Here is a 57,182-nt window from a genome sequence, read left to right as displayed (position 1 = left end):
CCGTCGCCGATGAGGATGAATCTCGCGTCGGGGCGCCTGGCGAGGAGCGTGGCCGCGAAATCGATGAACTCCAGGGGCCGCTTGTTCTCGTCGAAGCGCATGACGGCTCCGATGGTCAGGCCGGGAGGGCAGGCCGCGTCGAAGGCGGCCATCAGCGCTCGTGCCGCGGAGCTTCCCTTCGGGGAGAGCGGCGCGATACCGTTCGGCACCACCCGGATGCTGTCCGGGTCCATGCCGATGTACTGCGCGTAGCGGGCAGCCGCGAAGCGTGAGTTGGAGGTCCAGGTCACGCCGGGGATGGATGCGAGCAGGGGATAGAGCGACGCGTATTCGGGACTGTCGCGCCCCGGCCGGTCCGGTGGCGGCGCGGTTCGCACGGACAGCACGATGCGCGGAACGCCGGCGAGAAGGGCGGCCAGCGAGCAGGCGAGGATGGTTCCGTCCTGCCAGAGGTGGACGACGGACGGCGCCATCGCTTGGAGCGCGTGCGTCAGCCGTGCCGTTGCCTCGGCGACGCGGGGCGAGAGGAAGCGGTGAAGATCCGTCAGCTCGCCGGAGAGATGGTGCTCGGGCATGACGGCGTAGGACCACAGCCCGACGCCGTGCCGTTCCAGAACGGGCAGGAAGAAGGCCCCGCCCGGCCGGGCTTCCGTGGAACGGCAGATCACGCGGACCTGGCCCAAATTGTGCCCGCCAATCCGCCTCCGCTCCAGATGTGCCCCGTGCAGGCCGACGGCGGAGGTGACCATCTGGCGCTCCGCCCCGCCCGCGCCCAGGGACGCACCCACCATCACCACGTCACCCACCGAATCCTGGAAGGAAGGCGGTGCCTCCCGGCCTTCCGCGGCGCGCCGGATGAGGGAGGCAAGGACGGCGCTGCCGGCGTGGCCGTTCCCCTCGTGCTGCACGACGCGGTCCAGCACCGCCAGGTCGGATGCGATGCGTGCCGAGGCGGCCAGGAGCCGCGGCCTTGGTCCGAGCCGTTCCGCGCCCTGGTCGATGACATCGCGGGCGGCCCAGGGCCGCCCGCGCCGCTCCTCCACCTGCGCCCGTATCAGCCAGCCCATCTCGTATGCCGGATGCGAGCGGACGAGGCGGTCGAAGGCGGCATCCGCGAGGCGGGCCTCCCCGATCTCCTCCAGGGCGCGCGCCAGGAGGAGGGTGTCAGCGGGCAGCGTGGGCGGTTCAGGAAAGTGCCGTGCGAGTTCGACGGCGGCAAGCCCGGGGCCGTCGTTCCTCAGGGTCCAGCGCAGCGTCACCAGCATCGCGTCGTGATTTCGCTGGAAGCGTTGCAGCAGCGCACGCCAGGGGCCGATCGTGTCCTGCCGCTCCCGCAGTCGCTCCAGCAGGCGCAGCGCCAGGATCTGGAGCCGCTCCGTCGTCGGGTAGCGCGCTATCAGCCGGAGGACGTCGTCCAGCGCCGCCGATGCGTCGGGCCGGGACACCCAGGACTCCGCCATGCTGACGGTGCTCGATGGAGCAAGCTGGGATCCCATGCCACGAGCGACCGCGGCGCTCACCGGATCGGCTTCATCGGCCCCCGCATAGTCGAGATCCAACAGGGAGCTATCGCTGCCGTCCATGACGCGTCAGACGCCGTAATGGTCGCGGTACCAGTCCACGAAGGCTGCCACTCCCTTCCGGACGGGCGTGTTGGGCACAAAGCCCGTCAGCTCCGCCAGCGCCGAGGTGTCGGCCCATGTCCGGGGAACATCCCCTGCCTGCATCGGCAGATAGTTCCGCACCGTGTCGCATCCGGTCGCCTCCTCGACCGCTTCGATGAGGTCGATCAGCTCCACCGGCTGGTTGTTGCCGATGTTGACGATGCGAAAGGGCGCGGACTTGCTCTGGCAGGCGGGCGTGTCCGCCTCCACCCGTGGCGGCAGTCCAGCGAGGCGGACGACCGCTTCGACGAGGTCGTCCACATAGGTGAAGTCGCGCTGCATGCGGCCGTAGTTGAAGACGTCCAGCGGCTTGCCCGCGATTGCGGCGTCGGTGAACTTGAACAGGGCCATGTCGGGACGTCCCCAGGGGCCATAGACCGTGAAGAAGCGGAAGACCGTCGTCGGGATGCTCCAGAGGTGCGAGTAGGAATGGGCCATTCCCTCCGTCGCCTCCTTCGTCGCGGCGTAGAGCGTCAGGGGATGGGCCGTGCGGTGGTGCTCGGCGAAGGGCAGCTCGGTGTTCGCGCCGTAGACGGAGGAGGTGGACGCCATCAGCAGGTGGCCGACGCCGCGCTCCCTGGCCTGCTCCAGCACGTTGAAGGTGCCGACGAGGTTGGCGTTGATGTAGGCGCGGGGGTTCTCGAGGCTGTAGCGCACGCCGGCCTGGGCGGCGAGATGGATCATGACGTCCGGCTTCGCGGCGTCGAGCATCTCCTCCAGGGCGGCCTCGTTCTCGAGCATCGCCTCGCAGGAGGTGAAGCGCGGAAACTCGTGCAGCAAGGCGTGGCGGCGCTGCTTGAGGGACACGTCGTAGTAGTCTGTCATGCCGTCGAAGCCGGCCACGAAATGTCCGTCCTGCAGGAGGCGGCGGGCGAGATGGAACCCGATGAACCCCGCCGTTCCCGTCACGAAGAAGCGCTTGGGATTGAGGTGCATGGCTGTCACGTCCGATCGAGGATTGCGTGGTAGAGCAAGGTGGCCATCGCCCAGGCGATCAGGGCGCTGCCGGCCACCATGAGGATCGAGAGGGTGGCGTTGGGGTAGCTCGCCTCGCTTGCGAGCACCGGCCGGACATAGGTCACTACATAGCTCCGCTGGCGTGCCGCCTCCATCTGGGAGGATTGGGCCAGCCCCAGGGCCTGGGTGAAGTACTGCTCGGCGATCCGGAGTGCCGCTGTGAGCGCCTCGTTCTGCGAGAGGATCTCGGCCCAGGAGCTGCTGCTCCTGTCGCCGGCGCTTCGGCTGGACTGGCTGCCCGCATCGGCCAGTTGCGCGCGCAGGGCGCGGGCGCGCGCCGCCGCGGCGGCGTACATCGGGCTGCCCGGGCCGGATCCCGCGCGGAGGGCTTCGGCCTGGGCGTCCGCCACCGCGAGATCCTGACGCAGCTGCAGCTCGATCGCCGTGCCCGATGCGGAGGCCTTGCTCGGATCGAGCACGCCGGATGTCGTGCGGAAGCTCTGCATCTCGGCCAGGGCTGCGTTGAAGCGCCCGCGGGCGGTTTCGACCTGCTGCTCGGCCAGCCGCATCGAATCCGCGATGACGCGTTGCGACATGTCGTTGGCAAGCCGCTCGCTGCTCGCCAGCACGGCCTCCGCGAGGGCGAGGGATTCCGTGGCGGTGAAGGCGCGCGTGCTGATGGTGAGGACGCCGCGCGACAACTCGAACTGCGCCTTCACGTGTGACCGCCAGGCATCGAACAGGGTCTCGGTCGATGAGTCGGGGCGGAGGCGGACGATCGGGTCTGCCTTGGTGCTCGTCAGGATGGAGCGGACATCGAGACCGGCCCGCTGGACGTCCTCCATCGCCGGGACGGAGTGGATGTAGTCCACGATCCCGTATGACTGCGTCACTGGCGCGGCCGAGGTCGAGGGGCCGAGGGCGGCGACCAGCGACGACGGCCCGCCCCCGCCGCCCCGCTGGGAGTCGCCGATGCGGAGCGCCACCACCGCCTTCGTGACGTATTGAGGCGTGACAATCCAGTTGAAGTAGACGGAGGCCAGCAGCGTCGGCAGCACGACGACCAGCAGGAAGGACCAGAGCACGCCGTGGCTTCGCCGCCGCTCGACGGGGAAGTGCGGCAAGGTGAGGCCGGCTAGGACCGGTCTGTCCGGACGACCGGGTGGGGCGGCTGGTAGGCTTGGCTGCTTCGCTTCGGGCTCGCGGATATGGAGATCAGGCATCGGTCACCGCAATTCGGTTCTGGTAGGCGTCGGCGGCTTCATCGGCCGAGTGGAAGGCGTGGAGCTGCCCACAATCGAGGATCACGACGGTGTCGCAGAAGCGGCGCACGTTGGCGGCGCTCTGCGAGGCCATGATCAGGCCGGCGTGCCGCCGCCTTTCGGCCAGGGCGGCAAGGCATTTCCGCTTGAATCCGACATCGCCCACGGAGCTGACCTCGTCGATGAGGTAGACGTCGAATTCGATGGCGATGGACATCGCGAAGGTCACGCGGGCGCGCATCGTGTTCGAGTAGGTCAGCAGGGGCCGGTCGAAATGGGAGCCGATCTCGGCGAAGTCCCGCACGAAGCGGGTGATCTCGACCGGATCCGCGCCGTAGAGCCGGGCGATGAACTGCACGTTCTCCCGCGCGGAGAGGGTCGGGTGGAAGCCACCGCTGTATCCGAGCGGGAAGGATACCCGGCACGACCGTATGACCTGTCCCCGGTCGGGCAGTTCCATGCCGCCGATCATCCGGAGCAGGCTCGACTTCCCGCTGCCGTTCGCGCCGAGGATGCCGACGGCGGCGCTGCCGTCGAAGACAGCGGAGAGGGCGTCGCAGACGACGTGGCGGCTCGGCCCGTAGCCGTAGGCCTTCGAGACGTTGCGGAGCTCGATCATGTGTAGGCCAGCCGCGGACGGGCCGCGCGGAGCATGCTGAGGCCCAGCAGCAGGGAAGCCAGCACCCAGCCGATGAGATAGGTCCGGTCGAGGATGGGCGTGCTGTAGTCGGAACGGAAGCCGGTGCGGAACCACTGCACCGCGTGGAGCACGGGGTTCCACGACAGCCAGTACTGAAGGTTGCTCGGGATGCGGTCGACCGAGAAGAAGATCCCGGAGAAGATGTAGAGCGGACGGGTTAGCACGCCGTAGATGTGAACCCAGGAACTCCAGAGCGACATGGCCGTGGCGTTGACGAGCCCGACGCCCAGCCCGAGCGCGAAGGTCAGGAGCGCGGCAAGGACAGCCGTTTCCGGAGAGACCGGGGGTTCCATCACCTCCATTGCCAGCAGGAGGACGACGAGGATGGAGATGACCACCACCCAGGTCAGCCCCGCCAGCACGGCGCGCGCCACGATCATGTCGAGCGGCGAGACGAAGGGCATGCGCAGGACCTTCTGGCTTCCGCGCACCGCGCCGCCGACCTGCAGCGCGACCTTGTGGAAGAGGAAGAACGGCAGGACGCCCGTGATGAAGAAGAGCACGACGCTCGGGCCGACGGGCGCCCGGCGGTTGATGGCCCAGTACACGACGCACATGACGGCGACGTGCGACAGCGGTTCGATGAGGGCCCACAGGTAGCCGATGCTGCTTCGGCCGGACTGTGTCTTTGCCTCGCGCAGCAGGAGCGCACCCGACATCTGTGCCCGGCGGGCAAGTGCCTCCATGAAGCCCGGTTGCCGCTGGGGGACGGAAACCGGACCGCCGTGTCGATCGCTGCTCTTCATGGGATGAGATTATGGCTCGTCCACGGTGCGATCACGCGGTGATTGATCCAGATTGCGATCGAACTTGGTCCCTAGCGCGCGGCGCAGACATCGGGCCAGGAGGACGCCGCGCCTTGCGGGCCGGCGAAGCGCAGCAGGCACGCGGCAAGCTGGGTCGGGTCGCGGGTGGGATCGATGACGGGGATCGGGGCTGTCTCCGCCGCGAGCTCGGCGAGTGCGAGGTCGGGGGCGTGCTGGACGACGCGCAGGCGTCCCACCAAAATGGTGGTGTTCGCGGCGACTGCGCCGTCGGCCTCCGTCGAGACGTCCCCTGCCCTTTTCATCGCGGAGACGGGGCCGAGGCCGAGGCGGGGTTGCGCGGTGGGGTTGACGAGGATGTCGCCCTCGCTGGCAATCAGGCCGCCGCTCGCGGCCGCGGCGCCGTAGGCCGCGCCGCTGCGTCCGTCGGAATATATGGTGGGGGCGAGGACCGTGAGGTTGTTCACAGAATGCACGAAGGCTCCGGCGTCGGCCTTCGGGTGACGCTGGCCGGTCAGGAGGAACACGTTGGCGACGAGGCTCACGCGGATCATGGGCCGCATCCTGCCGGCCAGGTGATCGAGCGGTTGGGCGCACTCGGGTAGCCACTGCCTGGCGGTGCATGTGAGCACGCCGGCCAGCATGACCTTGTTGTGCGATTCGATGCGGTTGTAGGCGACGGAGACCCTGCCGGGATCGGTGGTCAACTCGCTTCTCACGACGTCGATGCATCCGTCGCCGCAGCGGGAGAAGTGGTTGTTGAGCAGGGCGACCCGATCGAAGCGGCCGCGCAGGCCTATTGCATCCGCGATCCTCGTATCGGGCTCCGAATAGTCGGACTTGGTGAAGCGGAGTCCGGCGACGAGGACGTTCTGGACGTGCTGCACGAGGAGCGTTGTCTGGTAGGCGGGGGCGTACAGGACGACACCCTCGCATCCACCGTCGATGGTGGTGTTCGAGGGGAGGCGGAGGCCTCGGCTGAGGTTTATCGTTCTCCCGGCGAGTTCCGGCGCGAAGGCGATCCAGCCGCCACCATCCTGGCGGGCCTTCTCGACCGCCCAGCGGATGGTGCCGGCCGCCGATGCGTCGCCCTCCGCGGTGTCGCGCACGAGGAGGAGGCGGTGGCCGAGCCCGCCCGTGGTACCGCGGGCCTCGCCCGGGATCCGCGACGGAAGCGGGTCCTCCCGGACGATTCCGGCGGCGTCCGTCACCGGCCGCCGGCATGTGGCCGGGACCGGCAGCGTGGCCGCGCGAGCTTCGGCGCGATCGAGGAAGTCCCGCGCTCCGGCCGGCTGCGCCTCCGCGTGCGGCGGCACGAGGAGGAGCAGCGCCAGCGCGGAGCGCAGGCGGATCATGGCAGCGCCAGCAGCGATTCCTGCGGCAGGCTGGGCGCGGTCACCTCCGAGGGGCAGCCGAGCCCGGTGTAGAGGAAGCCGCGCGCGCCGGCTTCTGCCGGCGTGTAGATGTTTCGGAGGTCCACGAGGATGGGCGCCCTCATGCTCAGCCGCAGCCGGTCGAGGTCGAGGGCTCGGAACATGTCCCACTCTGTGACCATCACGACGGCGTCGGCGCCCTGGGCCGCCTCGTAGGGCCCCTCGGCATAATCGACGTCCTGCAGCACGGCCTCCGCCTGCTCGCGTCCGGCGGGATCATAGGCGCGTATCCTGGCGCCGGCATCCTGCAGGGCGGTCACGATGGCGATAGAGGGAGCGTCGCGCATGTCGTCGGTGTTCGGCTTGAAGGTCAGGCCGAGCAGGGCGATAGTCTTGTTGCGCACGCTGCCGCCGCATGCCTGCACGACCTTGCGGCCCATCGCTCGCTTCCGCTGGTCGTTCACGCTGGCCACCGCTTCCGCGATCCGGCAGTTCGAGCCGTAGTCCTGGGCGGTCTTGATCAGCGCGCTCAGGTCCTTGGGGAAGCAGGATCCGCCGAAGCCGGGGCCGGCGTGCAGGAACTTGTTGCCGATGCGGCGGTCGAGGCCGATGCCCCGCGCCACGTCCTGCACGTTGCCGCCGACGCGCTCGCAGAGATCGGCGATCTCATTGATGAAGGTGATCTTGGTCGCGAGGAAGGCGTTCGCGGCGTATTTGGTGAGTTCCGAGGTGCGCCGGCCCGTGAACAGGATCGGGGCCTGGTTGAGGCAGAGGGGGCGGTAGACTTCCATCATCACCTCGCGCGCGAACTCGTCCTCGGTGCCGATGACGATGCGGTCAGGGCGCTTGAAGTCCTCGATCGCGGCGCCTTCGCGCAGGAATTCCGGGTTCGACACCACCGCGAAGGGCATGCCGGTGCGCTGGTCCTGGATGATGCGCTCCACCTGGTCACCGGTGCCCACGGGGACCGTCGACTTCAGGACGATCACGGCGTAGCCGGTGAGCTCCGAGGCGACGTCCTGCGCGGCCCGGTAGACGTAGCTCAGGTCCGCGTGGCCATCGCCGCGGCGGGATGGCGTGCCGACAGCGATGAACACCACCTCCGCGCCGGCGATGGCCCATGCCATGCTGGTGTCGAAGGCGAGGCGGCCTTCGGCCATGTTCCTGGCCACCAGCTCCTCCAGTCCCGGTTCGAAGATCGGGATGCGTGAGGCCTGTAACGCCGCGATCTTGGCGGGGTCCATATCGACGCATCGGACGTTGTGCCCGAAATCGGCCAGGCATGCTCCCGTGACGAGACCGACGTAGCCGGCGCCGACAATTGCTATTTTCATGGTTTGAACCCCTGTGGTTGATGGCTGACGCCATAGGCATCGAGGGTGTCGGACAACATTCTGGCGATGCCGAAACGCTGCTCGATGAAGGCTGGGGCGCCGACCCGCGCGCGGGCGCGCATCGGTTCGTCCCGCAGGACCCGCGCGACGGCATCGGCGAGGGGCCCGGCATCGTCCGTGGGGACGAGCACGCCGGTGATCCCGTCCAGCACCGCCTCGGCGGAGCCGCCCGCATTCGTCGTCACGACGGGTACGCCGAGGGCCTGCGCCTCGAGAAGAACGTTGGGCAGGCCTTCGACTTCGCTCGCGAGGAGCATCACGTCCATCGCGCCGATCCAGGGCTCCACGGGGCTGCGCCGCCCGGCGAGCGTCACGCGGCCGCTCAGGCCACGCTCCTTGATAAGGGCCTCCAGCTCGGCCCGCAGCGCGCCGTCGCCCACGATCACGAACCGGCTTCGCGGCACGCGGGCCGCGACGAGTTCCGCGACGGCGAGCCAGAGATGCGGGCGCTTGGCGGGCGCGAGGCGGAAGGTGCCGCCCATGAGGAGGTCGTCGGGCGCAAGGCCGAGTTCCGCGCGAACGGCCTGCCGTGCCGCGGCGGGCGCGCGTGCCCGCACCGCCGGAAGTTCGAGGCCATTGCGGATCACCTGGATCCGTCCCGGCGCCATGCCCAGCCAGCGCTCGTAGTCCTGGGCACCGGCGCCGGAGTTCGCCGTGAAATGCGCCCCGGGGCAGCGGGCCAGGGAGAGGTACATCGTGGACAGGTAGCGCCGGTAGCGGCGCCGGTCCGTCTCGGTGGCGACGACGTTGCGCGTGGAGGCGACGATGCGCGGCACGCCGGCCAGGACGGCCGCCACCGATCCGGAGGTGATGACGCCGTCCTGCCAGAGATGGACGAGTTCCGGGCGGAAGCGGCGGAAGCAGTCGTAGAGCTTGATGACGTCGCGCGAGATGCCGGCGGGCAGCGCGGCCATGAGCTCCAGGGCCGCCCGCGCCGCGGGCTCGGCGGCGGTGATGTCGCGGAACAGCGCTGGCGCCGACACCTTCGCGAGGTCCTCGATCGTCAGCTCCGGCACCTCGGCGACCGGGCGCATCGTGGAGCGGCCCCTTTCCGGGTTCAGATCCAGGCCGACGAGGACCGCGCGGCCCAGCCCGCGCTCGGCGAGGTGCCGCGCGACCCCGGCGGCGGAGAGCGCCACCTGCCTTTCCGCGCCGCCGGCGCTGAGGGACGAGGTCACGAGCATGAAGGTCGGGGTGGGGGCGATGAGGGGCCGTTCGGGCGGATGGAGCAGCGCGCGCTCGAACAGCGTGTCCGGGAACTCCGCGACGCCGGCGCCGGGGGCCGGGAGGCGGAGGGCCGCGGCGCAGCGCACCGCCATGCGGAGGGTTTCGGGCGCGGCATTGCCCTCCTCCACGGCGGCGGAGAGGTAGCCCCAGGCGCGCTGGTAGTGGCCGCCCTTGAGGAGCGCGGCGGCTGCGGTCCCGCGCGCCCGGCCGCGCGTCTGCGGGTGGGCCATCACCCCCGCGGCTAGGGCAGCGGCGCGGTCGTGCCAGCCGCAGGTGGATTCGAGCACGGCCAAGTCGACCAGCCCCTCGGCCCCCCTGCCCCGGAAGTAGACGCGCGCTTCCTCGAGGAGCTTTTCCAGCGCGGCGTTCCGTTCGAGGTTGGCGAGCGCCACCATCAGGCCCCGCCAGTGCTCGACCACCGTGCGGTCCAGCGTCAGGGCGTGCCGCCAGGCATCCGCGGCGCCCGCCCAGTCCTTGAACCCGGCCATGAGGCGCGCCTGCCCGACGCGCGGCCCTGCCTTGTCCGGCTCCAGCGCGACGATCCTGGCGGCGATGCCGAGCAGCGCCGCCTTGTCCTCGCCGGCCGATTGCGCCACGCGGAGCCGCGTGCGCCACAGTGCCGCGACGCCCGGGTGGACCGCGATGGCGCGTTCCAGCATGGCGACGGCGGCGGCGGTCTGGCTGAGGGCATCGCGGGCCTCGGCGATCCGCACCGCGGCGGCGATGGAACTGCTCCACATCCCCTCGGCCCGGTCGAGCGTGGCGCGCGCGGCCGCCGTGTTGCCGGCCCGATGGGCCTCGGTGGCGACGAGCGTCAGGGAGAAGGCGGTTTCCGGCCAGTCGGCGGCATGTTGCTCGAGGACGGCGCGGCGCGAGACCGGGCCCTCCGCGAGGCTGAGGCGCGCTTCCAGGAGCAGCTCGGCGGCGGCGAGATCGCCCGGCGAGACCGCGAGATAGGCGGAGAGCATGCGTTCCGCTTCCGCGTGGTCCCCGCGCTCCGCGGCGTAGCGGCCGAGGCGCCAGAGATGGCGTCCATCCCCACCGGGTCCGGCCTGGCGGCCGATCTCGAGCCAGAGCATGCGCGCGCGATGCTTGTTGCCGCTTGCTTCGAGGGCGGTGGCGAGCAGCGCCTTCGCTTCCGGTGCCTCGGGCGCGGCGTCCACGACGCCCTGCAGCAGGGCCACCGCCGCCTCGCTGTGGCCGGAGCGCAGGCAGGCGCGCCCGTCGCGCAGCCGCGCGGCCAAGTCGGGCGCGGCGGTGCTCACGCGGCCTCGCGTACGGCGGCGGGGACCTCGTCCTGGGCGGGCTTGGCGGCCGCTTTCCAGGCATTGCCGTCGAGGAAGGCCTGGCACCAGAGCTCCACGCCGAGCATGGCCCAGAGGGTGGCCGGATCGAGGTCCTGGCGGGCCTTGTGGCGGCGGAGCAGCGCGGGCACGCAGCCCTGGCTGAAGAGGTGGCGGTTGCGGGACGCGGAGCCCAGCAGGGTCTCCTCGGTGAAGTCGCGCAGCGCGGGCGCCATCGGGTTCCAGGCCGAGAGGTCCGCTTCGACGGGGCTCCGGCCCTGGACGAGCCAGCGCCGGGCGGCATCCGGCAGGCCGAGCAGGAGGCCGGACAGGCGGCTTTCCAGGAAGGGGCAGAGGATGGTGGCGCCGGTCAGGCTGGCCGCGACGTCGAGTGCCGGAAGCTCGCGCGCGGGCACCCTCATGGAGAGGTCGAGGCGTGCGGCCTCCGCCATGAGGAATGCCGGATCGGCCTCGCAGAGGGATGTCCCGTAGAGGTCCGGGGCGGCGAGGACGAGCGTGTGCAGGAGTGCCGGGCCGAGCAGCCCCATCCGGTCGCCCTCGGCCATCCCGCCGCTGGCGGCGTGCCAGAGGTCCCGGGCGGAGAGCGGGGCTTCGTGAAAGCCCCCGTCGGCCGGCTTCGTGCCCGAACCCTCCCGCAGCTTTGCCAAGTCGCGCTGGACGAGGCGGTAGCGGCGATGCGCCAGCAGCAACTCGGCCGCGCCCGTGGGGGCGAGCAGCAGCCCGCCCTCCGCCCCCGCGGCCAGCGCCGGGAGGATGGCGTCCGGTGCGATGGGCTCGCCCTGGTGCAGGACGAGGCGCTGGACGAGCTCCGGGTCTGGCGGCGGGATTTCCGCGGTGCTCTCCCGGACCCCTGGCATACAGGCGAGCAGCAAGGGGGTTCCTTCGCCGCTGCGCGGCGTCACGGCGCCCTCGTCCAGGCCCTGCTCCTTCAGGGCGGCGATGATGAGGGGGGTGAGGCTTCGCGCTGGGCGCACCGGCTCGGAACTGGTGGCAGGCATGCTCCACCAGCGCCGCTCCCGCACCGAGCCGTCCGCGCCGACTACCATCAGGTGGCCTGGGGGGAGGCGGCGCACGCGCATCAGCGGGCTGCATCCCAGCGGCGAGTACCCGAAGGCGATGATCGTCGAGAGGGCCGCAAGGTCCGGTTCGGGCCGGAGCCCGGGCCAGGCGAGCAGGGCCTGCAGCTCGGAGGCGAAGGCGACGGCGCCGTCCCTGCCGCCGATGGTGGCCACGAGGAGGGGGGACTGGCCGAAGCGGTCTCGCACGAGTGTCAGGATGCCGGTGGCCGTATCGAGGATCGCGATGGCGAAGGCCCCTTCGAGGCGGGGCAGCAGGGCCTCGTCCCAGGTCTCCCAGCCCGCGAGGATGGCGTCCGCATCCCCCGTGCCCTCCGGCTCGACACCCGCCGCGCGCAGGTCCGCAAGGAGTTCCGCCCTGTTCGTCAGCCGGCCGTCGAAGGCGAGGCTGTGGCGCGCGCCTGTCCGCGTGTTCCCGGACAGAAAAAGGGCGTGCCCGCGGGCGCGTTCCTCGAGCAACCAGCGGGCCTCGCCGGCATCGCGGTGCATCAGCCGCCGCCTGACCTCGTGCGCAGCCGTCATCGGTGCGGCGGCGGGCGGTGCCGCGCCGGCGTAACCAGCGAGGAGTCCCATCGCTCTTCCCCGCGTCAGGCGGCCAGCGCCTGGCGGTTGAGCATGTCGCTCAGCCGCTCAAGCCCCTTGGCGTTCGCCGGCTCCAGCTCGACCGCCCTGAGCGCCGCGGTCACGCCCAGGTCGTAGCGGCGCGCCTGGCGGCAGACGCTGGCGAGCTTGTGCCAGTTGCGGGGCTCGTCCGGCTCGAGCTGGGTGAGGCGCTCCAGCAGCTCGATCGCCTCGCGTGGGCGCTTGGCCGAGGCGTGCAGGCGCGACAGGGCGCGAAGGGCGTCGGTGCGGTTCGGGTCGATGTCGAGGATGCGGCGGGAGAGGCGTTCCTGCTCCGCGATGTCGCCCTCTGCCAGCGCGACCTTGTACAGCTTGCGGTAGCCCGACACCGCGCGCGCGAGCAGCCTCGTGGCCGGCAGGTTGCGGCCGTCGATGCTGAGGACGAGCTTCGCCTTGAGGACCGCGTTATCCAGGTCGCCCGCCGTGAAGTCCTGGCGCATGGCGGAGACGAGCTTGCGGTTGAGCGAGGCGATGGTGCTCGCGACCTTGTGCCGCTCCGCTTCCGGCAGGGCGCCGTAGAGCCGCAGCGCGTCGAGGATCACGCCTGCCTTGATGGCGGCGCGCCCGGCGCGGAGGATCAGCTCGGGCCGCCCGTCCTCACTGTTCGCCAGCGCTTCCCACGCGGTCATGGCCTCGGCCCAGTCGCCCTGCCGCTCGCGCAGCTTGGCGTGTTCCCGGAGGAGGCGGACCTCCGCGGCGTCGATCGCCAGGCCGTCCATGCAGGCGGCGATGGCGCCGGGGAGATCGCCGGCCAGGGTGCGCTCGCGCACGAGGCCGCGGATGGGTGCGACCAGCTTGCGCAGACCCGAGATCGCCTTGCGGTTCTCGGGATCGATGAGCCGGATGGCGTTCCAGGCGGCGGCGGCGGCCGTCGCCTCGCCGCGCTCGGTGGCCGCCCGCGCGCGCTGGGTCAGGGACCGGATGAGGCCGGCCTGCATGATGGGATCGGAGGCGTTGCTGTGACCCTGCCGGCGAACCGCGGCGATCACGGCGGCCGCGTGCTCGTGATGCGCGGTGGCCGTCAGCGCGGGAACCAGCGCCATGGCGGCCGAGGGATCGAACGGCACGAGCTGCTGCGCCACGGCGGCGAGGGCATCCATCCGCTTCAGGCGCTGGAGTGCCTCGGCCTTCAGGGTGAGCGCCAGCACGTCGGCGGCGTCGCGCCCGAGGGCGGCATCGGCGGCCTTGACCGCCTCCTCCAGGTTGCGGCCCTTCAGTTCGCAGCGGGCGATCTCCGCGAGCGGGCCCGAGAGTTCCGGCCGCAGCATGGAGATCCGGCGCCAGACAGAGGCCGCGTCGTGGAAGCGCTTGGCCTTCAGGAGGGCCTTCGCGGCGACGGTGAGCGCCTTATGGTCCTGCGGCACCAGCTCCACGAGCTCGAGGGCGTGGACGCAGGCTTCCTCCAGCCGGTTCAGGCGCTGGGCAATCTTCACGAGAAGCAGGCGGGGCTCGACGCAGCGATGGTCGAGGTGCAGGGCGCGCTGGAGGTCGGCGAGCGCGGCCGTGTTGTCGCCGCGGTGGTAGGCGACGGCGCCGAGGAGGCCGAAGAGTTCCGCCGCGCCCGGGTGGTCCATCACGGCCCCGCGTAGCAGCACCTCCGCCTCATCCATGTCGCCGCGGGCGATGCGGGTCTTCGCCTCGCGCGCCACCGAGCGCACCTCGTTGGTCGGCAGGACGGGCGCCGGCGCGGTGGCCTCGCGCGGGGGCGGCACGGGTGACGGGGCATCGGGCGGCGCGGCCGGGGCCGCCGGGGGCCGCTCAAGGCGGATCGAATCGGCGAAGGCGACTTCGGGCTTCGCGATAGAGGGCGAGGCTGTGGGCGGGACGGGGCGCGCGGCGGGTGCCGGTTCATTGCCGCCGGCGCGCGTCAGTGGCTGCATGGCGGCTTCGTAGAGCATCGCGCCGATCAGCGGCTTGAACTCGGTGGTGTAGTGGTTGATGTCGCGGCCATCATTCGCCAGGGCGCGGGAACGGCCATAGGCGACCACCTGCGGCGCGGGGTCGAAAAGCGGGAGGCCGTGCTCGGCGGCGATCTCCCGGACCCAGTTGCAGAGGCGCGACCGGCTCTCGATCATGCGCCCGCCGCCATCGGCGACGTCGATGTGGCAGACGAACATGGTCGGTGCCGGCAGCCGCGCCGCGATGGTGAGGAGATCGGCCTCCAGCTCCTCGCGCTTCGTGATGTGGACATGGCCTTCGAGCAGGAAGCTGCGCTCCACCGGATCGGCCTGGTGGAAGTCAGGAAGAAGGTTGAGCGCTTCGGCCCTGGCGGGGCGCTCCGCCGCGTATTTGTGCCGGAAGAAGGCCTCGAGCAGCTCGCGCCGGTCGTTGAAGACGCGGTCCAGGCAGTTGATCTGGAGGAGATGGCCCTCGAAGTGGATCTCCTTCGCCGAGGAGATCTCGACGATGTAAAGGTCGGCGGGGTCGCGGGGAACCGGCGTCTCGTAAGTGCCCGAGGCGAGGAAGCGGACCAGTTCCTGCGGTATCTGGCGGCCTTCCAGCACGTCGAGCTGCTGGAGGATCTCCTTCGAGGTGTGCACGAAGCCGTAGACGTTGGTCATGTTGCGGCGGATCGGCAGATGCGCCTCCGACGCCGCGATGGGATCCGCGATGCGGCAGGTTCCGATGGTCGTCACGCTTGTCCGGGTGGTGACGCCCTGGCGGTCCGAACTCTCCTTCAGCGCTGGCCTGGACAGGTGGTCAATCAGCATCTCGCGCTCCCGCATTCAAGCCGGCGGTATTTCCCGGCCGACCTCATGGGCGGAAGCTAACGAGGCGGTTGCGTGCGCCGCCATCGAAAGCGCAACCATTTTGTAGCGCATTCTGGAAATCAGCTGGCCGAGCGCTGGTACGGAAGAAAACGGAACGATAATCCGAAGGAGTTGGCGGGAAAGCACCTCCATTCAATTCAATTCAATTCAAAATGGAATTCACATTGAATGGCAGTTTCTCGTAACCGGACCGTTCCGGCGACTATCCTATGTTTAGCAAACCTGTCGCCGGCCAGGATTGATAAGAGACACGGTACCGAAATAACGCAGAGGTGAATGATAGATTTCGGTTAGTTCCATTGAGAATAGCTGGAACACAGCTTTTAGGACAATATTCCCTGTCATATGTTATCGACCTTTGTGCCAGGAAGAGAGACGAGTGAGCAGCGGGACACGAAAATTAGACCACGGTCAAAAGGGTTTCATGCAGGGCAACCTAAATCCGCGTATGGAATGATATGAGCTTTTGGCTCCTTTTCAAGCACTTCCCGTGAATTGGCGATCGTTGTTTCACCTTCTTGTTGAGGAGAAGACATGGACGGATCAGCGGTGGAAGCGCGACCGGACGAGGCGCTCTTCGGCAAGTTGCGAGAGTCGGTCACACAACTTGTGTCACTCTTGCAGGACATTTCACCGACAGGCGTAAACGAGGGTCCTCGAGAGGCGGGAGCGCTCCCGAGCTTCTGCGCGACAGCGGGTGCGAACGACCTGAAGCGTCTCATCCAGCTCCGTGCCCGGCGGCGGCGGGATCCCACTGGCTCGTTTCTCGAATGGCCGGCCTGGGACATGCTGCTCGACCTTGCGGTCGTGAAGGCTGAAGGAGGGCACGTGTCCGTTTCGGCCATCTGCGTCTGCTCGGGCGCGCCGCAGAGCACAGCCCTTCGCAAGCTGGCGCAGCTGGAACGTGCGGGGCTCGTGCGGCGCTACCTGCACGAGAAGGACAGGCGGCGGGTCTGCCTTGCCCTGACCGATCGGGCAATGGAGTTAGTGCAGACGATGCTCGACGAGGATCTGCGTTTCTATGGCGCCCTTGCAGCGGTTGCCGCGAAGCCCGCGGTTTCGCCTGTGATGCCGGCTCAGCTCGGGCCCAGGAGCGACACGCGGGAGGCCGCGCCGGTACGCAGCGCGACATGACCACGGCCTGCCCCATCCGTTGCGGTGCACCGGATGGGGCAGTGCCGGCGTCGTTACAGCACGATGTCGGCGTGGGTGAGCAGGTGCGGCCCCGCCACGTCGATCTGGAAGTCCGCGGCGCCATCCCCATCCAGGTCGGCTGAAAGGATGGAGTTCCCGCCCTGCTCCGTCAGGAGCAGCTCGCCGGCGTGCCGGGAGAAGAGGTTCCCGCTTACCCAGGTGAAGGCCTCGTTGCCCCCCTTCAGCGGATCCGCGTCGATCGCCGAGAGATCGATGCGGTCGCCGGCGGCAAAGTCCACGATAACGTCATTCGCTCCGGGCGTGCTGTCGGACGCGGCGAGATAGACGAAGACGTCCTTGCCCTCCCCACCCGTCAGGGAATCGGCTCCTGCTCCGCCGGTGAGGTGGTCGGCCCCCGCACCGCCGAGGAGCGTGTCGGCGCCCTCTCCGCCGAGGAGCACGTCGTCGGCGTCCCCGCCGGACAGGCGATCCGCGCCGGCGTCGCCGTTCAGCGTGTCCTTGCCGCCGCCCCCGTCGAGGCTGTCGTTGCCTACGCCGCCGGACAGGATGTCGTTGCCCGCGTCACCGGACAGGCGGTCATCGCCCGCGCCACCGAACAGGGTGTCACTGTTCGTTCCGCCCGTGATGGTGTCGTTGCCGTCCCCGCCGTCGATCCGGTCCGCGCCACCGCCGCCATCGATCCGGTCCGCGCCCGCGTTGCCGGTGAGCAGGTCGTTGCCACTGGTGGCGGTGCCAGTGGGCGTGCCAGTGGCTGTACCGCCGTTCTCTGGAGCCGGCACCGAGACGGGGTCCGCGGGCGCGGGATTCACGAGAACAGGCTGCGACGGCTGAGGTGCCGGCAGGGGATCGTTGCCGACGAGCGCATGACCGGTGCCGGCATGCGCGAGCACGTAGTTCTGGACCTTATCCGCACCGACCGTGCTGTACGCGTAGGGCACGTCGTAATGGGCCGTGTCCGCATCGTTGTTGGTCCCGTTGGCCTCGCCAGGCCCGGGCTTGGACCAGGTGACATTCTCGAAGAGGTTGCCGCGCAGATCCCAGAAGCCGAGTTCCGCACTGTCCCGGCTGACGATCGGATTGTCGGAGTTGGCGAAAACGTTGTTTTCGATCAGCCCAACCGCGCCCATCCGGAGGTTGATACCAGAGGTTTCAAGGTGGTTGTAGTAGTTCTCGTAGATATGGACATAACCATCCCGGACACTCGGCGCACGCGAACCGACATTCTCGAATCGGTTGTGATCATACGTAACGAATCGGCCGCCCTCGTCGGTGTCCGAGTACCCGACCAGGGAGACCTTGTGGTGGTCGTGGAAGTAGTTGTTTGAAACGGTGATATATTCGGCGCCGCGCTTGATATCGAGCAGCCCGTCGTAAAAGTCTTTCGAGACGTTCATCGAGCTGTACAGCTCGTTGGAATCGATCCAGATGTTCTTCGAAGGCCCTTCGATGCTGATCGCGTCTTTTCCGCCGGTCGCGACATCGTGGATTTTGAGGTTCTGGACGATCAGGTTGGACGAGCCGCCCTTGATGTGCAGGCCGATGCCGTTCAGCTCGCCGGAATCTCCAATGATCGAGAGATTGCTGCGGCCATCGACGGTGATCTCTTCACCGCGGCTGTTCTGCGGAGTGATGGTGCCGGCGACGATGATGGTGACCGGCGCAGAGCCGGGCTTCACCGCATCGATCGCGGCCTGCAACTCGGAGCCGGTGCCCACCCTGACGGTGGTCCCGCCGCCACCGCCCGAGGTGCCGCCATTCATCGATGCGAAGCCGTGCGCAGTCTGAAATGCCATCCGTACAAACCCTTTCTGCTGACCGAGGAGCCTCTCGCGGTGAGGAACCTTTCTCTCCCCGACTTCCTTCGCAGTATCGAAGCGGCCGAGTCCAGATAGATTGAACACGGAAACGTGATTCAACGATTTGCCAAAATATCCATGGCTGCGCGGGTTACAAACGCGCCGCTATCCACCGAGAATTTCTGACTTGACTTGTTGGATTTGCGGACGAAGGGCCGTATTACCAAGGCGTTTGAAGACTGTTCTATCGCTTCCAGGCTGAGGATTTGGTCGTCCTGCCGTTATACTTTGGCATGAGTGGAACCGGACTTTGTCGGTTACGAAACCGCAAATTCCAGTGATATCACGAAAACGTGATAGCCGAGTTTGGTGTGGATGGGAAGCCGGTGCCAAGCCGGGGAGTGCTCACGCCGGGCTGAAGACACGGTCCGGCGTGGTGTGGAACTGGGTGCCAAACTGGACCGGCTTGGCTTCGCCCCCAGCCCCACCCGAGGGCAACCTGTGCACTGCAAAACAGGACGCTACCTATGCAGACAGGGTATCCAGGGATGGTGTTATCCTCCGAAGGGCGCGACACCGCCGCCCTTGTGGTGCCCTGAACCTTGTCCGGGCAAGCCCTCGCGGTCATCGGCCTTGGTTATGTCGGATTGCCGGTCGCTGTTGCCTTCGCCCGCGCGGGGATGCGCGTCATCGGCTTCGATACGGACCCGCGGCGCATCGAGGAGCTGCTGGAGGGGTATGACCGCACCCAGGAGGTGTCGCCCGAGGAGCTTCGGGCGGCCCGCCTCGAATGCACTGGCGATCCGGCGGCCCTGACCGGCGCCGACATCTTTATCGTCACGGTTCCGACACCGGTCACCGCCACGCGCCAGCCGGATCTGCGCGCCCTGCTCCGTGCCTCGGAGACGGTGGGGCGTGCGCTTCGTCCGGGCGCGCTGGTTGTCTACGAATCCACCGTCTACCCCGGCGCGACGGAGGAGGAGTGCCTGCCCGTGCTGGAGCGTTTCTCCGGGCTGCGCGGCCGCACCGACTTCGCCATCGCCTACAGTCCGGAGCGGATCAATCCGGGCGACCCCGAGCACCGGCTGGCGAGCATGATGAAGGTGGTTTCCGCCCAGACGCCTTCCGCGCTTGACGAGGTTGCGGCGCTCTACGGAAGGATCACGCGGGCGGGCATCCACCGGGCGCCCTCGATCCGCGTGGCGGAGGCGGCCAAGGTGATCGAGAACGCGCAGCGCGACCTCAACATCGCCTTCGTCAACGAGGTCGCCTGCATCTTCGACCGCATCGGGATCGACACGCGGGATGTGCTGGCCGCCGCCTCGACGAAGTGGAACTTCCTGAACTTCGAGCCGGGCCTCGTCGGTGGGCACTGCATCGGGGTGGATCCCTACTACCTCGCGCATTGCGCGGAGCGGGCGGGGCATCATCCGGAGATCATCGTCACGGGGCGCCGCGTGAACGATCGCATGGCGGGGCTGGTGGCCAAGCGATGCGTCCGGATGCTTATGCGGCGCGAGACCGAGTCCCGCCGGGTTACCGTTCTTGGCCTGACCTTCAAGGAGAACGTGCCCGACCTGCGCAACTCGCGCGCGCTCGATCTCGCGCGCGAGGTGCAGGATCACGGGCTTGACCTGCAGCTCGTGGATCCGCTGGCGGATCCGGACGATGTCCTCTCCGCGACGGGCATCCAGCTGACCGACATGCGCGACATCCGCCCGGGGGGTGCCGTCGTGCTTGCCGTCGCACACCGGGCCTTCGTCAACTCGGGCTGGGATCTCGTTCGCCGCTGCCTGGTGAATGAGGGCGGCGCGGTGCTGGACGTGAAGGGCTGCCTCGATCGCTCGCTCGTGCCGGCCGGTGTCGATTTCTGGCGCCTCTGACGCCGCGGGTGCGAGCCAATCTGCGCTCCACTCCGGATCAATCCGCCCCACGGGGGATGGATCTCCTCGCCTATACAGAACGGGCGCGGCGGCACGCGGGGAAGCTTCCGGTGTCGCCGCGGGGTTGGAGTGAGGCTTCGCGATGCTCGCCCAGGAAGAGCACCTGCCCGCACGCCGGGGACGGGTTCGCAGGATCGGCGATGCCGTGCGCGGTGCCGCGTGGTTCATCCACCCCGGCGGCAGGCGCTCGGCTCTCCCGTTGATGCGGCGGTGCGCGGCCTTATTCCCTGGAGGGGATGGTGGCCGGCGGTCATCGCTCCCGTGCCCGAGGGCCAGCCGGTCGGCGGCTGACCGCTTATCGGCTTGAGACCGGGCCTCGAAGACTGGCTGGAGCCGTTCCTCGCCAGGTTAAGCCATCCCGCGCGCCGTGAGATGTGCCGGCTCTACGTGACGGGGCTCATCGAGAGGGAGGGAGGCAAGAACGTGCATCGAATGGCCGCGCGGCTCGGCCAGCCGAGTCACGATGCCATGCACCACTTCATCTCCTCCGGAAGCTGGGACACGGGGGCGTTGGAAGCAGCCCTTGCGGCCGAGGCAGGGCTGCGCGCCGGCAGCCCGAATTCGTTCCTGGTGATCGGCGAGGTGGTGCTGCCCAAGAAGGGTACCCGCTCCGTCGGGGTTGCGCCTCAGCCGGTCGGGGCGGCCGGAAGGATACTCAACTGCCAGGTCCTCGTCTCCCTGACGCTCGTGCGGGGGGTGGTGCCCGTGCCGGTCGGACTTCGGCTCTTCCTGCCGGAGAGCTGGACGGGCGACGGCGAGCGCATGGAGAGAGCCCGCGTGCCGGAGAACCTCCGCATGCCCCGCAGCAAGGCGGGGATCGCGCTGGCGGAACTCGACCGCGTGGCTTCGGTCGGCGCGCGCTTCGGCTGCGTCCTCGTGGATGCGGAATACGGCATGAGCGCGGAGTTCCGCAGGGGGATGAAGGCGCGCAGGCTCCGCTGGGCGGTCGCGGTGCCGGGGGGAATCACGGCCGTCCCGGCTTCGGCCGCGTCACGGTCGCGCCCGGCGATGCTCGGCGCCAGGGCGCAAGGGGCGGAGGAGGCTCCGCGCCCGATCCAGAGCATGCTGGCGGAGGCCTCTTGGTGGCAGCTGACGTGGCAGCGCCGCGCCGACGAATGGCTCCCCGTCAAGGTGGCCGCCTCCTTCGCCGCCTTGCGGGCGCGCCTGGCGGAGGAGAAGGCAGGGCTCGATGAGGGTGCGGTTCGCGACCTGCCGGGCGGGCAAGTCTGGATCATCGGCGAGAGGCGCGATGGGGGAGAGGCGCGGCACTACGCGTCGAATCTTCCGGCCGGCAGCAGCCTGAGGACGCTGGCCGGCACCGTGAAGGGACGCTGGGTTGCCGAACGGGCGCTTCAGCTTCTGCGGGAGGAGCTTGGGCTCGACGATTTCGAGGGGCGCTCCTGGGTCGGGCTGCACAGGCACGCGCTGATGTCGATGCTCGCTTACGCTTTCCTCCAGCAGGAGGGGCTCGCCGGCGCGAAGCTGCAGGGCGCGGAGGGGTGAGCGATTGAAGGCCGGCTGCGGCGGCTCTCCGCAACGGCAGCCACTCGGACAGGGGGCGGCTCAGGCGGCGCGGTCCGATGCCGCGCTGTCAAGCATGAGTTGCTGGTGCGCGTCCATAAGGGCCCTCGCCTGCTCGGGAGAGAGCTTGCGCGCCGGGCCCCTGCCCTTGGGGCAGGTCAGGTGCGGGTGATCCACGGCGCCGAAGAGGCGGCAGAGGAGCGGCCGGTCGGCGTGGATGGCGCAGCTCGCCGCCGCGGCATAGGGGCAGGTGAGGCAGCCGGTGGCGGCGTGGCGTTTCTCGGCCACCCGTGACCATTCCCAGGCCGTCATCGCGATGGCGCCGCAGCAGGCGGTGCAGCCCTGTTCGCACTCGAAGCCTGGAACCTGGTCGTAGAGGGCACGGTGGCGCGCGGCGAGTTCGCCCTCCGACGGCGGCAAGGAGGGGGGCCGGGCGGTGATCCGGCTCTCCAGCAGGCGGGCGACGGGGTGGGGTGCTTCGAAGGGGCCCCGCACGACCGCGCGCTTCTCGTGGCCGGACCTGCTCATGGCGCGCAGGCTGCTCCCGCAGGGGTGGGGCTGGCGAGCGCAATCCGGTTCAGTCTGGTGCGGACTGGTTCCGTGCAGGCCCGGAGCCACTGGCGACCTTTGCCGCCTCCGGTCCTGTAGGGCAGGTCCGCGGGACTGTGCCGCTCAATCCCTGCGCGCAAAAAAGAAGGGCGGGCCTCCTCTCGGGGGCCCGCCCTTCCTCTTCACGGAAAGTCTGGATCAGGGCTTGTTGACGGCGTCCCGGATCGCGTCCTTCGCGCCGCCGGCGGCGTTCTGGACCTTGCCCTCGGTGCGCTTGGCAGCGCCCTCGGCTTCCATCTTCTTGTCGCCAACCGCGGCGCCGACGTTCTCCTTGATGGCGCCGCCGGCCTGCTTCAGCGCGCCCTCGACCCGATCCTTATCGATCGCCATGTGAGCTCTCCTCCGTCTGGTTTCGACGTGGGATCAACGGGATGCCGCGAGGGCTGGTTTCTGTAACCGGATGTGTGCGGTATCACTGGACGGAACGGGAGCGCCCATGTGCGGTCGGTATTTTCTTCAGCGCGATCCGGCGCAGCTGGCGCGCTACTACGACACGCCAGAGGAGAGCCCGACGCCGAACGCCGCGGCGCGGTGGAACATGGCCCCGACGCAGGACGGGTTGGTCCTGCGGCGGAATCCGGAGACGGGGGAGCGGCGGCTGGACCTGCTGCGCTGGGGGCTGGTGCCGCGCTGGGCGAAGGATGCGCGTGACGGGGCGCGGCTGATCAACGCGCGGGCGGACGGGGTGGCGGAGAAGCCCTCCTTCCGGGACGCCTTCCGCCGCCGCCGCTGCATCGTGCCGGCGGACGGGTTCTACGAGTGGCTCTCGCCGAAGGAGGCGGAGGCGAAGACGAAGGCGCGCGATCCTAAGCAGCCCTTTGCCGTGGCGCTGGCGAGCGGGGAGCCGATGAGCTTCGCGGGACTTTGGGAGGGGTGGCAGGACCCGGAGGGGAACTGGTTGCGGACCTATTCCATCATCACCACCGAGGCGAACCCTAAGCAGGCGCCGCTGCATCACCGGATGCCCGTGATCCTGCCCCGGGAGGACTGGGCTGCCTGGCTGGGGGAGGAGGAGGCGCCGGCGGCGCGGCTGCTGGGGCTGCTCAGGCCCTGCCCGCCGGAATGGCTGGCCTGCTGGCCGGTGAGCAAGCGGGTGAACAAGGTGTCGGAGGACGACGAGGCGCTGATCCGGCGGGATGCGGGGGTGGCGGCGCCGCCGGGACTGGACGACCCCTCGCCCTACGAGCGGGGCTCAGCGCTTGGCTGATTGAGGCGCGGGTGACGGCGGGGAGAGAGGGGCTTCCCTCCCCCGCCGCTCTCGTTCCCTTCCCTGAGCCGCGCCCCTCGGACAACCGGCGCGCCTTGGTTTGGGGACAGGGACCAGGGCACGCGGCGGGAGGTCCCGCGGCAGCCAGGTGAGGCGTCCGGGGGCCTCGGGCCCCTTGGGGGGAGAAGGAGCGCCCTCACCAACAAGGTGTCAGGCGATGCGCTGCACCTGCGCGAGGGCCTTGGTAGCGATGGCCTGGCCGATGCGCTCGCCCTCGTTGCAGGCGTGGCGGAAATGGGCGCCGCACCAGATGCGGCTGTTGGAGCACTCGGTGCGGGCGGCGGCCAGGCTGGGGAAGTCGCGCGTCGGGCGGCCCTGCCGCTCGAGGGCCTGGTAGGTGAAGGGGAACTCGCCGAGCAGGCCCGCGATGACGTGGGTGCCGGTGGCGATGTCGGCGCTGTGCCCCGAAGGGTATTCGGGGTGGTAGGGCGTCACGAGCAGGGGCTGCCAGATCGGGTCCGGGCGGACGCCGGGGCTGCCGAGATTGATTCCTGTAACAGGCCGCCAGTACGCGAAATGAGCCTTGTAGCCGTAGACGAAGACGTCCGCGTCCGCGAAGGCGGTGGCGAGAATGGAGGCCATCCGCGCCTCGTCCCAGACGCCGCCCGGGAGGGGGCGTGCGGTCATGCGGCGGAGGAGGACGAGCATCATGTTGCGGGGGATGAGCTGGGGCACCCAGAAGCGGGAGATGTCGCCCTGCTCCTCCGTGCGGTCTGTGGAGGTGGTGCCGCCGAGGCGGCGGGTCTCGGCCACGTCTGCCAGGTACTCGGGGGAGTCGAGGGTGGGCGGGGGCGGTCCGAGCAGTGAGTCGCGGCTGGGGAACAGCAGCGGCGCCGAGAGGTCGTAGTAGCTGTTGCGGCCGGCGGGCGGAGCCGGGCGCCAGCGGCCCATCTCGTTGAAGACGGGAAAGGTCTCCTTCGCGGGGGGCCTGGGGCCGGCGCTGGCAAGGGTCGCGGTGCCGATGGCGGCGCCGAGGGCGAGGCCGGCGGTGCGGGCGGCCTCGGCGGGCTCGGCGGCGAGGGTGGCGTCGAGGAGGGCGCGGGCGTCGCCATGCGCGGCGGGATTGCTGCGGCCGGTGACGACCGTGAAGGCGGCGGCGGCGAGGGTGACGCTCGGCGAGGCGCCGTTGCTGGCGGGCTCCGTGCCGTTGCGGGGCAGCCAGCGGTGGTAGCGGGGCTGGGCGGCGTTGAGGCCGTCATGCATCGCGCGTGTGACGAGGGCGATGGAGTCCGCGCGGGGCCAGGCGGCGTTCGGGTCGCCGCAGAGGCGGTCGGCGACGACGAGCCAGCGGCCGATGGGGGTGGCGAGGGCGGGCTCCGCCACGTCGGGCGCCGGGCGGGGATCGTGGCCGGCGCGCATGGTGCCCTCGCAGGCGGAGAGGCCCAGGAGCGAGGCGGTGCCCAGCGACGCGGTACCGAGGGACGCGGCGCTCAGGAAGCTTCGCCGCGTCGCGGGGGGGAGCGGGGCGGAGGGTTTGGCGGTGGGTGTCATGGCCTGGGACCTCTGCGCGACATGGAATCGCCGCAGGATACGGGCCCGGCACGCCTCGGGACCACCCCCCCGCTTGTCCGGATGGCGCGCGGCGCGGCCAGGACGGTGCGGCGGCGCGCTTTCCGGGGGCTGGCCCTAGCTGCCACGGTAAGTGGAGTAGGACCACGGAGAGCAGAGGAGGGGGACGTGGTAGTGCCCCTCCCCCGCCTTGAGGCCCACGTTGATCGCGACGGTGCCGAGATAGCCGGGGTCGCCGCCGCGGGCGGCGAAATAGGCTCCCACGTCGAAGCGCAGCTCGTAGCGGCCGGGGCGGAATTCCTCGGGCGGCAGGAGGGGAGCGTCGGTGCGGCCGTCGGCGTCGGTGGTGCCGGCGCGCAGCAGGGTAGGCTCTGGCTCCATGCGCCAGAACTCGTAGGCCATGCCCTCGGCGGGGATGCCGTTGGCGGTGTCGAGGACGTGGGTGGAGACGGCGGAGGGCTTCATTCGGCGGCGAGCCCGCTCACGTCAGCGACGAGGGCTTCCTGGGGGATCTCGCTCGTCAGCTCGTGCTCGGCATAGGTGAGGAGGCTGTCGAGGTGGGCTTCGGCGTCCTCGAGCCAGAGGCGGCGGCAGAGGCCGTCCACGATGCGCATGGTTCCGTATTTCATCCCGCTGATGGTGGCGCCGGAGAGGCCCATGGAGGCGGTGGAGCCGTAGTTGATCATGTGGATATGCGTGAGGAAGGGGGCGGCGCCGGGCTCCTTCTCTCGCATGGAGAAGTCGTCCCGCAGATAGGGGCAGGCGCCGAGGGCAGGGAATTCCTGGCCCTCGGGCGGGGTGTAGACGTCGCGCCAGAGGAGGATGTGCCTTGCGAAGGGGGCGAGCTCGGGGCGGAGCGACAGGTCGAAGGCGGTGCCGGTGCCGACGATGACATGGTCCGCGCGGTGCTCGGCGCGGGGGGTCGTGACGACGACCTCGCCGCCTTCCTCGCGCACGGCGAGGACGGGGCTTGCCATGTGGAGGTCATAGCGCGGGTCGGCGGCGACGCGGTTCCAGGATTCCTGGGGCGGCGGCTGGTTGAGGGCGAAGATGTGCCGCATGAAGCGCCAGCGCGTGGCGTCCGGCATGGCGTAGAGCTGGCCGAGGAAACCGGACTGCTCCATCCAGCGGAAGGGATTCACGCGCGGCATCTTCGCGCGCCGGACGAGCATGGTGGCCTTCGTGGCGCCCGTTTCGAGGGCGGTGGCCAGGTTGTCGAAGGCGGAGGCGCCGGCGCCGATGACGATGATGCGCTTGCCGCGAAGCGCTTCGAAATCGACGTGGCCGGAGGTGTGCGAGACGCGGGAGGCCGGGAGCTGGTTGAAGGGCGCGGGGATGGACCAGCCGCCCATGCCGTCCATGCCGGTGGCGAGGACCAGCTTGCGGGCGCGGATGGTGGTCTCGCCCTGCGGGGTCGCGAAGACGAGTTCTAACGGCTCCGCCGCGCCGGTGTGGCCGATGCGGAGGAGCTTGTGCTCGTGGGTGACGGGAAGCTGGAGGGTGGCTTCCAGCCAGTCGAGGTAGCGCTGCCAGTCCACGCGCCCGATCTTGTTCAGCGCTTCCCAGGCCGCTTCGCCGTCACGGGCGGTGAAGAAGGCCTTGGGCGTGAGGGCAGGGACGCCGAGGTCGGGGCCGGTGACGTGCTTGGGGGTGCGGAGGGTCCGCATGCGGGCGAAGGTGGTCCAGACCCCTGCCCCGCCGGCGGGCGCGGCGTCGAAGATGCCGACGCGCTGAACCCTTTCACGCAGGAGGCCGAAGGCGGTGACGAGGCCGGTCTGGCCGGCGCCGATGATGGCGATGTCGAGCACCCCTTCCCTCTCCGGCACCCAGGCGTGGCGGGGGTAGGAGAGGAGTTCGAGCTGGCGGCGGGCCTCGGCCGCGAGGGCGTCCAGGCCGGGATGCGGGCGGGGAGTCGAGACGCTGTCGTCGGGCATTCGGGGTGACGTCCGGGGATCGGAGGGGAAGGAGTCGTCCGGATCGTGCTTAGCACGCGGCGTGCCGTGTTTCACGCGGGCGCGAAACGGGGGCGGGTTGATCTCGCCCGCCCCGGCACGGCAAATGGGCGGAGCCCGAACCAGCAGGACCATGCCATGAGCGCCAGCACCGCCCCCAACCTGATCGCGGCCGTGAGCGAGGCCCGGCAATGGGACCGGCTGATGGAACTGGCGAAGCTCGGTGCCATCACGGGCATGGACGGGTCGCCGGGGGTGAACCGGCCCTGCCTCTCCCCGCTGGACCGCGAGGCGCGGCGGCTGATGATCGGCTGGGCCGAGGGGCTCGGGCTGGCGGTGACGGTGGATGAGATCGGCAACCTGTTCCTGCGCCACGAGGGGACGGACCCCGAGGCGGCGCCGGTGCTGACGGGCAGCCACATGGACAGCCAGCCGAATGGCGGCCGCTTCGACGGCATCTGGGGCGTGGTGGCCGGGCTGGAGGCCGTGCAGGCGATCCGTGAGGCGGGCGTCGCGACGAAGCGGCCGATCGAGGTGGTGGCCTGGACGAACGAGGAGGGGGGGCGTTTCGCGCCGGGCTGCATGGGCAGCATGGCCTGGTCGAAGTTCAAGCCCGCCAATGCCTGGGACGAGGTGCGCGACCTGGAGGGGGTGAGCTTCCGGGAGGCGCTGGACGAGCACCGCAAAGCGGAGGCCGATCTTTCCATGCGGCCGCTGGGGGGCAAGCCCTTCGCGTATCTGGAGGCCCATATCGAGCAGGGGCCGCTGCTGGAGACGGAGGGCGTTGATATCGGCGTGGTGACGGGCATCCAGGGCAGCCGCTGGTTCATCGTGGAGATCACGGGCGAGACAGCGCATGCGGGGACCTCGCCGGTCTCGACGCGCAAGGACGCGGTGCAGGACATGATCCGGGCGGTGACGGCGCTGAACGCGCTGATGACGGACCCGACGGATGTGCTGCGCTTCACGGTGGGGCAGATCGAGGTCTTCCCGAACACCTCCAACACCGTGGCGGACCGGGTGCGGTTCACGATCGACTTCCGGCATCCGGACAAGGAGCTGCTGATCACCAACGGCGACGCGATCGAGCCGACGATCCGCAGCGCGGTGAAGGCCTGCGACGTGGTGGTGACGGAGCGCTTCCACGCGCTGCCGGTGGAGTTCGACGCGGTGGTGGTGGATGCGGTGGAGGACGCCGCGACGGCGCAGGGGCTATCGAGCCAGCGGATGCCGAGCGGGGCCTTCCACGACGCGCAGTTCCTGGTGCCGGTCTGCCCGGCGGGAATGGTGTTCGTCCCGAGCCGGAACGGGGTGAGCCACAATCCCGCGGAGTATTCGAGCCCGGCGCAGCTTGCGGCCGGGGCGCGGGTGCTGGCGGCGGCGCTGGTGGACCTGGCGAACCGCTGAACCGGGGCTGTTGCACTTCGTCGCGCAGCGCATCGAAGGATCTGGGAGCCCGCGCGTTTGTTTCCTTGCCCCGGCCCGCTAGCGGCCGGCCGGCAAAAGAGGTGATGCACCATGGGCAAAACGACGATGCTGCGCGGTGGCGCGTTTCTGCTCGCGATCGGCATGCTGGCTGCCAGGGCTCGGGAGGGCCGGTTGATCTTTCCTCCCGGCGGGAGCGGCAGGGCGGGTCGATCACGTCGGCCAGCCCGGGGCCGCTGATAACGGACCCCTCCGGCGCCACGACGCGGCGCGAGCGGATCGGCGGGCCACTGGCGCCGGGCGGCGTTGGCGCGATCGGGACGGGCACGCCGTCCTCCGCGGCGGCGCGGGCGGTGGACCGGACGCCGGCGGTCTTCGACGACAACAGGGGCGCGCCGCTCTAAGCGGCCCCGAACGGCGAAAGGCCGGCAGCCCTCGCGGGGGCTGCCGGCCTTTCGTGCATTCTGACCGCTGGGCTGGCCGCTACTTCGGGGCCAGCACCATGATCATCTGGCGGTTTTCCAGGCGGGGCATGGATTCCACCTTCGTGGCCTCCGCCATCTCGGTGCGGATGCGCTCGAGCACCTTCACGCCGAGATCCTGGTGCGCCATCTCGCGGCCGCGGAAGCGGAGGGTGACCTTCACCTTGTCCCCTTCCTCGATGAAGCCCTTCATCTGGCGCATCTTCACTTCGTAGTCGTGGTCGTCGATGTTCGGACGAACCTTGATTTCCTTGATCTCGACGACCTTCTGGCGCTTGCGCGCCTCGTTGGCCTTCTTCTGCTGCTCGTACTTGAACTTGCCGAAATCGGTGATCTTGCAGACTGGCGGATCGGCGTTCGGGCTGATCTCGAGCAGGTCCATTCCGACGTCGTAGGCGCGGGCCAGGGCCTCGCGCGCGCTCATCACGCCCTGCATCTCACCGTCCTGGTCGATCAGGCGGACCTGGGGCGCGCGGATCTCCTCGTTCACCCGCGGTCCGTCGCGGGTCGGGAGGGTGTTGGGCATTGGGCCTCGGGCCAGGGTCGTCTCCTCTGATGGTGGAAGGTGGATTTATGGTGCGCGGCGGGTGCGTCTGCAACCTTCGCGTGGCGGGGTCAAGGCGGATTCGTCGGGTTCGGCAAATCCGCCCCGGCGATTACGCGGCGGCAGCCTCGGCCGTGGCGGGCTGGCGAAGGTCCGGGGCGGCGGCCTCGGCCAGGAGGCGGGCGATGGCGTCGGGCAGCGAGAGGGTTTCCTGCTCCCGCCCCGGGAGGCGGCGGAGGACGACCACCCGCTCCTCGGCCTCGCGCCGGCCGACGACGGCGAGGACGGGGACGCGGGCCTCGATGTGTTCGGCGACCTTGCGGTTGATCTTCTCGTTGCGGGTGTCGGTCGCGACGTTCAGGCCGGCGGCGCGCATGGCGGCGGCGACTTCCTCGGCATAGGGGGCGGCGTCGTCCACGATGGAGGCGACGACGACCTGCACGGGCGCAAGCCAGAGCGGGAAGCGGCCGGCGTGCTCCTCGATGAGGATTCCAAGGAAGCGCTCGAAGGAGCCGAGGATGGCGCGGTGGAGCATGACGGGGCGGTGCTTGGCGCCGTCCTCGCCGACGTACTCGGCGTCCAGGCGTTCGGGGAGGACGAAATCGACCTGGAGGGTGCCGCACTGCCAGTCGCGGCCGATGGCGTCGCGAAGGACGAATTCGAGCTTCGGGCCGTAGAAGGCGCCCTCCCCCGGGTTCAGCTCGTATTCCACGCCGGCCGTCGCGCAGGCCTCGCGCAGCGCGCCCTCCGCTCGGTCCCAGGTGGCGTCGTCGCCGGCGCGGGTAGCGGGGCGGTCGCTGAACTTCACGCGGAAGGAGTTGAAGCCGAAATCGCGGTAAATGGAGGAGAGGAGCGCGACGAAGCGCACCGTCTCATCCGCGATCTGGTTTTCCGTGCAGAAGATGTGCGCGTCGTCCTGGGTGAAGGCGCGGACGCGCATGATGCCGTGCAGCGCGCCCGAGGGCTCATAGCGGTGGCAGGCGCCGAACTCGGCCATGCGGAGCGGGAGCTGGCGGTAGCTGCGGATGCCCTGGTTGAAGATCTGCACATGGCAGGGGCAATTCATGGGCTTGAGCGCGAGCACGCGGTCCTTCTCGGACTCGTCCTCCACCGTCGCGATGAACATGCTCTCGCGGAACTTCTCCCAGTGACCCGATTCGATCCAGAGCTTGCGGTCGAGGAGCTGGGGGGTCTTCACCTCGTCGTAGCCGGCGGCGTCGAGGCGGCGGCGCATGTAGTCCTCGACCGTGCGGTAGAGGCGCCAGCCCTTGGGGTGCCAGAAGATGCTGCCCGTCGCCTCTTCCTGGAGGTGGAAGAGGTCCATCTCCTTGCCGATGCGCCGGTGGTCGCGCTTCTCGGCCTCCTCCAGCATGGTGAGGTGGGCTTCGAGCTCCTTCGCGTCGCGCCAGGCGGTGCCGTAGATGCGCGACAGGACGGGGTTGCGGTGGTCGCCGCGCCAGTAGGCGCCGGCCACCTTCTGGAGCTTAAAGGCGGTGCCGATGTCGCCCGTGCCGCGCATGTGCGGGCCGCGGCAGAGGTCGAGCCAATCGCCCTGGCGGTAGATGCTGATGACCTCGCTCTCGGGTAGGTCCTGGATCAGCTCGGCCTTGAAGCGCTCACCCCTATTCTCGAAGAAGGCGATCGCTTCCTCGCGCGGCCATTCCTCGCGCGTGAAGGGGGCGTTGCGGGCGATGATCTCCCGCATCTTCGCCTCGATCGCCGGGAAGTTCTCGGGGGTGAAGGGCTGGTTGCGGGCGAAGTCGTAGTAGAAGCCGTTTTCGATGGCCGGGCCGATCGTGACCTGGGTGCCGGGAAAGAGCTCCTGCACGGCCTCGGCCAGAACGTGGGCGGCGTCGTGGCGGATGAGGCCGAGCGCCTCAGGGTCCTTGCGCGTGATAAAGCGCAGGCGGGCGTCTTGCTCGATGGGGCGGGAGAGGTCGTGGAGGGCGCCGTCCACCTCCATGGCGAGCGCCGCCTTGGCGAGCCCCGGGCCGATGGACGCGGCCACGGTGGTGCCCGTGACAGGACCGTCGAAGGATCGAACGGAACCGTCGGGCAGCGTGATCGCGGGCATGGGGGCTTGGCGGCCTTCCTGGAGGATAAGGGGCGGGAGAGGTGGCAGGCAGCCCGGCCGAGGTCAAGCGCCGGCGGGGCGGGGCTGGGGTGCGCGCAGCGGCGGCGCGCCGCCTCGCGGGTGCCTTGCCCTGCTGCCTCACCGCCCGTCGGGGTCAGGGCGCCGGGGGGTCCAGGAAGGTGTAGAGCGAGGCGATCTTTCCGCCGCGCACGAGGATAACGTCCATACCGGTGACGCGGGGCGGCTCGCCGGGCGGGCCGAAGCCCCAGGCGAGGCGGCCCGCGTCCTGCGCGGCCTGCGCCGGGCCGGTTGCCTGGAAGACCCAGCCGGGGGAGCGCGCCAGCAGTTCCGCCACGAAGCGGTCGAGTGCGTCGTGGCCGGTCCTGCTCCCGTCGGAGTCTGCAAAGACGGCATCCTCGGTGAAGAGGGCCGCGATGGCGGCACGACGGCGGGCGGGATCGGCCTCCCCGAAGACCTCGCGCAGGTTGCGGGTGAGGAGGGATACGATGGGGTCGGGCATTGTTCGTGCTCCTTGGCCGGGGCGCGCGGCGCGTCCCGGCCCCGCTTGCTGGAAGGGCTTGCCGGCGGGTCAGACCTGGGCGAGCCCACCATCGGCGAAGAGTTCGGCACCGGCAACGAAGCTGCTGTCGTCGGAGGCGAGGAAGAGAACGGCCCGGGCGATCTCGTCCGGCTCCCCCACGCGCCCGAGCGGTATCTGGCTGGCGAGCTGGTCGAGCAGGTTCTTCTGCTGCGCGGCGTCCTGGCCAGCCAGCTCGACGAGGCCGGTCGTGCGGACCGGGCCGGGACTGATAACGTTCACGCGGATGCGGCGCGCCTTCAGGTCGAGTGTCCAGCTCCGGGCGAGGTTGCGCACCGCGGCCTTGGAGGCGCTGTAGAGGCTGAAGGCGGGCGTGCCCATCGTGCCCGCCGTCGAGCCGGTCAGGATGACGGAGGCGCCGTCCACCAGCAGCGGCAGCGCCTTCTGTACGGTGAAGACCACGGCCTTCACGTTGCGGCCGAAGGTGTCCTCGTACTGCTCCTCCGTGATGGCGCCGAGCGGCAGCATCGTGCCGCCGCCGGCATTGGCGAAGAGAACGTCGATCCGCCCGGCCTCGGCCTTCACCCTCTCATAGAGGCGGTTAAGGTCGGCAGGGCGGGTGGAGTCCGCCTGGACGCCGGTCGCATTGGGGCCGATCGCGGCGACGGCGGCGTCGAGCTCGGCCTGGCGGCGGCCGGTGACGAAGACGCGCGCGCCCTCGGCGGCGAAGCGCTGAGCGGTGGCGAGGCCCATGCCGCTGGTTCCACCCGTGATGACGGCGACCTTGCCTTCGAGCTTGCGGGCCATGTCTGCAACTCCGTGCTGGTTGATGGCCGGAAGATGTCGCCAGGGCCGGCGTCACAAAATAGAAAGGGCTGAAATCTATCCTTGCAGGATTGTCGATGTCGGGACTGCCGGATTTCGAGGCGCTGGCTATGGTGGCGAAGGTGGCGGAGGAGAGGTCCCTCGCCGGGGCGGCCCGGGTGCTCGGCGTCTCCGTGCCGACGGTCTCGCGCGCCATCGCGCGCCTGGAGGAGCGCCTTGGGGGCCGGATGTTCAACAGAACGTCGCGTCGGCTCGCGCTCACGGATCTCGGGCGCGGGGTGGCCGAGCGGGCCGCGAGGGTGCTCTGGGAGGCCGAGGAGGCTGAGAGCGCGGCCCGGGAGCTCGCGATCCGGCCGCGCGGCACGGTGCGGATTGCGGTGCCGATGTCCTTCGGGCTGCGCTGGGTCGCGCCGCTGATGCCGGAGTTCTTCGGCCTCTACCCGGACATCTCGGTGGACCTGCATCTGAGCGACGCTGTCGTTGACTTGATCGGGGAGGGCTTCGACGCCGCGCTGCGGATCGCAGTGCTGGAGGAGTCCTCGCTTGTCGCGCGGCGGCTCTGCCCGATGGCGCGGCACATCGTTGCCTCGCCGGCCTATCTCGCCCGCTACGGCCGGCCGCAGCATCCGGGCGAGCTGGCCGCCCACCACCTGCTCGGCTACGCCTATCACGCGCGCGGCGAGGAATGGCGCTTCACCGGGCCGGCGGGCGAGGTGGTGGCCGTCAGGCCTTCAGGCCGCTTGCGCGTGACCAACGTGGACGCGCTTCTCCCGACCCTGCTGGCGGGGATCGGCATCGCGGAACTGCCGGAGTTCATCGCGGCCGGGCCCCTGGGCGAAGGCCGGCTCGAGATCATCCTGCCGGAGTGGCAGATCGCGCCGGGCGGCCTCTACTTCGTCACGCCCACCGCGCGGAGCCGGCCGGCGAAAGTCGAGGCGCTCGGCGGGTTCCTTGCCGCACGGCTGTCTCGCGCGCGTTGGCGCGAGGCTGACGGCGCCGGGGACGGGCCACGCGGCTGAGAGTCAGTTCCGGAACACCACCGTGCGCGAGCCGTTCAGCAGCACCCGGTCCTCTAGCTGCCACAGCAGGGCGCGGGAGAGGACGCGGCGCTCGATGTCGCGGCCCTGGCGGACGAGATCGTCGGGCGTGTCGTTGTGGGAGATGCGCTCCACGTCCTGCTCGATGATCGGGCCCTCGTCGAGGTCGGCCGTCACGAAGTGGGCGGTGGCGCCAATGAGCTTCACGCCGCGGGAATGGGCCTGGTGATAGGGGCGCGCGCCCTTAAAGCCCGGCAGGAAGGAGTGGTGGATGTTGATGCAGCGGCCGACGAGCTTCGCGGCCAACCCGTCCGAGAGAACCTGCATGTAGCGGGCGAGCACGACGAGGTCGGCGCCGGTATCGCGGATGACGCGCCAGACCTCGGCCTCCTGCTCCATCTTGGTGGCCTTGGTGACGGGCAGGTGGTGGAAGGGGACGCCGCCGAAGTCGAGGTGCTGGTAGGTCTCGCGCGGGTGGTTGGAGATGATCGCGGCCATCTCCATCGGCAACTCGCCGAGGCGCCAGCGGTAGAGGATATCGGCCAGGCAGTGGTCGAACTTCGAGACGAGGATGGCGACGCGCTTGCGTTCCTCGGGGTTGCGGAGCGTCCACTGCATGCCGAAGCGCTCGGCGACCTCGGCAAGGCCGTTGCGCAGCGCGGGGACGTCGAGGGTGCCCTCGGGGTGGTCAAGGGTGATGCGGGCGAAGAAGCGGCGGCTCTCGACGTCGTCGTACTGCTGGGCGCTGCGGATGTTGCCGCCGTGCTCGAAGATGCAGGTGGCGACCGCGGCGACGATGCCCGGGCGGTTCGGGCAGGAGAGGGTGAGGACGTGCTCGGGGCGCGTGCCGGAGGAGGTGGGGGCGGGCGTGGCAGCGGCTGGGGGCATGGGGCGGGCTCGCGGGGATGGGGCGCGCCGGAGGCACGGCGCCGCCCCGCCCCTTGCCACCAAGGGGCGCCGGGGGCCAGCCCCCCTGCCCTGCCCGCCTAGCTGGCGGTGACGTAGTCGCGGAGGGCGGCGGCCTCGGTCACGGCTTCCTCAATCCGGGCCTTCACGAGGTCGCCGATGGAGACGATGCCGCAGAGCTTGCCATTCTCCATCACCGGCAGGTGCCGGACGCGGCGGTCGGTGATCATCTCTAGGGCACGGGTGATGGGGGTGTCCGGCGAGACGGTGAAGAGCTTCCTCGTCATGATGTCGGCGGCGGTCTGCCCTTCGAGCACGCCCTCCTCCTCGGCCAGGGCGCGGACGATGTCACGCTCGGAGACGATGCCGAGGATTTCGCCCTGGGCGTCCCGCACGAGGACGGCGCCGAGGCGGTGGCGGACGAGGGTGCGGGCGATGGTGCCGAGGTCTGCGTCCGGGGTGACGCCGATCACCTCGGCACCCTTGTTGCGCAGGATCTTCGCGATTGTCACGGCGGCCTCCCTTGGTGGCTTGCCGGGAGGATCGTGGCAGGCCCCGGGGGGGCCGCCGCAAGCGCGAAAGAGGGCGCTCGCGAGGCCGTGAAGAATTGGTAATCTTGGGTTCCCGTCAGTGGTTCAGCCGTGTCTCACGCAATGGTCCGCCGCCACTTTAAGTGGCGATTCGCCCAGCTCAGGCGGCGACGGCGGACTGCTTCTGGTCGGTGGACTTCTGCTCAGCGTTCTTCTGCTCGGCGCCCGAGAGCTGGGTGCGGACGAGTTCGGCGAAGCGGCCACCGAGGTTGACCAGCTCCTCGAAGGTGCCGCGCTCGACGATCTTGCCGTGCTCGAAGACGAGGATCTCGTCGGCGTCGCGGATGGTCGAGAGGCGGTGGGCGATGATGAAGGTGGTGCGGCCGGCCATGAGGGCCTTGAGCGCGCGCTGGACGCGCGCCTCGGTCGCGGCGTCGAGGGCGCTGGTGGCCTCGTCCAGGATGAGGATCGGGGGATCCTTCAGCAGGGCGCGGGCGATGGAGAGGCGCTGCTTCTGGCCGCCGGAGAGGCTGATGCCGCGCTCGCCGACGCGGGTGTCGTAGCCCTGGGGCTGGCGGATGATGAAGTCGTGCGCCTCGGCCATGCGGCAGGCGTGCTCGATCTGCTCGTCCGTCGCTTCGGGGCGGCCGATGAGGAGGTTCTCCTTGATGGTGCGGTTGAAGAGCATCGCGTCCTGGAAGACGACGCCGACGTTGCGGCGGAGGCTTTCGAGGGAGATGTCACGGAGGTCGTGGCCGTCGATCGTGACATGGCCGTTGACGGGGTCCCAAAGTCGCTGGAGCAGGGACATGGCGGTGGACTTGCCGGCGCCGGTCTGGCCCACCAGGGCGACGGTCTTGCCGGGGGGCGCCTGGAAAGACACGTCGTTGAGGATGAGGCCGCCGCCGGGATAGCCGAAGGCGACGTGGTCGAAGACGACCTGGCCCTGGGCCCGCGGCAGGTCGAGCGCGTTCGGCTTCTCGGGCACGGTGCTGCGGGCGTCGAGCACGCCGAAGACCTCGCGCAGGCCGGGCACCTGCCGCAGCAGGGTGGAGACGAAGCCAACCGCACCTTCGAGGCGGCCGATGAGCATGGTGGCGAAGCCCATGAAGGCGACGATCTCGCCGACGGAGGCCTGGCCGCGCATGTGCAGCCAGGTGCCGAGGACGAAGATGGTGATGACGCTGAGGGTGCTGGCCGAGCGCGTGAGGACCGACACGACCGCCCACCAGTTGAGCACGGGGAACTGGTGGTCGAGCACCTGGCGGACGATGTCGCCGAAGAGCCGGGCCTCGGCGTTCAGGCGGGTGAAGGACTGGACGACGACGACGTTGGAGAGGGCGTCCTGGGCGTTGCCGGCGAGCTGGCTCTGGTAGTCCTCGACCCGTTCCTGGGCCTCCTGGGTACGGCTGACGACGAAGGCGGCGACGGCGCAGAAGACGACCACGAGCACCAGAAGCACGATGGCGAGCCGCCAGTTCATGAAGAAGGTCAGCGGCAGGAGGATGAGGGTGGTGATGAAGGTCGTCAGGTGCTCCCGGAAGAAGGAGAGCCAGATGGCGAAGAGGTGGTCGGTGCCGACGAGCATGATCTTCATCAGCCGGCCCGAGGCGGTATCCCCGTGGAACGATAGGGGCATGGCGAGGACGTGCTGGAAGTAGCGGTGCATGACGGCGAGGCGGTTGCGGTGGGCCATGCGGTCGGCCAGCAGGCTGACGGCGACGTTGGCCGCGATTCCCGTGACGCCGACGGCGCCCCACACCACGAGCAGGGAGATGGCCTGGCGCCAGACCACGTCCTGCGGCAGGCGGTCCGCGCTGGTGAGCACGTCCACCACGCGCCCGAAGAGGACGGGCTCGAGGAATTGCAGGCCCGCCAGCGCCAGCGCGGCGAGCGCCAGGCCGATGGCCACCCACTTGTCCGGGGCCAGCAGGCCCAGCACGCGGGCATAGGTCTGGAGAAATCCCATGCGGTTCACGTTCCTTACGCTCGGTCGTCGCGCGCCTGGACAAGGGCGGGCGGGGAGTTAGCCACGGCGCCCGTTCGCCGGCCACGCCCCCTCCCGCAACGCGGGAGGAACGTGCCGGCTTCATGTCCTTGCGCGGCATGAGCGGGGCGCGGAATGGTCAGCGGCGCAAGCCCCCAGGCGAACACCCTTGGGGGAGGCTTGCAAGAGGGGCGGCGGTTGGGCACCTGTTCCGTTAGCGCCCCGGCGCGGAAAGGGGGCATCAGACCCTGGCGCGCGGGTGTCCGAGGAGGTTGTCCATGAGGGTTTCACGTCGCGCCCTGCTCTCCGCGCCGCTGCTTGCCGCGCCGGGTCTCGCGGGGTTTTCGACCGGTGTCCTGGCCCAGGGAGCGGGCGGTGAGTGGCCGGTGCGGCCGGTGCGGGTGGTGGTGCCCTTCACGCCCGCGGGCACGACGGATGTCGCCGCGCGTATCCTGGCCGAGCGGCTGCAAGCGCATTTCAATCAGCCCTTCACGGTGGAGAACCGGGCAGGGGCGGGCGGCAACGTGGGCGCGGACTTTGTCACGAAGGCGGAGCCGGACGGCTACACGGTGCTGATGCAGGCGATCTCTTCCGGCGCCATCAACTACACGCTTTATGGCAGCCGGATGACCTACAGGCCCGAGGACCTGGCGGAGGTGGGGCTGGTGACCCGGGTGCCCAACGTCATCTTCGTGACCAATTCCTTGCCGGTGCGGAGCCTTCGGGAGCTGGTGGCCTACGCGAAGGCGAATCCGGGGAGGCTGAACATCGGTTCCTCCGGCGCCGGCACCTCGCTGCACGTGACGGGGGAGTTGCTGAAGATGGAGGCGGGAATTCAGCTGACGCATGTGCCGTTCCGCGGCGCCGGGCCCATGCTGGCCGAGGTGATCGCGGGGCGGGTGCAGGTGGCGGTGGACAACCTGCCCTCCGCCATCGGGCATCTGAGGGAAGGGCGGCTGCGGGCACTGGCGGTGACGACGGCCGCGCGGACCCCTGCCCTGCCGGATTGCCCGACTACCGCCGAGGAGGGGTTGCCGGGTGTCGAGGCGACGGCCTGGTTCGGCATCCAGGCCCCTGCCCGCACCCCGCGGCCGATCGTGGAGCGACTGGGGGCGGCGATTGATGCCATCGTGAAGGAGCCGGCGACGAAGGCGCGCATGGCGGATCTGGGTGGGATGATGCCGGACCTGACGCCGGATGGCGGGACGACCCCCGCAGCCTTCACCGCCTTCGTGCGGGCGGAGACGGCTAAGTGGGGCGAAGTGGTGCGCAAGTCCGGCGCAACAGTGGAGTGAGCCGAATGGCGCGAGTAGCAGATCTTTCCCTTTCCCGGCGGGCGGCGCTGCTGGCCCTGCCGGTACTGGCGGCCCCCGCGGTGGTGCGGGCGCAGCCGGCCTTTCCGAACCGGCCGATCCGGATCATCGTGCCCTTTCCGGCCGGTGGGGCCACGGACCTGACGGCGCGCGTGGTGGCGGAGCGGATGCCGGCGCTGCTGGGGCAGCCGGGCGAGCCCTCTCGCTTCCCGGTGGTGGTGGACAATCGGCCGGGGGCGGGCGGGAACCTCGGCAGCGACGTGGTGGCGAAGGCGGAGCCGGACGGGCACACTATCCTGTGCTGCACGATCGGCACGGCCAGCATCAACCAGTTCCTCTACACGAAGCTGCCCTACGACCCCTCCCGCGACCTGGCGAGCCTCGCGATGGTGAACGAGGTGGCGAACGGGATCGTGGTGGCCGCCGATTCGCCCTTCCGCACGCTGGCCGACCTGCTGGCGGCGGCGAAGGCACGTCCGGGGGAGCTGAACTACGGGACGCCGGGAAACGGGACCTCCGGGCATCTCTGCGGGGAGTACCTGAAGACGAAGGCGGGGGTGAACCTGACGCATATTCCCTATCGCGGCACCTCGGGCGTGATCCCGGACGTGCTGGGCGGGCGGGTCGAGGTCGCGATCGACAACCTTCCGGGCTACCTGCCGCACCTCAAGGAGGGGCGGATGCGGGCGCTGGCGGTGACCTCCGCCACGCGCTGGTTCTCGCTGCCCGACGTGCCGACCGTCTCGGAAGCGGGCGTGCCGGACTTCGAGGCGGTGGCCTGGTTCGGCTTCCAGGCGCCGGCGCGCATCCCGGGCCCGGTGCAGGAGCGGCTGGCGGACGCGATCCTCGGGGCGGTGGCCGAGCCCGCGACGGCGGATCGGCTACGCGACATCGGCAGCGCGCCGAAGCCGCTGGGGCCGGCGGCCTTCGACCGCTACATCGCGGCGGAGAACGCCAAGTGGCGGGAAGTGGTGCGGGCGGCAGGGGCCAAGCTGGATTAAAGGGGCCGTCCTGAATCGGGGGCGCTGGTGACTTTGGAGGGAGGTCTCCCCCCGTGCTCCCCCCCTCCTCTTTTTTCTGCTCGTTCGGAGGGCTTGGCGGGCGGTGCGCCTCGGGTCGGTGATCCGAGGCGGTGCCTCGGATGTCCGGAGAGCGCAGCGCCCTCTCCGGCGGGGCGGCTCAGAACTCGGCCTCGACCTCGAGTTCGCTGATGGCGGGGTCAGGCTCATCGAGGGCAGCGGCCATCCATTCGGCCATCGGGGCCCATTCCATGATGCGGGCGGCGTAGTCGGCGCATGGGCCGGCGAGGGGCACGTCGTAGGTGAGGAAGCGGGTGACGACCGGGGCGTACATGGCGTCGGCGACAGAGGGGCGGTTGCCGAAGAGCCAGGGTCCGCGCCAGGTCTCGAAGCATTCCCGCCAGATGTAGAGGATGCGATCGATATCCGCCTGCGGGCCGGCCCAGACGCGAAAGCCCGGGCGGTGGGCACGGAGATTCATGGGCAGGGAGGCGCGCAGGGCCTGGAAGCCGGAATGCATCTCGCCGGAGATCGAGCGGCAGCGGGCGCGGGCGGCGCGGTCGGCGGGGAACATGCCGGCTTCGGGGAACCTCTCGTTCAGGTAGCTGGCGATGGCGGTGGTGTCCCAGATCCGCAGACCCTCGTGCAGCAGGCAGGGGATACGGATGGAGGAAGCGCGGAGGAGGAGCTCGGCGCGGGCCGCGGGGTCGTTCACGTCGACGGACTCGATGGTGAAGTCGAGGCCGGCGAGGCGGCAGAGGAGGAAGCCGCGCAGCGACCAGGAGGAGTAGTTGCGGCTGCTGATGATGAGCCTGGCCTGTTCCATCTCTCGCTCCTCAGCGGCGGCCGGCGATTTGCCGGGCGGCCTCATCGGGAAGGTTAGGCCGGAACCCCGCCTGTTGTCGTGCTCGTGAGGTGGGTGGCGGTGGATAGGACGTCAGAGTTTGAGCGCGGGATCGGAGCGGCCATAAATGAACGGAATGCAATCAAACAGCGCCTGTTAGTTTTTACAAGCCGTTGACCCGGACGGGCGAAGATCCTCACATTAACGACTGTGATCAAACCTCCTACCTTGGTGGGCCGTTCCCCCGTCATGCGACCTATCGACCAGACATGTCCTCGATGATCTACCAGCTCTGGCAGGCGCAGCAGGACTTCCAATTCCCATTTCGGATGTTCGCGGAGAGCGCCGGGCGGGTCCTCAAGGAAATGGAACCGGTGGCGGCGGCGATGCCGCTGGCGGCCCCCTTCATCCGGCGGACGAGCGCGGCGCTCGACTTCGTGGCGAATGCGAGGACGACGCATACGCGGCCGGGCTACGACTTCACCACCGTGCGCGTGGGCAACCGCGAGGTGGAGGTGACCGAGGAGCCGGTGCTGGAAACGCCATTCGGCACCTTATTGCGTTTCGCGAAGGATACCTCCGTCCAGCAGCCGAGGGTGCTGGTGGTGGCGCCGATGTCCGGGCACTTCTCCACCCTGCTGCGCGGGACGGTCGAGGTGCTGCTGCCGGACCATGACGTGTACATCACGGACTGGACGAATGCGCGGGACGTGCCGGTCTCGGCCGGGGAATTCGGCTTCGACGACTTCACGGCGCATGTGATCCGGTTCCTGGAAGTGCTGGGGCCGGGGAGCCATGTGGTGGCGGTGTGCCAGCCGGTGCCCGCGACGCTGGCCGCCGTCTCCGTGATGTCCGAGGACCGGAACCGGGCGACGCCGGCCACGATGACGTTGATGGCCGGCCCCGTGGACACGCGGATCAGCCCGACTCAGGTGAACGAACTCGCGCAGTCGAAGCCGATCGAGTGGTTCGAGCGGAACCTCATCGACAAGGTGCCGATGCGCTATGCCGGTGCCGGGCGGGAGGTCTATCCCGGCGCGGTGCAATTGCAGGCCTTCATGTCGATGAACCTGCAGCGGCATGTCCGGGCGCACCGGAACCAGTTCGCGAACATTGTAGCGGGGAACACCGAAGCGCAGGCGGCGCACCGGCGCTTCTACGACGAGTATTTCGCCGTGATGGACCTTCCGGCGGAGTACTTCATCCAGACGGTGAAGCGGATCTTCCAGGACCACGACCTGCCTCGGGGCGAGTTGACCTATCGCGGGCGCCCGGTGCGGCCGGAGGCGATCCGGCGGACGGCGCTGCTGGCCGTGGAGGGCGAGCGGGACGACATCTGCGCCATCGGGCAGACCATGGCGGCGCTGGACCTCTGCCCGAACATCCCGCTGGCAAAGCGCCAGTACCACTTGCAGACGGGGGTGGGGCATTACGGGGTGTTCGCGGGCAAGCGCTGGGCGAACGAGGTTTATCCAAAGGTTCGCGCGATGATCGAGGCGAATAGCTGAGGCCAGCTGCCTGTAGGCTGACATGATGAAGGGCGCGCGGAGAGGTCCGCGCGCCCTTCGTGTCTTCGCGGCCGACGGGGCAGTGGCCCCTACCCTGCCCCGTCCAAACTCAGCCCTGGAAGGTGTCGCACTGACGGATGTCGCCGCTCTGCAGGCCGCGGCGGAACCAGCGGGCGCGCTGCTGGGAGCTGCCGTGGGTGAAGCTTTCCGGGGCGATACGGCCGCCGGTCACGCGGTCGTCGCCGACGGCGGCGGCGGCGTTGATGCCCTGCTCGATGTCGCCTTCCTCAAGGATCCTGTTGGCGCGGTTTGCCTGGTTGGCCCAGACGCCGGCGAAGCAGTCGGCCTGGAGTTCGACGCGAACCTGAAGCTGGTTGCGCTCCACACCGTCGGCGCGGGCCTGGGCCTGCTGCACGCGGGGAAGGATGCCCAGGAGGTTCTGGACGTGGTGGCCGACCTCGTGGGCCACGATATAGGCGGCCGCGAAGTCGCCGGTGGCGCCGAGCTGGCGCTGTAGCTTCGCCATGAACTCGAGGTCGATGTAAACGCGGCGGTCCTCAGGGCAGTAGAAGGGGCCGGTCTGGGCCTGGGCGGCTCCGCAGCCTGAATGGGTGGCGCCGGAGAAGAGGACGAGGACCGGCTCCTCGTAGCGGCGGCCCATCTGCTCGAACTGGCGGCCCCAAACGCGCTCGGTCTCGCCGAGAACCTGGCCGATGAAGCGGCGGCCGGCATCCTCGCTGCCGCGTTCCGCCGGCTGGCGCTCGTTCCCGGCCTGGCGGCCCGGTGCGAACTGGCGGTCCTGGCCAGGATCGTAGCGGCGTTCCTGCGGAGCCGGCGCGGGGCCCGGGTCGCCGCCGAGGATGGTGGAGGGGTCCACGCCGAGGAGGAGGGCAACGACGAGGAGCACCACGCCGCCGATCCCGCCGACGGCGATGCCGCCGCCTCGGCGGCCGCCTCCACCGAAGCCACCGAACCCGCCGCCGAACCCACCGCCCTGGCCGCGGCGATCCTCGACATTGTCGCTCTCAGGACCGTCGAGGCGCATGCGTTGGGCTTCCCTTCCTTGTTGCTTCGGGCGAACGCCCCTCTGAAGGCGGGGTTGCGGGGGACGGTCTCAGCCGCCCTCGGCGAGGATGGCGGCGAGGCCCTCGCGCCAAGTGGGGTAGCGCCAGGCGATGCCGAGGGCGGCCTTGGTGCGGGCGTTGGCGATGCGGCGGTTCTCGGACCAGAAGGAGAGCGCCATGGGAGACATGGTGGCGCGGGCGGTCTCGAAGGGGATGGCGGGAGGCGGGTCGATACCGAGGAGGCGGGCGGCGCCCTCGGTGACGGTGGCGCTCTCGGCGGGCTCGTCGTCGGCGAGGTGGAGGACGCGGGTGCCGAGGGGCGGCGGGTTGGCCGCGGCGGCGAGGACGGCCCTGGCGATGTCGTCGCGGTGGATGCGGCCGAAGGCGTGGCCGGGGAGGACGGTGCGGCGGGCGGTGCCGGCGCGGAGGTCGTCGAGGACGGAGCGGCCGGGGCCGTAGATGCCGGCGCAGCGGAAGAGATCGACCGCCGCACGGGGGGCGAAGGCCTCCCATTGCAACTCGGCCTGGCGGCGGCGGCGGGAGCGCGGCTGGGCGGGGGCGGGCTCGGTGGTTTCGTCCACCCAGGCGCCGCCGCGGTCGCCGTAGACGCCGGTGGTGGAGAGATAGCCGATCCAGCGGAGGGGGGCGGCTTCCAGCGCCTCGCGGTGGGTGGCGAGGACAGGGTCGCCGTTCTCGCCGGGGGGCGCGGTGAAGACGAGGTGGGTGGCGGCGCGGAGCGCGGGTGCGGCGCTGTCGAAGGGGATGGCTTCGACGCCCGGAGGAGGCACGGTGCGCGCGGGGTCGCGGGCGGTGGCGGTGACGCGCCAGCCGGCGGCGGCGGCGTCGCGCGCGATGGCGGCGCCGCTGAAGCCGAGGCCGACGAGGTGGAGGTGGCGCTGCATTCCCTATCCATGGCGGCTTCCGCGCGGGGCGGCTAGGTTGGCGGGGATGCGGAACGGGACGGGCAAGGCGCGGCCGGTGGCGGCGGCCCTGGTGCTGGGGCTGGTGCTGGTGCTGGTGCTGGCGGGGGGGCTCTGGTGGGCCCGCCCCTGGGAGGCGCCCCCTGCCCCCGTGTCGGAGGCGGCGGAGGAGGTGCTTCCGCTGCCGCCCGAGCCACCGCGCGTGGTGGATAGCCCCGATTACGAGGAATGCCTGGGCAAGCTGCGGGACGACGCGCAGGGCGCGCTGGCCTTCGCTGAGGCCTGGGCGGCGCGGGACGGCGGCGACGGGGCGCGGCACTGCTCGGCGCTGGCCTTGCTGGCGCTGGGCGAAGCGGAGCGGGCGGCGGGGCGGCTGGAGGCGCTGGGCAGGGCCGGGCGGGCCGGGGCGGCGGCGCGGGCGGTCGTGCTCGGACAGGCGGGGCAGGCCTGGATGGTGGCGGGGCAGCCGGTGCGGGCGCATGGGGCCTTCACGCTGGCGCTGGGGCTGACGCCGGACGATCCGGAGCTGCTAGTGGACCGGGCGATCGCGGCGGGGACGCTGCGGCGCTTCGGGGACGCGCTGGCCGATGCTGATCGGGCGGTGGCGCTGGACGGGCAACGGGTGGAGGCGCTGGTGTTCAGGGCGGCGGCGCTGCGGCTGCTCGAGCGGCCGCAGGAGGCGCTGCGCGACATCGAGCGGGCGCTGGCGATCGAGCCAGGGAGCCCGGAGGCGCTGCTGGAGCGGGGGATCCTGCGGCAGTTGGGAGGCGACGAGGCGGGGGCGCGGGCGGATTGGGAGAGCGTGGTGGCGGCCAGCCCGGGCAGCGGGGCGGCGGATCTGGCGGAGCAGAACCTTGCCCTGAACGCGGCGGGGCCGGCGCCCCGCTAGGCGGCGACGATCTCCCGGCCGGGGTGCACGAGGGCCTGATAGTCGCCGATGGAGCGGGGCTTGCCGACGAGATAGCCCTGCACCTCGTCGCAGCGGGCGGCCTGGAGCACGCTCATCTGGGCCTCGGTCTCCACGCCCTCCGCCACAACAGGAAGACCAATCCCGCGGCTGAGGCCGAGGATGCCCTGGACGACGGCGGCGGCGCTGTTGTCGTCGGTCAAGGCGCTGACGAAGCTGCGGTCCATCTTCACGCGGTCGAAGGGGAAGTTCCGGAGCATGCTGAGCGAGGAGTAGCCGGTACCGAAATCGTCCAGCGAGAGCTGGACGCCGATGGATTTCAACTCCCGCAGCGTGGCCAAGGCACGGTCGGTGTCCGCGATGAGAAGGCTCTCGGTCACCTCCAGCTCGAGCCGTCGGGGGTCGAGGCGCGTCTCCTCCAGGAGGGTCCGCAGCAGATCGGGGAAGTCGCCCTGCTGGATCTGCAGCGCGGAGACGTTGACGGCGACGCGGAGCGGCCTGGTCCAGCTCGCGGCCTCCCGGAGGGCGGTTTGCAGGACCCAGGCGCCGATCGGCAGGATGGCGCCCGAGGCCTCGGCGAGAGGGATGAAGGTGGCGGGGCTCACCGAGCCGCGGGCGGGGTTGTGCCAGCGCAGCAGGGCCTCGAAACCCGTGACCTCGCCGGTGTCGGCCGCGGCCTGGGGCTGCCAGGCGAGCGACATCTCGCCGTTGGCGACAGCCTGCCGCAGGTCACGCTCCAGCGCGTGGCGGTGGCGGATCTCCTGGTCCATGGCCACGTGGAAGAAGGCGAAGCCACTCCGGCCGTTCTCCTTTACCCGGTAGAGGGCGAGGTCGGCGACGCGGAGAAGCTCCTCGGGTGTGGTGGCGTCGTCGGGGAAGAGGGCGATGCCGATCGAGGCGGAAACGGTGACCTCGGCGATGGTGAGGTGAAAGGGCTCGGCCAAAGCCGAGACGAGGCGCTGCGTGAGGGCCTGCGCGGGCTCGGCCGCGTCGGTCATGGTCTGGAGGACGACGAACTCGTCTCCGCCGATGCGCGCGCAGAGATCGGACCCGCGCAGCGAGGCTGTCAGGCGCCCGGCCACTTGCTGGAGGAGCTGGTCGCCGGCCGCGTGGCCGTAGAGGTCGTTCACTGGTTTGAAGCGATCGAGGTCGAGGCAGAGCACGGCGAAGCGCGCGGCGCCGCGCGCGGTGCGGGCGATCTCCTCCTCGATCCGCCTGCGGAGGAGGGCACGGTTGGCGAGGCCGGTCAGCGTGTCGTGGTGGGCGAGCCGCTCGAGCCGGCTCTGGGAATCGAGCCGCTCGCGCAGGTCGCGGAGGGCGACGACGATGCGCGCCCCTGAGGCGGTCTCGATGGTGCGGCGCCGCAGCTCCACGGGCAGGCCACCGACGAGACGCGCGGGACCGGTCTCCGTCGCGCCCTCCTCGAGGAGGGTGGCGAAGGGGCGGCCGATCAGGGCCTCGCGCGCCGTGCCGGTGAGCGCGGCGAGCTGGCTGCTGGCGTCCACAACCCTGCCCTCCGCATCGAGCAGGGCCAGCGCATCGAAGGCGGCATCGGCGAGGCCGCGGAGCCGCCCGGCCTCGGCGGCCTGGGCGGCAAGGCCGATCCGGGCCTCGACGGCGAGGACGATGAGGATGGCCGAGATGGTCACGGCGGTGAGGGTGACTATGAGGATCAGCAGGCCGTCCCGCGGGAGGGCGGAGCGGGGTACGGGCACCGCGGGGTCCGGCCAGGCCGTGACGCCGCCCATGGCCGTGAAGTGCAGCGAGAGGACGGTGGCCGTGAGCAGGGCGGCGGCGGCGAGCGCCCGCGGCAGGACGGCGTTCAGCCGCAGGACGTGCAACGCAGCGGCGCCGAGGAGCGTAGCGACGGCGAGGGAGGCGAGGAGGTGGCCGGGGGCAACGACGAGGTGGCCCGGCACGCGCACGGCGAGCATGCCGAGGTCGTGCATCCCCGCCAGCCCCGCGCCGAGCAACGCGCCGCCTGCGGCGCGGTGGAGGGGCCTGGCCTGCCCGGCGAACCAGACGGCGAAACCCGCGAGGGCGCCCACCAGGGCAAGTGCCGCCGAGAGGAGAGTGAGCGATAGGTCGTAGCCCATCGGAATGCCGGGGTCATAGGCCAGGAGGGCGACAAAATGGGTGGACCAGGCGCCGATGGCGATGAGCAGGGCGGAGAGGACGGGACGGAGGCGCCCCGCGCCGCGGACCGAGAGGGTGCAGGCGAGGGCCGCCACCACGCAGAGGAGGGCCGCGCCAAGGACGATGCCGTGGTCGTGCTGCCCGGTGAGGCAGGCCAGGATTTGGATCATGCAGAACTCGAGTAGTTTCTTCCGAAATATTGTTCCGGATCGTCAATACAATGACGGCTGCTCGGTTTCGGCGCCAGGGGGTAGCTCTAGAAGTCGAGGTCCGCGTAGTGGTTCGGTGGCGTGAGGCCGCTCACGCGGTCGGCGAGGATGGGGCGGAAGGCGGGGCGGGACTTCACGCGGGCGTACCAGTCCTTCACCGCGTCATTCATCGACCAGTCGACGTCGCCGATGTAGTCGAGGCAGGACAGATGGGCGGCGGCGGCGAGGTCGGCGAGCGAGATCTGGCTGCCGGCGAGCCAGGCGCGGCTCTCGGCCAGCCAGCCGATGTACTCGATGTGCGGCTTGATGTTGGCGTAGCCCGCGCGCAGCGCGCCAGCGTCGGGGTTACCGAGGCCCAGCATGCGCTTGAGCTGCTTCTCGAAGTAGAGGTTGCGGGTGACCTCGCGGTCAAACTTGCCGTCGAACCAGGCGACGAGGCGGCGGATCTCGGCGCGCTCCGCATGGGTGCGGCCGATGAGGGGCATGTCGGGGTAGGCTTCGTCGAGGTACTCGCAGATGGCGTTGCTGTCCGCGAGGATGAGGCCGTTTTCCTCCTCCAGCACGGGGACAGTGCCGGCGGGGTTCATCATCAGGAACTCGTCGCGGCGCTCCCAGATGCGCTCGGCGCGCAGTTCGAAGGGAATGCGCTTCTCCTGCAAGGCGAGGCGGACCTTGCGGCAGGCAGGGGAGAGCGGGAGGTGATAGAGGATGCGCACAGGGCGGGTGTTTGCCACCGCAGGTAGCGGCCGGCAAGATAGAAGCAGAACTTAACGACGCCCGCCAAAGCTTTGTAGTGACGTGTTTTATGGGCCCGGTGAAGTGAAGGGTAGCCAGGGCCGGCGATCGCGCGCCGGCCCCGTTCGTTTTTATTCCGCAGCCATGAGCTGATCGCTCATCGGCTGGGGCAGGAGCTTGGCATAGTCCTTCGGGACGATGTGCCAGAAGCGGTCGCGTTCGGTGCTCCAGTCGTTGAGGAGGCGGGCGGCGAGGCGGGAGCCGGTCTCCTGCGCGTGGCGGGCAATGAGGCCGCGGAGCACGCCTTCCCAATGGGCGGAGCCGAGGCGGGCCCAGAGGAGGGTATCGCGGTTCAGGCGGCGCTCGAAGGTGCCGTCCGCGTCCCAGACGAAGGCCTGGCCGCCGGTGAAGCCGGCGCCGAAATTGTCGCCGACGGCGCCGAGGATCACGACCTTGCCGCCCGTCATGTACTCGCAGCCATTGGCGCCGATGCCCTCGACCACGCAGTCGGCGCCGGAGTTGCGGACGGCGAAACGCTCACCCCCCTGCCCTGCCGCGAAAAGCTCGCCGGCCGTCGCGCCGTAAAGGACGGTGTTGCCGACGATGGTGTTCTCCTCCCAGACGAAGTTGGCGGAGGGGCCGGGGCGGACGGTGATGGTGGCGCCAGAGAGGCCCTTGCCGACGTAGTCGTTGGCGTCCCCGAGGACTTCCAGCTTCAACCCGCGGACGCCGAAGGCGCCGAGGGACTGGCCGGCGGAGCCGCGCAGGCGGACCGTCAGGTGGCCGGGCTGGAGGCCCTTCATCCCGAACTGGCGCACGATCATCGAGCTGGTCTTGGTGCCGATGGCGCGGTGCGTGTTCTGGATGTTGTACTGGAGCTGCATCTTCTCGCCGCGGGAGAAGAGGGCGGCGGCGTCGCGGATCATGTCGGCGTCGAGCGTTTCCGGCACCTCGTTCCGGCCCTCCAGCGTGCAGAAGGCGGGGTGGCCGCCGGCATCGGCCTGGACGAGCAGCGGGTTGAGGTCGAGGTCGTCCAGGTCCTCGGCGCCGCGGGAGACCTGCTTCAGCAGGTCGGTGCGGCCGATGATGTCCTCAAGCTTGCGGAAGCCCAGGGAGGCGAGGATCTCGCGCACTTCCTCCGCCACGAAGGAGAAGAGGGAGATGACCTTCTCGGGGCTGCCCTCGAACTTCGCGCGCAGGGCTTCATCCTGCGTGCAGACGCCGACGGGGCAGGTGTTGGAGTGGCACTGGCGGACCATGATGCAGCCCATGGCCACCAGCGACGCCGTGCCGATGCCGAATTCCTCGGCACCCAGCATGGCGGCCACGACCACGTCGCGGCCCGTCTTGATGCCGCCGTCGGTGCGGAGCTTCACGCGGTGGCGGAGGCGGTTGAGTAGCAGGACCTGGTGGGTCTCGGAGAGGCCCATCTCCCAGGGCAGGCCGGCATACTTGATCGAGGTAACCGGGGAGGCGCCGGTGCCCCCGGAATGGCCGGAGACGAGGATGGCGTCGGCCTTCGCCTTCGCCACGCCGGCTGCGATGGTGCCGATGCCCGAGCGGGACACGAGCTTCACGCAGACGGTGGCCTCGGGGTTGATCTGCTTGAGATCGTAGATGAGCTGGGCGAGGTCCTCGATCGAGTAGATGTCGTGGTGCGGCGGCGGCGAGATCAGCGTGACGCCCGGGGTGGAGTGGCGGAGCTTGCCGATGAGCTCCGTCACCTTGAAGCCGGGGAGCTGACCGCCCTCGCCGGGCTTGGCACCCTGCGCGACCTTGATCTCGATCTCGCGGCAGTTGTTCAGGTACTCCGCCGTGACGCCGAAGCGGCCGGAGGCGATCTGCTTGATGGCGGAGTTCGCGTTGTCGCCGTTGGCGCGGGGCTTGGCGCGCGCGGGGTCCTCGCCGCCCTCCCCGCTGTCGGAGCGGGCGCCGATGCGGTTCATGGCGATGGAGAGGGTCTCGTGCGCCTCGGGGCCGAGGGCTCCCAGCGAGATTCCGGGCGCCAGCAGGCGCTTGCGGATCTCGGTGATGCTCTCGACCTCCTCAAGCGCGATCGGCTTGCTCGGCGGGGCGCGGAAGTCCAGCAGGTCGCGCAGCGCCACGGGGGGAAGCTGGCGGACGGCGTGGCTGTAGCGCTTGTAGGTCTCGTAGCTGTCCGCGTTCACCGCCTTCTGGAGAAGGTGGATAAGGCTACCTTCGAAGGCGTGGGCCTCGCCGCGGCGGCGGAGCTTGTAGAGGCCGCCGACGGGGAGGACGGGCGTGGAGGCGTCCCAGGCGGCCGTGTGCATGTCGAGCACGCGGCGGGCGATGCCCGACAGGCCGATGCCGGAGATGCGGGACTGGGTGCCCGGGAAGAACTCCGCCACGAGGGCGCGGGAGAGGCCGATGGCCTCGAAGTTCATGCCGCCGCGGTAGGAGGAGAGCACGCCGATGCCGATCTTGGACATCGTCTTCAGCAGGCCCTTGTCGATGGCCTTGCGGTACTTGGCGACGCATTCCTCGAGGCTGAGGCCGGGGAAGAGGCCGCGGCGATGGCGGTCGGCGATGCTTTCCTGCGCGAGGTAGGCGTTCACCGTGGTGGCGCCGGCGCCGATGAGGACGGCGAAGTAGTGCACGTCCATGCATTCCGCGCTGCGGATGTTGAGGCTGGTGAAGGTGCGGAGGCTGTGGCGCACGAGGTGGGTGTGCACCGCGCCGACCGCGAGGATCATCGGGATGGCGGCGCGCTCGGTGCTCTGCGCCTCGTCGGAGAGGATGACGTGGGCGCGGCCGGAGCGGACACCCTCCTCGGCCTCGCGGCGGATGCGCTCGATGGCGCGGCGGAGGCCGGGCTCACCCTCGGAGACGGGGAAGGTCGCGTCCACTTCCCAGGCATTGTGGCCCATGTAGCCGCGCATGGCCGCGAACTCGGCGTTGGAGAGCACGGGGCTGTCCAGCATGAGCATGTCGCACTGGGTCGGGTCCTCGTCGAGGATGTTCCCGAGATTTCCCAGGCGGGTCTTGATCGTCATCACGCGGGTTTCGCGCAGGGAGTCGATCGGCGGGTTCGTGACCTGCGCGAAGGCCTGGCGGAAGTAGTGGTGCAACCCGCGGTATTGGCGGGAGAGGACGGCGATCGGGGTGTCGTCGCCCATGCTGCCGATGGCCTCGGCGCCTTCCTCGACCATGGGGTGCAGGATGGCTTCGAGGTCTTCCAGCGTGTAGCCCATGGAGAGCTGGCGGCGACGGAGGGAATCACCCTCCAGCGTCGCGGACTCGTGGGCATCGGCCTTGACGATGCCGTCGATGCGCGTCGTGCGGCGCGTCCAGTCACCCCAGGGCTTGCGGGCGGCCATCGTGTCCTTGAGCTGACCGTCGTCGTAGAAGCGCGCCTCGTGCAGGTCCACGCCGATGCACTGCCCGGGGCCGAGGCGGCCGCGGGCGATGATGCTCTCCTCGGGGAAGCGGACCATGCCGGTCTCGCTGCCGACGACGAGCATGCGGTCCGCCGTGATCGTGTAGCGCATGGGGCGCAGGCCGTTGCGGTCGAGGCCGGCGACGACCCAGCGGCCGTCGGTGGCGGCGATGGCGGCGGGGCCATCCCAGGGCTCCATGACCGCGTTGCAGTACATGAAGAGATCCTGGTGGGCCTTCGGCATGGTGGCGTTGGAGCCGATGCTCTCGGGGATGAGCATCGCCTTCGCCATGGGCGCGTCGCGGCCGGCACGGACGAGGAGTTCAAAGACGTTGTCGAGGCTGGCGGTGTCGGAGTTGCCGGCCTGAACGACGGGCTTGATGTCCTCCATGAAGGGGTCGAGCAGCGCGTGGGAGAGGCGCGTCTCGTGGCTCTTCATCCAGTTGACGTTGCCGTGCACCGTGTTGATTTCGCCGTTGTGGGCGAGGGTGCGGAAGGGCTGGGCCAGGCGCCAGGTGGGGAAGGTGTTGGTGCTGTAGCGCTGGTGGTAGATGGCGAAACGGCTGATGAAGCGCGGGTCGAGCAGGTCGGGGTAGAAGACCGAGAGGCTCTCGGCCAGGAACATGCCCTTGTAGATGATCGAGCGGCAGGAGAGCGTGCAGAGATAGAGGTCGGGGATCTGGGCGGCGATGGCCTGCTTCTCGATCCGGCGGCGGATGACGTAGAGGTCGCGCTCGTAGGTGTCCTCGTCCCGCTGCTCGGGGTCGTAGATGAGGATCTGCTCGATCTCGGGGCGGGTGGCGTTGGCCTTCTCGCCGATGCAGGTGACGTCGATGGGCACCTGGCGCCAGCCGTAGATGCCGTAGCCGGCGACGAGGATCTCCGTCTCCACGATCGAGCGGCAGCGCTCCTGCGCGCCGAGGTCTGTCTTGGGCATGAAGACCATGCCGACGCCGATGCGGCCTGGGCGGAGGCGGTCGCCGCCGTGCTCGACGACCTCGGCGAAGAAGTCCTGCGGGATCTCGACGTGGATGCCGGCGCCGTCGCCGGTCTTGCCGTCGGCGTCCACGGCGCCGCGGTGCCAGACGGCCTTCAGCGCGTCGATGCCGGCCTGCACCACGTCGCGGCGCGCGACGCCATCAAGGGCGGCGACGAGGCCGACGCCGCAGGCGTCGTGCTCGGTGGTGTCGATATGGGCGGCGTCGCGGAGGAGCGCGGCGTTGGCGAGGTGCTGGGAGACGTAGTCGGACATGGTGCTCTCTCCGCTCACTCGGCGGCCTGGGGGACGGCGTCGCGGGTCCTGACGTATTCGGCGATGCGGTCGGCGGCGTCGCGGCCGTCGCGGATGGCCCAGACGACGAGGGAGGCGCCGCGGACGATGTCGCCGGCGGCGAAGACGCCGGGGAGGCTGGTCATCATGCTGCGGCGGTCGACCGTGAGGGTGCCCCAGCGGGAGACGGCGAGGCCGGGCTCGTCGAACATGCGGGGCAGGTCCTCGGGATCGAAGCCGAGGGCCTTGATGACGAGGTCGGCGGGCTCCACGAACTCGCTGCCGGGGATGGGCTCGACCTGCTGGCGGCCGGTGGCGTCGGGGAGGCCGAGATGCATCTTCGTCACGCGGACGCCGGTGACCTTGGTGTCGCCCTCGAAGGCTTCCGGGGCGGAGAGCCAAGCGAAGCGGACACCCTCCTCCTCGGCGTTGTGAACCTCGCGCATGGATCCCGGCATGTTGGCCTTATCACGGCGATAGAGGCAGGTGACGGAGGCCGCGCCCTGGCGGATGGAGGTGCGGAGGCAGTCCATGGCGGTGTCGCCGCCGCCGATGACGACGACGCGCTTGCCGTGGGCGTTAAGGGCGCCGCTGTCGAACTCCGGCACGTCGTCGCCCAAGCCCTTGCGGTTGGAGGCGGTGAGGAAGGACATGGCGGGAACCACGCCGCCGAGATGCGCGCCGGGGACGGCGATGTCGCGGGCCTTGTAGACGCCGGTCGCGATGAGGACGGCGTCGTACTTCGCGCGGAGGTCTTCCAGCGTGACGTCGCGGCCAATCTCGGCGTTGAGGTGGAAGTGGATACCGCCCTGCTCGAACTGGGCAGTGCGGCGGGTGATGACGTCCTTCTCAAGCTTGAAGTTCGGGATGCCGTAAATCATCAGCCCGCCCGCGCGATCGTAGCGGTCGTAAACATGGACCTGCCAGCCGAGCGTGCGGAGCTTCTCCGCAGCGGCGAGGCCGGCGGGGCCGGCGCCGATGATGGCGACGGAATGCGGCAGTTCCCGCATGGGGGTGGGCGGCTTGACCCAGCCCTTCTCCCAGGCTGTGTCGTTGATGTAGCGCTCAACGGCGCCGATCGTGACGCTCTCGAAGCCCTTCTCGATAACGCAGTTGCCCTCGCAGAGGCGGTCCTGCGGGCAGACGCGGCCGCAGATCTCGGGGAAGGTGTTGGTGGCGGAGTTGACCTCGTAGGCCTCCTCCAGCCGGCCCTCGGCCGTGAGCTTCAGCCAGTCCGGGATGTTCTGCTGGAGCGGGCAGTGGACGGAGCAGAAGGGGACGCCGCACTGGGAGCAGCGGCTGGCCTGCTCCGAGGCGCGGGCGGGGTCGAAGCGGGCGTAGATCTCGTCGAAATCCTCGCGCCGGATCGTGGGCTCGCGCTTTTCGGGCGTCTGCTGGGACAGGCGGACGAACTGGAGCATGCGCTCGGCCATGGCGCGGTCCTTGCTTTTCAAACCGTCTCGAACGGGCCTTGCGGGAGGGGGTACCGCATGGCGAGGGGACGGGCAGTCGCCCGTTCCAGGTGCGGTTTGCCATAGTCGCGTGGACCATGCGAGTTGAAAAGCGCCGATATGGCAGCAAAACTGACCCGCTTCAGAGGAGGGTCAGCAGAGCTTATCGTCCGGTGCGGCCCAAAGAGGAATATCAGGTCCGATACGGACCTATTAGCCGGGGACTACCGTGCGGCGGCCGCCGCCTTCCCGAAAGCGGGTGAGATAGCTCGGCAGGATCGCTTCCATGGCAGTTGGCATGATCCCAAGTTCGGCGAGGCCCGGGAGGGTGCCGGAGGGGACGTTGTCGCGCTTGAGGAGGAGGATCTGGTCCTCCGTCAGCGGCGGGTTGGGCAGCCATGAGGTGAGCTTCGCCTGAAGGGAGGCGAGCCCCCCCGGCATCTCCACGATCGGGCGGCGGCGGCCGATGAGGTGGAGCATGTCCTGCAGCAGGGAGCGGAAGGTGGCGGCGCGAGGACCGGCGAGCTCGTAGGTACGGCCGGCGGCGGCCGGCTGGTCGATGGCGGCCATGACGGCGTCGGCGACGTCGCCGACGTAGACGGGCTGGAAGCGGGTGTTGCCGCCGACGAGGGGCAGGACCGGGAGGATGCGGGCGAGGCCGGCGAAGCGGTTGAAGAAGGAGTCCTCGGGCCCGAAGACGACCGAGGGGCGCAGGATGGTGGCGCGCGGGAAGGCGGCGAGGACGGCGGCCTCCCCTTCCGCCTTGCTGCGGGCGTAGAGGCTGGGGGAGGACGGGTCGGCACCGATGGCGGAGACCTGGACGAGATGGGTGACGCCGGCCGCGGCGGCCGCCTGGGCGATGCGGCCGGGGAGCGCGCCGTGGACGCGGGCGAAGTCGCCGCTGTGGCGCTCGGAGAGGATGCCGATGAGGTTGACGACAACCTCCGCGCCCTCGACCGCACGGTGGAGGGCGGCGGCATCCATGGCGCCGGCCGTGACCGGGACAATCTGGCCGACCATGCCCTGGGTCATGAGGGTGCGCGCCGCCTCGGGCGCGCGGGTGACGACGCGAACGACGTAGTCGCGGCGCGCCAGGCGCTGGACCACGTGGGCGCCGATGAAGCCGGTTCCGCCGAATACCACTGCCACGCGCCGCGCCATCCGCTCTCTCCTTAGGGCCACCAGGGCTAATCTTGTGCCCCACCCAAGATTAGGGCCGGCGGAGCGTGGCGCAAACCGCGCGGCCCGGGCGCCGCGTGAGGGGGTGGCGAAGAGCGATGGATTCCGCACCGGGGCGGCTTGACGGCGATGGCGGCCCCTCATAGAAGCCCGCCACGCCTTCCCCGATACGAGGGCGCCGGCCTCCTTGCCCAGGTGGCGGAATTGGTAGACGCGCAGGTTTCAGGTACCTGTGACCGCAAGGTTGTGAAGGTTCGAGTCCTTTCCTGGGCACCACCGCCTCCCCTGTCGGGAGGCCCCTACCCTCCCCGATGATGAAGTGATGTGGCGCGGCGGGGTGAAGATCCCGGCCCTGGCCAGGGGGCGCCGCGGACGGAGCGGCCGCGATGGGAAGTGTGCTCTTCATGCCGAACGCCAGGATCCATCTCTACCAGGACGACCTGCCGGCGGGGCTGGACCTCGGGCCGGTGGTGGCCGTGGACACCGAGACGATGGGGCTGAACCCGCATCGCGACCGGCTCTGCCTCGTGCAGCTCTCGGCCGGGAATGGTTCGGCGCATCTTGTGCAGCTGCGGCCGGAAGGGCTGGGCGGGCCGGCGCGGCGGCAGGGGTTTCTCGATTGCCCGAATCTCGCGGCGCTGCTGGCGGATGCGGCGGTGGTGAAGCTGTTCCACTTTGCGCGCTTCGATATCGCCATCCTGCGGAAGGAACTGGGTGTCGAGGTGGCGCCGGTCCTCTGCACGAAGGTAGCGGCCAAGCTCGTGCGAACCTTTACCGACCGGCACGGGCTGCGGGAGCTGTGCCGGGAGTTGCTGGGAGTGGAGATCTCCAAGCAGCAGCAGACGAGCGACTGGGGCTCCCCGGCGCTGAGCCAGGAGCAGCTGGCCTATGCGGCCTCCGACGTGCTGCACCTGCACGCCCTCTGGGCGAAGCTGGAGGCGCTGCTGCGGCGGGAGGGGAGGCTCGGGCTGGCGGAGGAGTGCTTCCGCTTCCTGCCCGCGCGCGCGGCGCTGGACCTGCTGGGCTACGTGGAACCCGACATCTTCTCGCACTGATTCATGCCCTTCTGCGGTGCGCGACGCCGCATCCCCGGTGGCATGATTCTTGAAGGAATGTGTTGCGGATGCGCGTTGACCGGCCCTGCCCGGCGCTCCATACAAGGGGGGTGACGGTCCAGGCACCCTCCAGCAATCCGGCGACCGACGCGCCCGCGGCGAGCGGTGGGGCGCGGCCGGGCACGGTTCACGCGCCGCCCGGGCCGGACGGGGCGACCGCGCGTTCGGGGGATTCAGCGGCCGTTCCGGAGATCCCTCCGGCCGCGAGCGTGACGCTGGCGGCGGAGATGCGGGCCCGGCCGGTGCCCTCCCGCGCGCGGCGGGGCTATACGCGGGGCGCCATGCTGCGGCGGCGCTTCACCGTCCGCTTCCTCAAGCTGCTTCTGCCGGCGGCGGCGCTCGCGCTGCTGAGCGCGATCGTGCTCTGGCCGGAATTTGAGCGCACGAGCGAGAACGCGCGGCTCTCCTTCCGCCGGCTCAGCCGGACGACGCCGGAGGCGGTGCGGGTGGTGGACCCGCGCTACCAGGGCATCGACGACCAGGGGCGGCCCTTCAACGTGACGGCCTTCATCGCTGCGCAGCCGGGCAGCAGTAACGTGGTGGACCTTGAGGCACCTCGCGGTGACATGACCTTGACGAACGGGGGCTGGGTGCTGCTGGACAGCAAGACGGGACGTTTGGACCGGGAGGAGAACATCCTCGACCTCTGGGGCGACGTGACGATCTGGCAGGATGATGGAACCTTGATCGAGACCCAGCAGGCGCGGGTGGACGTGAAGGAGGGCCACGCGGAGGGCGACAGCCACGTGGCGGCCCAGGGAAGCTTCGGCACCATCACGGGCGACGGGTTCCGGCTGCGGGACCGTGGCGCGGTAGTGGTCTTCACCGGCAATGCGCGTGCGGTGCTGGAGGGCAGGCGGTGAGGGCCGGGCGCGGGATGCAGGCGGCGGGGCTGGGCCTGG

45 protein-coding genes and 1 tRNA gene (2 of these 46 running past the window's edge) are annotated in these 57,182 nt (G+C 70.0%); 15 read left to right on the top strand and 31 right to left on the bottom strand.

Annotation, left to right across the window (positions count from 1 at the left end):
* The 10 genes from D9599_RS07360 to D9599_RS07315 form a co-directional block, all read right to left on the bottom strand.
* Positions 1-1,583 carry the 5' portion of a glycosyltransferase gene (locus D9599_RS07360; RefSeq protein WP_198380568.1) on the bottom strand. Its footprint begins 409 nt before the window's first position, so 1,583 of the gene's 1,992 nt are visible here — the first part of the coding sequence; the start codon lies at positions 1,581-1,583; the stop codon falls past the left edge of the window.
* 6 nt (positions 1,584-1,589) lie between these two features.
* Entirely contained in the window at positions 1,590-2,600 is a 1,011-nt protein-coding gene (locus D9599_RS07355; RefSeq protein WP_198380567.1) for an NAD-dependent epimerase/dehydratase family protein, read from the bottom strand.
* A 5-nt stretch (positions 2,601-2,605) separates the two neighbouring features.
* Entirely contained in the window at positions 2,606-3,745 is a 1,140-nt protein-coding gene (locus D9599_RS07350) for a hypothetical protein (RefSeq protein ID WP_198380566.1), read from the bottom strand.
* Between the two features lie 91 nt (positions 3,746-3,836).
* Positions 3,837-4,502 carry an ABC transporter ATP-binding protein gene (locus tag D9599_RS07345; RefSeq protein ID WP_198380565.1) on the bottom strand — a complete coding sequence of 222 codons (666 nt, stop codon included), beginning with the start codon at positions 4,500-4,502 and terminating at the stop codon, positions 3,837-3,839.
* Positions 4,499-5,329, bottom strand: a complete 831-nt coding sequence (locus D9599_RS07340) for an ABC transporter permease (RefSeq protein ID WP_198380564.1) — start codon at positions 5,327-5,329, stop codon at positions 4,499-4,501. Before D9599_RS07340 ends, D9599_RS07345 begins: the two co-directional genes overlap by 4 nt.
* A gap of 71 nt (positions 5,330-5,400) precedes the next feature.
* Positions 5,401-6,702 carry a hypothetical protein gene (locus D9599_RS07335; RefSeq protein ID WP_198380563.1) on the bottom strand — a complete coding sequence of 434 codons (1,302 nt, stop codon included), beginning with the start codon at positions 6,700-6,702 and terminating at the stop codon, positions 5,401-5,403.
* Positions 6,699-8,054, bottom strand: coding sequence for a UDP-glucose/GDP-mannose dehydrogenase family protein (locus D9599_RS07330; RefSeq protein WP_198380562.1), 1,356 nt, complete (start codon positions 8,052-8,054; stop codon positions 6,699-6,701). Before D9599_RS07330 ends, D9599_RS07335 begins: the two co-directional genes overlap by 4 nt.
* Positions 8,051-10,606, bottom strand: coding sequence for a glycosyltransferase (locus tag D9599_RS32230; RefSeq protein WP_198380561.1), 2,556 nt, complete (start codon positions 10,604-10,606; stop codon positions 8,051-8,053). The genes D9599_RS07330 and D9599_RS32230 overlap by 4 nt, the downstream gene beginning before the upstream one ends.
* Positions 10,603-12,294 carry a hypothetical protein gene (locus D9599_RS07320; protein WP_198380560.1) on the bottom strand — a complete coding sequence of 564 codons (1,692 nt, stop codon included), beginning with the start codon at positions 12,292-12,294 and terminating at the stop codon, positions 10,603-10,605. The genes D9599_RS32230 and D9599_RS07320 overlap by 4 nt, the downstream gene beginning before the upstream one ends.
* A gap of 14 nt (positions 12,295-12,308) precedes the next feature.
* Positions 12,309-15,053: a tetratricopeptide repeat protein gene (locus tag D9599_RS07315; RefSeq protein ID WP_198380559.1), complete on the bottom strand. Its 2,745-nt coding sequence runs from the start codon at positions 15,051-15,053 to the stop codon at positions 12,309-12,311.
* 846 nt (positions 15,054-15,899) lie between these two features.
* Here D9599_RS07315 and D9599_RS07310 point away from each other — a divergent pair.
* Positions 15,900-16,247, top strand: a complete 348-nt coding sequence (locus D9599_RS07310; RefSeq protein WP_198380558.1) for a winged helix DNA-binding protein — start codon at positions 15,900-15,902, stop codon at positions 16,245-16,247.
* A gap of 53 nt (positions 16,248-16,300) precedes the next feature.
* Here D9599_RS07310 and D9599_RS07305 read toward each other — a convergent pair whose 3' ends face one another.
* The gene (locus D9599_RS07305; protein WP_198380557.1) at positions 16,301-18,061 is read right to left on the bottom strand and encodes a M10 family metallopeptidase C-terminal domain-containing protein; all 1,761 of its coding nucleotides are present in this window, start codon (positions 18,059-18,061) and stop codon (positions 16,301-16,303) included.
* Positions 18,062-18,666: 605 nt separating this feature from the next.
* On the opposite strand from D9599_RS07305, the gene D9599_RS07300 reads away from it, so the two are divergent.
* Entirely contained in the window at positions 18,667-19,947 is a 1,281-nt protein-coding gene (locus D9599_RS07300) for a nucleotide sugar dehydrogenase (protein ID WP_198380556.1), read from the top strand.
* 363 nt (positions 19,948-20,310) lie between these two features.
* Positions 20,311-21,510 (top strand): IS701 family transposase, encoded by a 1,200-nt coding sequence (locus tag D9599_RS07295; RefSeq protein WP_198380555.1) that lies wholly within the window; start codon positions 20,311-20,313, stop codon positions 21,508-21,510.
* 60 nt (positions 21,511-21,570) lie between these two features.
* Here the strand turns inward: D9599_RS07295 and D9599_RS07290 are convergent, their stop codons facing one another.
* Positions 21,571-22,056: a YkgJ family cysteine cluster protein gene (locus D9599_RS07290; protein ID WP_198380554.1), complete on the bottom strand. Its 486-nt coding sequence runs from the start codon at positions 22,054-22,056 to the stop codon at positions 21,571-21,573.
* Between the two features lie 219 nt (positions 22,057-22,275).
* Positions 22,276-22,467, bottom strand: coding sequence for a CsbD family protein (locus D9599_RS07285; RefSeq protein WP_232480242.1), 192 nt, complete (start codon positions 22,465-22,467; stop codon positions 22,276-22,278).
* Positions 22,468-22,573: 106 nt separating this feature from the next.
* Between D9599_RS07285 and D9599_RS07280 the strand changes: the two genes are divergently transcribed.
* Positions 22,574-23,344, top strand: a complete 771-nt coding sequence (locus D9599_RS07280; RefSeq protein WP_198380553.1) for an SOS response-associated peptidase — start codon at positions 22,574-22,576, stop codon at positions 23,342-23,344.
* Positions 23,345-23,554: 210 nt separating this feature from the next.
* Here the strand turns inward: D9599_RS07280 and D9599_RS07275 are convergent, their stop codons facing one another.
* From D9599_RS07275 to D9599_RS07265, 3 genes are all read right to left on the bottom strand, one after another.
* Entirely contained in the window at positions 23,555-24,895 is a 1,341-nt protein-coding gene (locus D9599_RS07275; RefSeq protein ID WP_198380552.1) for a vanadium-dependent haloperoxidase, read from the bottom strand.
* 135 nt (positions 24,896-25,030) lie between these two features.
* A complete protein-coding gene (uraH, locus tag D9599_RS07270; RefSeq protein ID WP_198380551.1) occupies positions 25,031-25,378 on the bottom strand; it encodes a hydroxyisourate hydrolase in 348 nt (115 codons plus the stop codon).
* On the bottom strand, positions 25,375-26,847 hold the full coding sequence (locus D9599_RS07265; protein ID WP_198380550.1) for an NAD(P)-binding domain-containing protein: 1,473 nt from the start codon (positions 26,845-26,847) through the stop codon (positions 25,375-25,377). Before D9599_RS07265 ends, uraH begins: the two co-directional genes overlap by 4 nt.
* Positions 26,848-27,003: 156 nt before the next feature.
* On the opposite strand from D9599_RS07265, the gene D9599_RS07260 reads away from it, so the two are divergent.
* Both D9599_RS07260 and D9599_RS07255 read left to right on the top strand, forming a co-directional pair.
* On the top strand, positions 27,004-28,272 hold the full coding sequence (locus D9599_RS07260) for a M20 family metallo-hydrolase (protein ID WP_198380549.1): 1,269 nt from the start codon (positions 27,004-27,006) through the stop codon (positions 28,270-28,272).
* Between the two features lie 104 nt (positions 28,273-28,376).
* Positions 28,377-28,694: a hypothetical protein gene (locus D9599_RS07255; protein WP_198380548.1), complete on the top strand. Its 318-nt coding sequence runs from the start codon at positions 28,377-28,379 to the stop codon at positions 28,692-28,694.
* Between the two features lie 79 nt (positions 28,695-28,773).
* Here D9599_RS07255 and infC read toward each other — a convergent pair whose 3' ends face one another.
* From infC to D9599_RS07235, 4 genes are all read right to left on the bottom strand, one after another.
* Complete coding sequence (gene infC / locus D9599_RS07250; protein ID WP_198380547.1) at positions 28,774-29,298, bottom strand: translation initiation factor IF-3; 525 nt, start codon at positions 29,296-29,298, stop codon at positions 28,774-28,776.
* A gap of 130 nt (positions 29,299-29,428) precedes the next feature.
* Positions 29,429-31,390: a threonine--tRNA ligase gene (gene thrS / locus D9599_RS07245; protein ID WP_198380546.1), complete on the bottom strand. Its 1,962-nt coding sequence runs from the start codon at positions 31,388-31,390 to the stop codon at positions 29,429-29,431.
* A gap of 154 nt (positions 31,391-31,544) precedes the next feature.
* Positions 31,545-31,910, bottom strand: a complete 366-nt coding sequence (locus tag D9599_RS07240) for a nuclear transport factor 2 family protein (RefSeq protein WP_198380545.1) — start codon at positions 31,908-31,910, stop codon at positions 31,545-31,547.
* Positions 31,911-31,979: 69 nt separating this feature from the next.
* Positions 31,980-32,735, bottom strand: a complete 756-nt coding sequence (locus D9599_RS07235) for an SDR family oxidoreductase (protein ID WP_198380544.1) — start codon at positions 32,733-32,735, stop codon at positions 31,980-31,982.
* A gap of 95 nt (positions 32,736-32,830) precedes the next feature.
* Here D9599_RS07235 and D9599_RS07230 point away from each other — a divergent pair, with 95 nt between their 5' ends.
* A complete protein-coding gene (locus tag D9599_RS07230) occupies positions 32,831-33,772 on the top strand; it encodes a LysR family transcriptional regulator (RefSeq protein WP_198380543.1) in 942 nt (313 codons plus the stop codon).
* A gap of 3 nt (positions 33,773-33,775) precedes the next feature.
* On the opposite strand, the gene purU is transcribed toward D9599_RS07230, so the two are convergent.
* The 3 genes from purU to D9599_RS07215 all read right to left on the bottom strand — a co-directional run bounded on the left by purU (position 33,776) and on the right by D9599_RS07215 (position 37,195).
* Positions 33,776-34,678 (bottom strand): formyltetrahydrofolate deformylase, encoded by a 903-nt coding sequence (gene purU / locus D9599_RS07225; RefSeq protein ID WP_198380542.1) that lies wholly within the window; start codon positions 34,676-34,678, stop codon positions 33,776-33,778.
* A gap of 98 nt (positions 34,679-34,776) precedes the next feature.
* Positions 34,777-35,208, bottom strand: coding sequence for a CBS domain-containing protein (locus D9599_RS07220; RefSeq protein WP_198380541.1), 432 nt, complete (start codon positions 35,206-35,208; stop codon positions 34,777-34,779).
* Positions 35,209-35,386: 178 nt separating this feature from the next.
* On the bottom strand, positions 35,387-37,195 hold the full coding sequence (locus tag D9599_RS07215) for a glucan ABC transporter ATP-binding protein/ permease (protein WP_198380540.1): 1,809 nt from the start codon (positions 37,193-37,195) through the stop codon (positions 35,387-35,389).
* A 296-nt stretch (positions 37,196-37,491) separates the two neighbouring features.
* Here D9599_RS07215 and D9599_RS07210 point away from each other — a divergent pair, with 296 nt between their 5' ends.
* Positions 37,492-38,508, top strand: a complete 1,017-nt coding sequence (locus tag D9599_RS07210; protein ID WP_198380539.1) for a tripartite tricarboxylate transporter substrate binding protein — start codon at positions 37,492-37,494, stop codon at positions 38,506-38,508.
* A 5-nt stretch (positions 38,509-38,513) separates the two neighbouring features.
* The gene (locus D9599_RS07205) at positions 38,514-39,527 is read left to right on the top strand and encodes a tripartite tricarboxylate transporter substrate binding protein (protein WP_198380538.1); all 1,014 of its coding nucleotides are present in this window, start codon (positions 38,514-38,516) and stop codon (positions 39,525-39,527) included.
* Between the two features lie 178 nt (positions 39,528-39,705).
* Here the strand turns inward: D9599_RS07205 and D9599_RS07200 are convergent, their stop codons facing one another.
* On the bottom strand, positions 39,706-40,371 hold the full coding sequence (locus D9599_RS07200) for a glutathione S-transferase (protein WP_198380537.1): 666 nt from the start codon (positions 40,369-40,371) through the stop codon (positions 39,706-39,708).
* 287 nt (positions 40,372-40,658) lie between these two features.
* Here D9599_RS07200 and D9599_RS07195 point away from each other — a divergent pair, with 287 nt between their 5' ends.
* A complete protein-coding gene (locus D9599_RS07195; protein WP_309228566.1) occupies positions 40,659-41,897 on the top strand; it encodes a polyhydroxyalkanoate depolymerase in 1,239 nt (412 codons plus the stop codon).
* A 109-nt stretch (positions 41,898-42,006) separates the two neighbouring features.
* On the opposite strand, the gene D9599_RS07190 is transcribed toward D9599_RS07195, so the two are convergent.
* Together D9599_RS07190 and D9599_RS07185 are read right to left on the bottom strand one after the other, a co-directional pair.
* Complete coding sequence (locus D9599_RS07190) at positions 42,007-42,942, bottom strand: neutral zinc metallopeptidase (protein ID WP_198380536.1); 936 nt, start codon at positions 42,940-42,942, stop codon at positions 42,007-42,009.
* Positions 42,943-43,011: 69 nt separating this feature from the next.
* Positions 43,012-43,863, bottom strand: a complete 852-nt coding sequence (locus D9599_RS07185) for an SDR family NAD(P)-dependent oxidoreductase (protein WP_198380535.1) — start codon at positions 43,861-43,863, stop codon at positions 43,012-43,014.
* Between the two features lie 46 nt (positions 43,864-43,909).
* On the opposite strand from D9599_RS07185, the gene D9599_RS07180 reads away from it, so the two are divergent.
* The gene (locus D9599_RS07180) at positions 43,910-44,770 is read left to right on the top strand and encodes a hypothetical protein (RefSeq protein ID WP_198380534.1); all 861 of its coding nucleotides are present in this window, start codon (positions 43,910-43,912) and stop codon (positions 44,768-44,770) included.
* On the opposite strand, the gene D9599_RS07175 is transcribed toward D9599_RS07180, so the two are convergent.
* The 5 genes from D9599_RS07175 to D9599_RS07155 form a co-directional block, all read right to left on the bottom strand.
* Positions 44,767-47,094, bottom strand: a complete 2,328-nt coding sequence (locus tag D9599_RS07175) for a bifunctional diguanylate cyclase/phosphodiesterase (protein WP_198380533.1) — start codon at positions 47,092-47,094, stop codon at positions 44,767-44,769. The two genes, D9599_RS07180 and D9599_RS07175, sit on opposite strands and share 4 nt — an antisense overlap.
* Positions 47,095-47,180: 86 nt before the next feature.
* On the bottom strand, positions 47,181-47,849 hold the full coding sequence (locus D9599_RS07170; protein WP_198380658.1) for a glutathione S-transferase family protein: 669 nt from the start codon (positions 47,847-47,849) through the stop codon (positions 47,181-47,183).
* Positions 47,850-47,999: 150 nt separating this feature from the next.
* Entirely contained in the window at positions 48,000-52,517 is a 4,518-nt protein-coding gene (gene gltB, locus D9599_RS07165; RefSeq protein WP_198380532.1) for a glutamate synthase large subunit, read from the bottom strand.
* 14 nt (positions 52,518-52,531) lie between these two features.
* On the bottom strand, positions 52,532-53,968 hold the full coding sequence (locus D9599_RS07160; RefSeq protein ID WP_198380531.1) for an NAD(P)-dependent oxidoreductase: 1,437 nt from the start codon (positions 53,966-53,968) through the stop codon (positions 52,532-52,534).
* A gap of 231 nt (positions 53,969-54,199) precedes the next feature.
* Positions 54,200-55,147, bottom strand: a complete 948-nt coding sequence (locus D9599_RS07155) for a complex I NDUFA9 subunit family protein (RefSeq protein ID WP_198380530.1) — start codon at positions 55,145-55,147, stop codon at positions 54,200-54,202.
* 207 nt (positions 55,148-55,354) lie between these two features.
* Here D9599_RS07155 and D9599_RS07150 point away from each other — a divergent pair.
* The 4 genes from D9599_RS07150 to D9599_RS07135 all read left to right on the top strand — a co-directional run.
* Positions 55,355-55,441 (top strand) — tRNA-Leu (locus D9599_RS07150).
* 110 nt (positions 55,442-55,551) lie between these two features.
* A complete protein-coding gene (locus D9599_RS07145) occupies positions 55,552-56,220 on the top strand; it encodes a ribonuclease D (protein WP_198380529.1) in 669 nt (222 codons plus the stop codon).
* 68 nt (positions 56,221-56,288) lie between these two features.
* Positions 56,289-57,143: an LPS export ABC transporter periplasmic protein LptC gene (lptC, locus tag D9599_RS07140; RefSeq protein ID WP_232480241.1), complete on the top strand. Its 855-nt coding sequence runs from the start codon at positions 56,289-56,291 to the stop codon at positions 57,141-57,143.
* A gap of 14 nt (positions 57,144-57,157) precedes the next feature.
* Positions 57,158-57,182 carry the 5' portion of an LptA/OstA family protein gene (locus D9599_RS07135; protein WP_198380656.1) on the top strand. Its footprint extends 1,022 nt past the window's final position, so 25 of the gene's 1,047 nt are visible here — the first part of the coding sequence; its start codon is at positions 57,158-57,160; its stop codon lies beyond the right edge, outside the window.

This window comes from Roseomonas sp. KE2513, assembly GCF_016107305.1.
In the GTDB taxonomy this organism is placed as follows: Bacteria; Pseudomonadota; Alphaproteobacteria; order Acetobacterales; family Acetobacteraceae; genus Roseomonas.
This window is presented reverse-complemented; position numbering and strand designations above follow the sequence as displayed.

Coding starts and splice junctions, on each gene's coding strand:
- D9599_RS07240 (WP_198380545.1), bottom strand. CDS start 31,910: ATGCCCGACCCCATCGTATCCCTCCTCACCCGCAACCTGCGCGAGGTC.
- D9599_RS07160 (WP_198380531.1), bottom strand. CDS start 53,968: ATGGCCGAGCGCATGCTCCAGTTCGTCCGCCTGTCCCAGCAGACGCCC.
- thrS (WP_198380546.1), bottom strand. CDS start 31,390: ATGCCCGCGATCACGCTGCCCGACGGTTCCGTTCGATCCTTCGACGGT.
- D9599_RS07280 (WP_198380553.1), top strand. CDS start 22,574: ATGTGCGGTCGGTATTTTCTTCAGCGCGATCCGGCGCAGCTGGCGCGC.
- uraH (WP_198380551.1), bottom strand. CDS start 25,378: ATGAAGCCCTCCGCCGTCTCCACCCACGTCCTCGACACCGCCAACGGC.
- lptC (WP_232480241.1), top strand. CDS start 56,289: ATGCGCGTTGACCGGCCCTGCCCGGCGCTCCATACAAGGGGGGTGACG.
- D9599_RS07355 (WP_198380567.1), bottom strand. CDS start 2,600: ATGCACCTCAATCCCAAGCGCTTCTTCGTGACGGGAACGGCGGGGTTC.
- D9599_RS07290 (WP_198380554.1), bottom strand. CDS start 22,056: ATGAGCAGGTCCGGCCACGAGAAGCGCGCGGTCGTGCGGGGCCCCTTC.
- D9599_RS07195 (WP_309228566.1), top strand. CDS start 40,659: ATGTCCTCGATGATCTACCAGCTCTGGCAGGCGCAGCAGGACTTCCAA.
- D9599_RS07265 (WP_198380550.1), bottom strand. CDS start 26,847: ATGCCCGACGACAGCGTCTCGACTCCCCGCCCGCATCCCGGCCTGGAC.
- D9599_RS07230 (WP_198380543.1), top strand. CDS start 32,831: ATGTCGGGACTGCCGGATTTCGAGGCGCTGGCTATGGTGGCGAAGGTG.
- D9599_RS07175 (WP_198380533.1), bottom strand. CDS start 47,094: ATGATCCAAATCCTGGCCTGCCTCACCGGGCAGCACGACCACGGCATC.
- D9599_RS07185 (WP_198380535.1), bottom strand. CDS start 43,863: ATGCAGCGCCACCTCCACCTCGTCGGCCTCGGCTTCAGCGGCGCCGCC.
- D9599_RS07345 (WP_198380565.1), bottom strand. CDS start 4,502: ATGATCGAGCTCCGCAACGTCTCGAAGGCCTACGGCTACGGGCCGAGC.
- D9599_RS07200 (WP_198380537.1), bottom strand. CDS start 40,371: ATGGAACAGGCCAGGCTCATCATCAGCAGCCGCAACTACTCCTCCTGG.
- D9599_RS07260 (WP_198380549.1), top strand. CDS start 27,004: ATGAGCGCCAGCACCGCCCCCAACCTGATCGCGGCCGTGAGCGAGGCC.
- D9599_RS07210 (WP_198380539.1), top strand. CDS start 37,492: ATGAGGGTTTCACGTCGCGCCCTGCTCTCCGCGCCGCTGCTTGCCGCG.
- D9599_RS07180 (WP_198380534.1), top strand. CDS start 43,910: ATGCGGAACGGGACGGGCAAGGCGCGGCCGGTGGCGGCGGCCCTGGTG.
- D9599_RS07235 (WP_198380544.1), bottom strand. CDS start 32,735: ATGGCCCGCAAGCTCGAAGGCAAGGTCGCCGTCATCACGGGTGGAACC.
- D9599_RS07190 (WP_198380536.1), bottom strand. CDS start 42,942: ATGCGCCTCGACGGTCCTGAGAGCGACAATGTCGAGGATCGCCGCGGC.
- D9599_RS07320 (WP_198380560.1), bottom strand. CDS start 12,294: ATGGGACTCCTCGCTGGTTACGCCGGCGCGGCACCGCCCGCCGCCGCA.
- gltB (WP_198380532.1), bottom strand. CDS start 52,517: ATGTCCGACTACGTCTCCCAGCACCTCGCCAACGCCGCGCTCCTCCGC.
- D9599_RS07310 (WP_198380558.1), top strand. CDS start 15,900: ATGCTGCTCGACCTTGCGGTCGTGAAGGCTGAAGGAGGGCACGTGTCC.
- D9599_RS07285 (WP_232480242.1), bottom strand. CDS start 22,467: ATGGCGATCGATAAGGATCGGGTCGAGGGCGCGCTGAAGCAGGCCGGC.
- purU (WP_198380542.1), bottom strand. CDS start 34,678: ATGCCCCCAGCCGCTGCCACGCCCGCCCCCACCTCCTCCGGCACGCGC.
- D9599_RS07305 (WP_198380557.1), bottom strand. CDS start 18,061: ATGGCATTTCAGACTGCGCACGGCTTCGCATCGATGAATGGCGGCACC.
- D9599_RS07315 (WP_198380559.1), bottom strand. CDS start 15,053: ATGCTGATTGACCACCTGTCCAGGCCAGCGCTGAAGGAGAGTTCGGAC.
- D9599_RS07330 (WP_198380562.1), bottom strand. CDS start 8,054: ATGAAAATAGCAATTGTCGGCGCCGGCTACGTCGGTCTCGTCACGGGA.
- D9599_RS07340 (WP_198380564.1), bottom strand. CDS start 5,329: ATGAAGAGCAGCGATCGACACGGCGGTCCGGTTTCCGTCCCCCAGCGG.
- D9599_RS07145 (WP_198380529.1), top strand. CDS start 55,552: ATGGGAAGTGTGCTCTTCATGCCGAACGCCAGGATCCATCTCTACCAG.
- D9599_RS07155 (WP_198380530.1), bottom strand. CDS start 55,147: ATGGCGCGGCGCGTGGCAGTGGTATTCGGCGGAACCGGCTTCATCGGC.
- infC (WP_198380547.1), bottom strand. CDS start 29,298: ATGCCCAACACCCTCCCGACCCGCGACGGACCGCGGGTGAACGAGGAG.
- D9599_RS07335 (WP_198380563.1), bottom strand. CDS start 6,702: ATGATCCGCCTGCGCTCCGCGCTGGCGCTGCTCCTCCTCGTGCCGCCG.
- D9599_RS07255 (WP_198380548.1), top strand. CDS start 28,377: ATGCACCATGGGCAAAACGACGATGCTGCGCGGTGGCGCGTTTCTGCT.
- D9599_RS07275 (WP_198380552.1), bottom strand. CDS start 24,895: ATGACACCCACCGCCAAACCCTCCGCCCCGCTCCCCCCCGCGACGCGG.
- D9599_RS07205 (WP_198380538.1), top strand. CDS start 38,514: ATGGCGCGAGTAGCAGATCTTTCCCTTTCCCGGCGGGCGGCGCTGCTG.
- D9599_RS07215 (WP_198380540.1), bottom strand. CDS start 37,195: ATGGGATTTCTCCAGACCTATGCCCGCGTGCTGGGCCTGCTGGCCCCG.